Annotated in this window: 49 protein-coding genes and 2 pseudogenes (1 of these 51 running past the window's edge); 38 read left to right on the plus strand and 13 right to left on the minus strand. The window is 67.2% G+C overall.

Features of this window, described 5'->3' with window-relative positions:
* Positions 1 to 443: 443 nt before the first annotated feature.
* The 3 genes and pseudogenes from ACIBL3_RS41910 to ACIBL3_RS41920 all read left to right on the plus strand — a co-directional run bounded on the left by ACIBL3_RS41910 (position 444) and on the right by ACIBL3_RS41920 (position 2,158).
* Positions 444 to 1,079 carry an enolase C-terminal domain-like protein gene (locus ACIBL3_RS41910; RefSeq protein WP_396359645.1) on the plus strand — a complete coding sequence of 212 codons (636 nt, stop codon included), beginning with the start codon at positions 444 to 446 and terminating at the stop codon, positions 1,077 to 1,079.
* 157 nt (positions 1,080 to 1,236) lie between these two features.
* Positions 1,237 to 1,821: pseudogene (locus ACIBL3_RS41915) on the plus strand (SDR family NAD(P)-dependent oxidoreductase); the annotation flags it as partial.
* Positions 1,811 to 2,158 (plus strand): helix-turn-helix transcriptional regulator, encoded by a 348-nt coding sequence (locus ACIBL3_RS41920; protein WP_396359575.1) that lies wholly within the window; start codon positions 1,811 to 1,813, stop codon positions 2,156 to 2,158. The pseudogene ACIBL3_RS41915 and the gene ACIBL3_RS41920, both read left to right, overlap by 11 nt.
* Here ACIBL3_RS41920 and ACIBL3_RS41925 read toward each other — a convergent pair.
* From ACIBL3_RS41925 to ACIBL3_RS41940, 4 genes are all read right to left on the minus strand, one after another.
* Positions 2,155 to 2,874: an ABC transporter ATP-binding protein gene (locus ACIBL3_RS41925; RefSeq protein WP_396359576.1), complete on the minus strand. Its 720-nt coding sequence runs from the start codon at positions 2,872 to 2,874 to the stop codon at positions 2,155 to 2,157. The genes ACIBL3_RS41920 and ACIBL3_RS41925 overlap by 4 nt on opposite strands.
* Positions 2,858 to 4,585 (minus strand): ATP-binding cassette domain-containing protein, encoded by a 1,728-nt coding sequence (locus tag ACIBL3_RS41930; protein ID WP_396359577.1) that lies wholly within the window; start codon positions 4,583 to 4,585, stop codon positions 2,858 to 2,860. Before ACIBL3_RS41930 ends, ACIBL3_RS41925 begins: the two co-directional genes overlap by 17 nt.
* An 83-nt stretch (positions 4,586 to 4,668) precedes the next feature.
* Complete coding sequence (locus ACIBL3_RS41935) at positions 4,669 to 5,544, minus strand: hypothetical protein (protein WP_396359578.1); 876 nt, start codon at positions 5,542 to 5,544, stop codon at positions 4,669 to 4,671.
* The gene (locus ACIBL3_RS41940) at positions 5,541 to 6,815 is read right to left on the minus strand and encodes a transporter substrate-binding protein (protein ID WP_396359579.1); all 1,275 of its coding nucleotides are present in this window, start codon (positions 6,813 to 6,815) and stop codon (positions 5,541 to 5,543) included. Before ACIBL3_RS41940 ends, ACIBL3_RS41935 begins: the two co-directional genes overlap by 4 nt.
* Before the next feature lie 209 nt (positions 6,816 to 7,024).
* On the opposite strand from ACIBL3_RS41940, the gene ACIBL3_RS41945 reads away from it, so the two are divergent.
* Positions 7,025 to 9,277: a CehA/McbA family metallohydrolase gene (locus tag ACIBL3_RS41945; protein WP_396359580.1), complete on the plus strand. Its 2,253-nt coding sequence runs from the start codon at positions 7,025 to 7,027 to the stop codon at positions 9,275 to 9,277.
* Positions 9,277 to 9,672, plus strand: coding sequence for a hypothetical protein (locus ACIBL3_RS41950; RefSeq protein WP_396359581.1), 396 nt, complete (start codon positions 9,277 to 9,279; stop codon positions 9,670 to 9,672). Before ACIBL3_RS41945 ends, ACIBL3_RS41950 begins: the two co-directional genes overlap by 1 nt.
* On the opposite strand, the gene ACIBL3_RS41955 is transcribed toward ACIBL3_RS41950, so the two are convergent.
* A complete protein-coding gene (locus ACIBL3_RS41955; protein ID WP_396359582.1) occupies positions 9,669 to 10,358 on the minus strand; it encodes a LuxR C-terminal-related transcriptional regulator in 690 nt (229 codons plus the stop codon). The two genes, ACIBL3_RS41950 and ACIBL3_RS41955, sit on opposite strands and share 4 nt — an antisense overlap.
* A 138-nt stretch (positions 10,359 to 10,496) precedes the next feature.
* Positions 10,497 to 11,873 carry a PLP-dependent aminotransferase family protein gene (locus tag ACIBL3_RS41960; RefSeq protein WP_396359583.1) on the minus strand — a complete coding sequence of 459 codons (1,377 nt, stop codon included), beginning with the start codon at positions 11,871 to 11,873 and terminating at the stop codon, positions 10,497 to 10,499.
* A 187-nt stretch (positions 11,874 to 12,060) separates the two neighbouring features.
* Between ACIBL3_RS41960 and ACIBL3_RS41965 the strand changes: the two genes are divergently transcribed.
* The 14 genes from ACIBL3_RS41965 to mftG all read left to right on the plus strand — a co-directional run bounded on the left by ACIBL3_RS41965 (position 12,061) and on the right by mftG (position 28,669).
* Positions 12,061 to 13,170: a substrate-binding domain-containing protein gene (locus ACIBL3_RS41965; protein ID WP_396359584.1), complete on the plus strand. Its 1,110-nt coding sequence runs from the start codon at positions 12,061 to 12,063 to the stop codon at positions 13,168 to 13,170.
* 4 nt (positions 13,171 to 13,174) lie between these two features.
* Positions 13,175 to 14,686 carry a sugar ABC transporter ATP-binding protein gene (locus tag ACIBL3_RS41970; RefSeq protein ID WP_396359585.1) on the plus strand — a complete coding sequence of 504 codons (1,512 nt, stop codon included), beginning with the start codon at positions 13,175 to 13,177 and terminating at the stop codon, positions 14,684 to 14,686.
* Positions 14,683 to 15,726, plus strand: a complete 1,044-nt coding sequence (locus tag ACIBL3_RS41975) for an ABC transporter permease (RefSeq protein ID WP_396359586.1) — start codon at positions 14,683 to 14,685, stop codon at positions 15,724 to 15,726. The genes ACIBL3_RS41970 and ACIBL3_RS41975 overlap by 4 nt, the downstream gene beginning before the upstream one ends.
* A gap of 31 nt (positions 15,727 to 15,757) precedes the next feature.
* Positions 15,758 to 17,380 carry an FAD-dependent oxidoreductase gene (locus ACIBL3_RS41980; protein ID WP_396359587.1) on the plus strand — a complete coding sequence of 541 codons (1,623 nt, stop codon included), beginning with the start codon at positions 15,758 to 15,760 and terminating at the stop codon, positions 17,378 to 17,380.
* Complete coding sequence (locus ACIBL3_RS41985) at positions 17,377 to 18,624, plus strand: Tm-1-like ATP-binding domain-containing protein (protein ID WP_396359588.1); 1,248 nt, start codon at positions 17,377 to 17,379, stop codon at positions 18,622 to 18,624. Before ACIBL3_RS41980 ends, ACIBL3_RS41985 begins: the two co-directional genes overlap by 4 nt.
* On the plus strand, positions 18,621 to 19,508 hold the full coding sequence (locus ACIBL3_RS41990) for a phosphoenolpyruvate hydrolase family protein (RefSeq protein ID WP_396359589.1): 888 nt from the start codon (positions 18,621 to 18,623) through the stop codon (positions 19,506 to 19,508). The genes ACIBL3_RS41985 and ACIBL3_RS41990 overlap by 4 nt, the downstream gene beginning before the upstream one ends.
* Positions 19,505 to 20,464 carry a ribokinase gene (locus ACIBL3_RS41995; protein WP_396359590.1) on the plus strand — a complete coding sequence of 320 codons (960 nt, stop codon included), beginning with the start codon at positions 19,505 to 19,507 and terminating at the stop codon, positions 20,462 to 20,464. The genes ACIBL3_RS41990 and ACIBL3_RS41995 overlap by 4 nt, the downstream gene beginning before the upstream one ends.
* On the plus strand, positions 20,461 to 21,231 hold the full coding sequence (locus ACIBL3_RS42000; RefSeq protein WP_396359591.1) for an SDR family NAD(P)-dependent oxidoreductase: 771 nt from the start codon (positions 20,461 to 20,463) through the stop codon (positions 21,229 to 21,231). The genes ACIBL3_RS41995 and ACIBL3_RS42000 overlap by 4 nt, the downstream gene beginning before the upstream one ends.
* Positions 21,228 to 22,028, plus strand: coding sequence for an HAD-IIA family hydrolase (locus tag ACIBL3_RS42005; RefSeq protein WP_396359592.1), 801 nt, complete (start codon positions 21,228 to 21,230; stop codon positions 22,026 to 22,028). The genes ACIBL3_RS42000 and ACIBL3_RS42005 overlap by 4 nt, the downstream gene beginning before the upstream one ends.
* Positions 22,025 to 23,494, plus strand: coding sequence for an FAD-linked oxidase C-terminal domain-containing protein (locus ACIBL3_RS42010; protein ID WP_396359593.1), 1,470 nt, complete (start codon positions 22,025 to 22,027; stop codon positions 23,492 to 23,494). The genes ACIBL3_RS42005 and ACIBL3_RS42010 overlap by 4 nt, the downstream gene beginning before the upstream one ends.
* A 50-nt stretch (positions 23,495 to 23,544) precedes the next feature.
* Complete coding sequence (locus ACIBL3_RS42015) at positions 23,545 to 24,675, plus strand: FAD-binding oxidoreductase (protein ID WP_396359594.1); 1,131 nt, start codon at positions 23,545 to 23,547, stop codon at positions 24,673 to 24,675.
* 4 nt (positions 24,676 to 24,679) lie between these two features.
* Entirely contained in the window at positions 24,680 to 26,080 is a 1,401-nt protein-coding gene (gene glcF / locus ACIBL3_RS42020) for a glycolate oxidase subunit GlcF (protein ID WP_396359595.1), read from the plus strand.
* 429 nt (positions 26,081 to 26,509) lie between these two features.
* Entirely contained in the window at positions 26,510 to 27,133 is a 624-nt protein-coding gene (locus ACIBL3_RS42025) for a methyltransferase domain-containing protein (protein WP_396359596.1), read from the plus strand.
* Between the two features lie 12 nt (positions 27,134 to 27,145).
* A complete protein-coding gene (gene mftG / locus ACIBL3_RS42030) occupies positions 27,146 to 28,669 on the plus strand; it encodes a mycofactocin system GMC family oxidoreductase MftG (RefSeq protein ID WP_396359597.1) in 1,524 nt (507 codons plus the stop codon).
* On the opposite strand, the gene mftR is transcribed toward mftG, so the two are convergent.
* Positions 28,652 to 29,287 carry a mycofactocin system transcriptional regulator gene (gene mftR / locus ACIBL3_RS42035; protein WP_396359598.1) on the minus strand — a complete coding sequence of 212 codons (636 nt, stop codon included), beginning with the start codon at positions 29,285 to 29,287 and terminating at the stop codon, positions 28,652 to 28,654. The two genes, mftG and mftR, sit on opposite strands and share 18 nt — an antisense overlap.
* 98 nt (positions 29,288 to 29,385) lie before the next feature.
* On the opposite strand from mftR, the gene mftA reads away from it, so the two are divergent.
* Genes mftA through mftF form a run of 5 tightly spaced genes read left to right on the plus strand, consistent with a single transcriptional unit; the run spans position 29,386 to position 33,695 of the window.
* Positions 29,386 to 29,523 carry a mycofactocin precursor MftA gene (gene mftA, locus ACIBL3_RS42040; protein ID WP_396359599.1) on the plus strand — a complete coding sequence of 46 codons (138 nt, stop codon included), beginning with the start codon at positions 29,386 to 29,388 and terminating at the stop codon, positions 29,521 to 29,523.
* A gap of 17 nt (positions 29,524 to 29,540) precedes the next feature.
* Positions 29,541 to 29,840, plus strand: coding sequence for a mycofactocin biosynthesis chaperone MftB (gene mftB / locus ACIBL3_RS42045; RefSeq protein WP_396359600.1), 300 nt, complete (start codon positions 29,541 to 29,543; stop codon positions 29,838 to 29,840).
* Positions 29,837 to 31,060, plus strand: coding sequence for a mycofactocin radical SAM maturase (gene mftC / locus ACIBL3_RS42050; protein WP_396359601.1), 1,224 nt, complete (start codon positions 29,837 to 29,839; stop codon positions 31,058 to 31,060). Before mftB ends, mftC begins: the two co-directional genes overlap by 4 nt.
* A gap of 23 nt (positions 31,061 to 31,083) precedes the next feature.
* On the plus strand, positions 31,084 to 32,307 hold the full coding sequence (gene mftD, locus ACIBL3_RS42055) for a pre-mycofactocin synthase MftD (protein ID WP_396359602.1): 1,224 nt from the start codon (positions 31,084 to 31,086) through the stop codon (positions 32,305 to 32,307).
* On the plus strand, positions 32,304 to 33,695 hold the full coding sequence (mftF, locus tag ACIBL3_RS42060; protein ID WP_396359603.1) for a mycofactocin biosynthesis glycosyltransferase MftF: 1,392 nt from the start codon (positions 32,304 to 32,306) through the stop codon (positions 33,693 to 33,695). Before mftD ends, mftF begins: the two co-directional genes overlap by 4 nt.
* 34 nt (positions 33,696 to 33,729) lie before the next feature.
* Here the strand turns inward: mftF and ACIBL3_RS42065 are convergent, their stop codons facing one another.
* Positions 33,730 to 35,196, minus strand: a complete 1,467-nt coding sequence (locus ACIBL3_RS42065) for an NAD-dependent succinate-semialdehyde dehydrogenase (RefSeq protein WP_396359604.1) — start codon at positions 35,194 to 35,196, stop codon at positions 33,730 to 33,732.
* A gap of 46 nt (positions 35,197 to 35,242) precedes the next feature.
* The gene (gene gabT / locus ACIBL3_RS42070; protein ID WP_396359605.1) at positions 35,243 to 36,604 is read right to left on the minus strand and encodes a 4-aminobutyrate--2-oxoglutarate transaminase; all 1,362 of its coding nucleotides are present in this window, start codon (positions 36,602 to 36,604) and stop codon (positions 35,243 to 35,245) included.
* Positions 36,605 to 36,774: 170 nt separating this feature from the next.
* On the opposite strand from gabT, the gene ACIBL3_RS42075 reads away from it, so the two are divergent.
* Positions 36,775 to 38,205: a PucR family transcriptional regulator gene (locus tag ACIBL3_RS42075; RefSeq protein ID WP_396359646.1), complete on the plus strand. Its 1,431-nt coding sequence runs from the start codon at positions 36,775 to 36,777 to the stop codon at positions 38,203 to 38,205.
* A gap of 48 nt (positions 38,206 to 38,253) precedes the next feature.
* On the opposite strand, the gene ACIBL3_RS42080 is transcribed toward ACIBL3_RS42075, so the two are convergent.
* Positions 38,254 to 39,768 carry a PucR family transcriptional regulator gene (locus ACIBL3_RS42080; protein WP_396359606.1) on the minus strand — a complete coding sequence of 505 codons (1,515 nt, stop codon included), beginning with the start codon at positions 39,766 to 39,768 and terminating at the stop codon, positions 38,254 to 38,256.
* Between the two features lie 164 nt (positions 39,769 to 39,932).
* Between ACIBL3_RS42080 and ACIBL3_RS42085 the strand changes: the two genes are divergently transcribed.
* From ACIBL3_RS42085 to ACIBL3_RS42095, 3 genes and pseudogenes are all read left to right on the plus strand, one after another.
* A complete protein-coding gene (locus tag ACIBL3_RS42085; protein WP_396359607.1) occupies positions 39,933 to 41,375 on the plus strand; it encodes an aminobutyraldehyde dehydrogenase in 1,443 nt (480 codons plus the stop codon).
* Between the two features lie 61 nt (positions 41,376 to 41,436).
* Positions 41,437 to 42,834 carry an aspartate aminotransferase family protein gene (locus tag ACIBL3_RS42090; RefSeq protein ID WP_396359608.1) on the plus strand — a complete coding sequence of 466 codons (1,398 nt, stop codon included), beginning with the start codon at positions 41,437 to 41,439 and terminating at the stop codon, positions 42,832 to 42,834.
* A 91-nt stretch (positions 42,835 to 42,925) separates the two neighbouring features.
* A pseudogene (locus ACIBL3_RS42095) lies at positions 42,926 to 43,708 on the plus strand (alanine dehydrogenase); the annotation flags it as partial.
* A 68-nt stretch (positions 43,709 to 43,776) separates the two neighbouring features.
* Here the strand turns inward: ACIBL3_RS42095 and ACIBL3_RS42100 are convergent.
* Positions 43,777 to 44,460 (minus strand): TetR/AcrR family transcriptional regulator C-terminal domain-containing protein, encoded by a 684-nt coding sequence (locus ACIBL3_RS42100; protein ID WP_396359609.1) that lies wholly within the window; start codon positions 44,458 to 44,460, stop codon positions 43,777 to 43,779.
* A gap of 293 nt (positions 44,461 to 44,753) precedes the next feature.
* On the opposite strand from ACIBL3_RS42100, the gene ACIBL3_RS42105 reads away from it, so the two are divergent.
* Entirely contained in the window at positions 44,754 to 46,445 is a 1,692-nt protein-coding gene (locus ACIBL3_RS42105) for an amidohydrolase (RefSeq protein WP_396359610.1), read from the plus strand.
* Between the two features lie 4 nt (positions 46,446 to 46,449).
* Here the strand turns inward: ACIBL3_RS42105 and ACIBL3_RS42110 are convergent, their stop codons facing one another.
* The gene (locus tag ACIBL3_RS42110; protein ID WP_396359611.1) at positions 46,450 to 46,974 is read right to left on the minus strand and encodes a GNAT family N-acetyltransferase; all 525 of its coding nucleotides are present in this window, start codon (positions 46,972 to 46,974) and stop codon (positions 46,450 to 46,452) included.
* 112 nt (positions 46,975 to 47,086) lie between these two features.
* Positions 47,087 to 48,106, minus strand: a complete 1,020-nt coding sequence (locus ACIBL3_RS42115) for a LacI family DNA-binding transcriptional regulator (RefSeq protein WP_396359612.1) — start codon at positions 48,104 to 48,106, stop codon at positions 47,087 to 47,089.
* Between the two features lie 255 nt (positions 48,107 to 48,361).
* Between ACIBL3_RS42115 and ACIBL3_RS42120 the strand changes: the two genes are divergently transcribed.
* From ACIBL3_RS42120 to ACIBL3_RS42160, 9 genes are all read left to right on the plus strand, one after another.
* Positions 48,362 to 49,357: an ABC transporter permease gene (locus tag ACIBL3_RS42120; protein WP_396359613.1), complete on the plus strand. Its 996-nt coding sequence runs from the start codon at positions 48,362 to 48,364 to the stop codon at positions 49,355 to 49,357.
* A gap of 109 nt (positions 49,358 to 49,466) precedes the next feature.
* Positions 49,467 to 50,624, plus strand: coding sequence for a sugar ABC transporter substrate-binding protein (locus ACIBL3_RS42125; protein WP_396359614.1), 1,158 nt, complete (start codon positions 49,467 to 49,469; stop codon positions 50,622 to 50,624).
* A gap of 4 nt (positions 50,625 to 50,628) precedes the next feature.
* Positions 50,629 to 52,215 (plus strand): sugar ABC transporter ATP-binding protein, encoded by a 1,587-nt coding sequence (locus ACIBL3_RS42130; protein WP_396359615.1) that lies wholly within the window; start codon positions 50,629 to 50,631, stop codon positions 52,213 to 52,215.
* A 67-nt stretch (positions 52,216 to 52,282) separates the two neighbouring features.
* Positions 52,283 to 53,209 (plus strand): polysaccharide deacetylase family protein, encoded by a 927-nt coding sequence (locus tag ACIBL3_RS42135; protein WP_396359616.1) that lies wholly within the window; start codon positions 52,283 to 52,285, stop codon positions 53,207 to 53,209.
* Positions 53,210 to 53,240: 31 nt separating this feature from the next.
* Entirely contained in the window at positions 53,241 to 54,101 is an 861-nt protein-coding gene (locus ACIBL3_RS42140; RefSeq protein ID WP_396359617.1) for a mycofactocin-coupled SDR family oxidoreductase, read from the plus strand.
* 85 nt (positions 54,102 to 54,186) lie between these two features.
* The gene (locus ACIBL3_RS42145) at positions 54,187 to 55,050 is read left to right on the plus strand and encodes an HpcH/HpaI aldolase/citrate lyase family protein (protein WP_396359647.1); all 864 of its coding nucleotides are present in this window, start codon (positions 54,187 to 54,189) and stop codon (positions 55,048 to 55,050) included.
* A 58-nt stretch (positions 55,051 to 55,108) separates the two neighbouring features.
* A complete protein-coding gene (locus ACIBL3_RS42150) occupies positions 55,109 to 56,518 on the plus strand; it encodes an MmgE/PrpD family protein (RefSeq protein WP_396359618.1) in 1,410 nt (469 codons plus the stop codon).
* 4 nt (positions 56,519 to 56,522) lie between these two features.
* Positions 56,523 to 57,224 carry a cysteine hydrolase family protein gene (locus ACIBL3_RS42155; RefSeq protein WP_396359619.1) on the plus strand — a complete coding sequence of 234 codons (702 nt, stop codon included), beginning with the start codon at positions 56,523 to 56,525 and terminating at the stop codon, positions 57,222 to 57,224.
* A protein-coding gene (locus tag ACIBL3_RS42160) for a carbon-nitrogen hydrolase family protein (protein ID WP_396359648.1) crosses the window boundary here: on the plus strand, positions 57,205 to 57,671 show its 5' portion. 358 nt of this gene lie beyond the right edge of the window; 467 of the gene's 825 nt are visible here — the first part of the coding sequence; the start codon lies at positions 57,205 to 57,207; the stop codon falls past the right edge of the window. The genes ACIBL3_RS42155 and ACIBL3_RS42160 overlap by 20 nt, the downstream gene beginning before the upstream one ends.

Consider the following 57,671-nt stretch of genomic DNA (forward strand, 5'->3'; position numbering starts at 1 on the left):
GGGCAGACCAGCAAAACACTCACGCCCCGACGCACCAGGCCACACCCAGAGCCGAATCAGACGCACCAGCACCTACCGCTCCACGGATCGAAGCTTATACGGACGATCGTCGAGGTGCGGACGGCCGACGGGCTGAGCGGATTGGCCGAGACCGCCGCGAGCGCCGCCGAGGTGATCTGCAAGCGCGTGCTGCCGGGGGTCCCTGCGAGCCGGCTGCTGGGCGGCGCGCCGCGGCCCTCGATACCGATGGCGGCTTACTTCTTCCGGTACGCGACGGACGAGCATGTCGCGATCGATACGCCGGAGGCCATGGGGGAGGAGCACGCGGCGGGTCTGGCTGCGACCCACGGCTTCGAGACGATCAAGCTCAAAGGCGGAGTGCTGGGACCGGCCGCCGAGGTTGCCGCGGTACGGGAGATCCGGCGCCGGCTGCCCGATGCCGGCTGCGGTTCGACCCGAACGCGGCGTGGACGCCGGCGACCGCGGCCGCCTACACGGTCGAGTTCGAGAAGATCGGGCTCGAGTACTACGAGGATCCGACGCCTGCCCAGGCCGGTATGGCGCAGCTTCGCAGCCGGACCCGGTTGCCGCTGGCCACGAACATGATCGTGGTCGACTTCGACGAGTTGCCGGGAGCAATCAGCCAAGGCAGTGTCGACGTCGTCCTGTCCGACCCGTGGTACTGGGGTGGCCCAAGTCGGACCCAGCTGCTCGCGGACATCTGCCACGTGTTCGGCCTGGGCATGGGGATGCACTCCGGCATCGAACTCGGGATCGGTATGGCGGTGATGGCGCACACCGGTGTCACGCTGCCGAACCTGACGCTCGCGGTCGATGCCCACTACCACCACTTGGTCGACGACGTCATCACCGGTCCGCGGCTGCTACCGGACGGGGACGGCAAGGTACGGCCGCCCGAAGGCGTGGGGTGGGGCGTCGAGCTCGACCGTGGGAAGGTCGAGACGTATCGAGAGCTGCATCGCAGTGGCAGGTTCGCGAACGTGTACGTCGAGGGCACCTCCGGCCATGGCCCGGATCCGTGGCGGCCCGACTGGCGGCCGGCGATGCCGTCGTGGTGAGTGGAGAGCTGTCCGGGCGCCGGGCGCTGGTGACCGGGAGTGGTCGCGGAATCGGTGCGGCGATCGCGCTGGCCCTGACGGATGCCGGAGCCGAGGTCATCACCCACGATCAGCCTTTCGCGCCGGATCCCCGGCTCAGTGACAGGCGCGCTTCGTCGCTGCCGACCTGCGGACGGCCGAGGGGCGGGAGACGCTGACCGCGGCAGTCGCCGACTCCGGCGCACTCGACATCCTGGTGAACAATGCCGGCGTCGAGTTCGCCGGCGGGGTCGGCGACCTTGCCGAATCCGGCCTGCGACAGATGCTGGAGGTCAATGCCGTCGCCCCGATCCTGCTGATGCAGGGCCTGTTGCCGTCGTTGCGGGCATCCCCGGCGGCGAGTGTGATCAACGTGACCTCGATCCATCAGGATGTCCCGGTGCGCGGGAATCTCGGCTACTGTGCGTCGAAGGCCGCGCTCGCGATGGCCTCGCGGACGGCGGCGCTGGAGCTGGGCCGCGACGGCATCCCTGTCAACAACCTCGCTCCTGGGGCGATCGAGACCGACCACAACCGGGACCTGATCGCCGCCGTCGGCCGGGGTCGGTTCGAGTCCTGGATCCCGGCCGGGCGCCTGGGAAGACCTGACGACGTCGCCGAGCTGGCGGTATTCCTGGCCGGCGACCGCTCCCGGTATGTCACCGGCACCACCTTCGTCTGCGATGACGGCTACACTGACCACCTCGTCAGGTATGACGACTGAACCGGCAGACATGCACCCAGCCGTGCAGACTGTGAAACTCCATCTGGAGCAGGAGCTTCACCAGCGGTGGACCCTTCGGCAGCTGTCGGACCGGGTTGGTCTCGCGCCGACGTACCTCGCTGAGCTGTTCGCGAAGCACGTAGGCAAGCCACCTCGCCGCTTGCTCAACGAGCGCCGCACCGAACGTCCACAGCAACTGCTGAAGGACAGCGGCCTGGCCGTCACCGCGTTGTCCGGCGCCCTCGGCTACAGCTCCAGCCAGCACTTCGCCAGGGTCTTCCGTCACTTCACCAGCAGCACTCCGACCGCGTTCCGTTCCTCGGACGCGAGCCGCTAGTCGGCGGCGACGCCGACGCCCATGAAGCGGTGTTGGAGGGCTAGGTCGGCCACGAAGTCGCTGGTCGGCATCGAGCAGGCGATGGTGCCCTTCTCCATGATGTGGGCCTTGTCGCCGACTGTGGCGGCGAAGTCGAGGTTCTGCTCGACCATGATCACGGTGATGCCGCGGTCCTGGTTGAGGCGTACGACGATGTCGCCGATCTCGGTGACGAGGGATGGTTGGATGCCTTCGGAGGGTTCGTCGAGGAGCAGGGTCTTCGGTTGGGTCATGAGGGCGCGGCCCAAAGCCAGGATCTGCTGCTGGCCGCCGCTGAGGCTGTCGCCTCGGTCGCGGAGTTTGGTGCGCAGCAGGGGCAGTTCGTCCAGGACGTCGTCGACGGCCTGCTGCACCCTCCGCAGGCCGGCTCCGTAGCCGCCGGCCTCGAGGTTGGCGCGGACGGTGAGGCTGCCAAAGATCTGCCGTCCTTGCGGCACGTACGCGAGCCCGCGCCGGCAGCGTTCGTGGGGCGCCAGCCGATCGACGGCGTGGCCGTTGAGTTCGATCCGGCCGCTCATCAGTGGGAGGTGCCCAACGATCGTCTTGAGCAGCGTCGACTTGCCGGCGCCGTTGCGCCCGAGAACCACCGATCGGCTTCCGGGAGTGATCGTCAGGTTCACGCCGTGCAGCGCCGGAGCCGAGGCATAGCCGCTGCGGACCTCATTGAGTACCAACACTCTGCGACCTCCCGAGGTAGATGTCGAGGACGCGTTCGTCCGCCTGCAGTTCGTCCATTGATCCGGTCGTCAGGATCGAACCCTGGTGGAACATCGTGACCGGTGCGTCGAGCATCCGGATGAAGTCCATGTCGTGTTCGACCACGATCACCAGGACCTGCCGGCCCAGGGCGCGCACCAGCTCGGCTGTTCGGGCGGTCTCGTCCCTGGTCATGCCGGCAGTCGGCTCGTCGAGAAGAACGACAGCGGGGTCGGAGGCGACGACCATGCCGATCTCCAGCCACTGCTTCTCGCCGTGGGAGAGCGAGCCTGCGGTCTGGGAGGTTCGGCCGGCAAGGTCCAGCCAGCGCAGGACCGTGGCCGCCCGGGCGTTCGCCCGGCCGACGTTCCGCGACTTGCCGTAGGCCGCGAGCCAGATGTTCTCGAACAGCGAGAGTTCGTCGTAGATGCTCGCCACCTGCAGCTTGATACCGAGGCCGTGGCGCGCGCGGCGGTCCGCCCGCCAGCGGGTGATGTCGTGGCCGGCGAACGCGATCTGTCCCTCGGACGGCGAGTACCGTCCAACGAGGAGGTTGAAGAGCGTGGACTTCCCCGCGCCGTTCGAGCCCAGGAGGCAGTGGACACCGGGACTGCTGAACGTCATGTCGACCCCTTGCAGGGCGCGGACACCACCGAAGTGCTTCGCGAGGCCGGTCGCGGTCAGGACGTAGGTCGTCGCCGGGGCGTGTGCCTCGTGGGCCGCGAAGAGCGTGTCCTCGCTGGCTTCGGGCAGCGGCAGCGCCACCGGTGGGCGGCGCAGGACGGGGATCTTCGACGTGACGAAGGACACGATGGTCGGGAGCACGCCCGCGGGCAGCATCAGGACGACCACGATGAGCACGCCGCCGAGGACAAACGGGGTCGCCGTTCCGCCCTCGCCGCCCAGCCGGTCGGACAGTTGCTGGATCAGGATGACGCCGAGGAAGGCGCCGACGAGTGAGGACCGGCCGCCGACGAGGACCCAGATGGCGATCAGTGCGGCCTGGGACAGCCCGAAGATGACGGGGTTCACGAACAGGCCCCATGTCGCATAGACCACACCGCCGAGGCCGGCGACCGCGCCGCCGATCGAGAACGCGATCAGCTTGCACAGGCGGATGTCGAAGCCGAGCAGCATCGTTCGCGTCTCGTTGTTCTTCGTTGCCGTGAGCACGCGTCCGAACGGGGCTCGTAGCAAGGCCCGCAGTGCCACGACCAGCAGTACGGCGGCCGAGATGAAGATCACCGACATGGCAGGGACGCTTGGTATGACGGACGCGATGGTGATCGGGGGCAGGCCGACCATGCCGTTGTAGCCGCCCAGCAGCGCATCGCCGATGTGGTACTTCGACGACGACGTGCCGGCCATGACGGTGAGCAGGACCAGTGACGTCGCGAGGGTGATGGTCGCGACATACATCTCTCCGAGATCACCGTAGAACATGAAGTACCCCAGGACGGCGGCGAACACCGCGCTCACCACGGCTGCGACCAAAACCGCTGTCAGGGTCTCGCCGGTGCGGGGCAGCAGGTTCACGGCGACGACGCCGTAGCTGTAGGCGCCGATGCCGAACATCGCACTCTGGCCGAAGCTGAAGATCCCGCCCTTGCCCCAGACGAAGGCGAAACTCAGCGCCACCAAACCGAAGGCGACGTACTGCGTCCAGATCTGTGCCTGATATGCGGAGACCATCGGCATCAGTGCCGCTGCGACAAGTATGATCAGGCCCCCGAGGACACTGTCCCGTCCCAGCGGTGCGTTCAGCAGTCGTAGGATCACAGTTGCCTCCCGACTCGGCCGGAGATCCCCGTCGGCAGGAACCGCATGAGCACGATGGCAAGTACCAGCAGCGCCGCCGTACCGTAGAAGGCTGTCGAGGCATCGGACACGACTCTCTGGACGCTGCCCAGCAGACCGGATGCGGCGGCAGTCCCCGACACCACACCGGGACCGCCTAGCACCACGGTGACGAACGCTTGCGCGATGTAGCTGGCGCCCATGCTCGGCGCGACGGCGACCACTGGCGCGAGCAGCGCGCCGCCGACTCCCGCCAAGCCGGCGCCGACGGCGAAGTTGCCCATGTTGATTCGTGCCGAGTTGATGCCGATCGCCGAGGCCATCTCCGGATTCATGGCGACCGCCCGAGCCATGACGCCGAAGCGCGACCTGGCGTAGAGCAGGTACACCGCAACGACGAGGACGACCGCCGCGGCCATGATGACGAGGCTGTAGGTGGCGAACGAGTACTCGCCGACCCGGAAGCTGCCGAGCGGTGTCGGGATCCCCTCCGACGTCGTTCCCCAGATGAGGACCGCTGCCTGCACGAGGATCGGGCTGAGACCGAAGGTGGCGAGCATGGTCGCCTCGAGCCTGCCGTAGAGCCGGCGGATCAGAATGTGTTCCAGCAACGCGCCGAACGCCGCGACGATCAGTCCGGCGATAGCCATCGATACCCCCAGGGGCACCCCGGCGCGGGTCAGCGACACCGTGAGAAAGGCTCCGATCATCAGGAACTCGCCGTGCGCCATGTTGGTGACGCCCATCATTCCGAACACGACCGCCAGACCGAGCGAAATGATCGTCAGGAAGGCGATGGAGTAGCCGACCCCGAACAGCAGGTTCACGAGGTCGTCCGGGCCGACGCCGCTCACGGGACGAACGCCTTGTTGAGCGTCGGGTTCGCGATCAGATCGCACTTCTCCTGTTCGAAGCTGGGTGGAACCGCGGGCAAGGTCTTGAGAATGGTGAACCCGCCCTTGTCGTTGACCTTCGCGATCGAGATCGGCTGCGTGACGTGGTGCGAGGGGCCGTCCATGGTGACGGTGCCGCACGGCGTCTCGATGGTGATACCGGATTCGAGGGCCTCGACAACCCGGCCGTGGTCGGTGGACTTCACTTTTTCGACCGCGGCGGCCCAGAACTTCAGGACGTTGTACTGCATCATCTGGAGATCGGAGACCCCGGCATCGGCACCGAATTTCTGCTGCCAGGCGGTGACAAAGGCGGCGTTCGCCGGGTTCTCGAGTTCCTGGAGATACGGAGCGGCGACCAGCACACCCACGGATTCCGTCGGCGTGAGGATCTTCTGTTCGTCCGCCTCGCCGAAATTGCTGGAAACCAACGGGATCGAGGATTTCAGACCGGCCGCCGCGAAGGACCGGAAAAAGGCCAGGTGATTGCTCCCGACCATGAGCGTGAAGACGAAATCCGGCCGGGCGCGCTGGATCTTGCTGATGATCGAGCCGAAGTCACTGCTTTCGAGCGGGACGAAGTCCGAACCGAGGACCTCGCCGCCGGCCTCCTTGATGTACTTCTCCGTCCAGGTGGCCGAGATCTGCCCGTAGTTGTAGTCCGCCGCGACGATGTAGCCTTTCGATCCGAAGGTCTTCACGGCATGCGGAATCAGGACCTGCAATTGCTGTGAAGGCACCGGGCCGACGATGAACTCGTTCTTGTCGCACACCCCGCCCTCGTAGATGTTGCCGTAGAGGTAGAGCGCCTTGTTCCGGTTGAAGATCGGCCGGATCGCCTCGCGACTCGCGCTGGTGATTCCCGCGGTGACGACGTCCGGACGGTCCTTCTGGGCGAGTGTGTTGGCGTACTGCGTGTACTTGTCGACCGAGGACTGCGCATCGTAGGACTTCAGTGCCAGTTGCCGTCCGAGCAGACCGCCGGCGGCGTTGGTCTCGTCGACGAAGAACTGCACCGCGCGCTTCTTGGCCTGGCCCGCGACATTGAGGTTTCCGGTTTCGTCGAAGATCGTACCGATGGTGATCGGTCCATCTCCGCCGGCCCTTCCCGCCGCTGTACCGCACGCGGCGACCAGCGGTGCACCCGCGGTCGCCAGAAGTGACAGCCTGAGGACATTCCGGCGAGTCAGGGACAGTGATTTCGCGGCGCCAGCGCCGGCTCGAGGATGCATTTGTCGTCCTTCGGGAGTAGGAGCACGACCGCCGCATGACATGGGCGGTCGCTTCCGATTCGCCGAGACTAGGCCCGCGATCCCCGGGCGCGTATCCGTCAACCTACGGAGGGCATTGTTAACGTTGTGTTTCCGCCTGCGCAGCATTGTTCAGGCTCTCCGTCAGCTGACGGATGTGAACACCCGGCCGGGATCCTTACCGTGTGCCGATGACCTGCTCGCACAGTCAGCCATACTTCGCCACCGCCCGCCGGATCGTCGACGCGCTCGCTGCCGCCGGATCCCCACTTCCACCGGAGACGAACGAGCGTCTCGCCGTTCTCGCCGGGTGCGATGACCTGGACGAGGCGGAGGAACTGCTCGCGGAGCGGGTTGTCGTCGATGCGACCATCGACGCCCGCGGGTTCGCGACTCTGACCCGTGGTCCCGCGCCGCCGATCCTCGTAGAACGTGGGTGGCGGACCTTCCTGCTGCGCATAGCCAATCCGTACGCGATCACAGCCTCGCTGCACCTGGCGTCCAACCCGATCCCTGGCTTCCGCCAGGCGCCGGCTCCCGGCGAGTTCACCGAGGGCTTCGGCCTGGCGCAGATTCCGTGGAACCTCGACCGCCCGGACACGACCGGTTTGGTCCGGGACTCCTGGCTGCGGGTGGAGCTCGGCGACTCGGCGCCCCTATCGGGCCTCCCGATCGAATACCGCCTGCTGCACATCTACTCCAGCAGTGGCCACCCGCGCACCGCGACCATCGGTTTGTCGGCGGTCGCGGACACGATCGGCCTTCACACCGGAGACCAATGGGTGCAGCTCGACTTCGAGGTCGAGCGCTCGTACGACGTGAGCTTCGACGTACGCGACGAGCAGGGCCGCACCTGCGTCGCTTCCCTGGTCATCCGGGACGAGCAGGATCGCGTCTACCCGCCGCAGGCGATGCGGGTCGCTCCGGACATGCGGTTCCACCCGCAGATCTATCGGGGCCACGGTGAGACGGTGCGGCTGCCCGCCGGCTCGTACACGGTCCTGGCTCGAAGAGGACCGGAGTACGTGCCGGTAAGTACATCGGTCGAGGTCAACGGCCCGGGAGCGACGGTTATGATCCGGCTGGAGCGGTGGATCGACCCGGAAAGCCACGGCTGGTACTCCAGCGACCCGCATATCCATGCGGCCGGTTGCTCCCACTACCTGGTCCCCACCCAAGGGGTCCGTCCGGAATCGATGATTCGGCACGTCCGCGGCGAGGGCCTCGCACTCGGCGCCGTCCTCACCTGGGGCCCGGGCTACTACCACCAAAAGCAGTTCTTCACCGGTACGCCGATCAGTCCGGAGGCGACGCTGGAGCACCCGGGCATGCAGGCGGCGAACAACCAGGTCTTCACCACCGCCACGACCGAGCTCGATCAGTCGAGTGCGCTCCGCTACGACCTGGAGGTCTCCGGGTTCCCGTCCAGTCACCTCGGTCACGTGATGCTCCTCAATCTGACCGACCAGGATTACCCCGGTACGACGATGATCGACGACTGGCCGTCGTACACGCTGCCGATCACCAGGTGGGGCCGTGAACAAGGCGCCGTCGTCGGCTACGCCCACTGTGGATTCGGCCTGAACGTGGCGTCCATGGAACTGCCGAACTACGAGATGCCGCTCTTCAACAGCATCGGGACGAACGAGGCGATCGTGGACGTCACCCATGGCACGGTCGACTTCATCGCCGGTGCCGAGGCGCTGCCCTCGATGGAGCTGAACGCCTGGTACCACCTGCTCAACTGCGGCTTCCAGCTCGCCATGGTCGGCGAGACCGACTACCCCTGCATCTTCGACGAGCGTCCCGGCATCGGGAGGACCTACGTTGCGATGGACGTCCCGATGGACGGGGGCGACGGCTACCCGGCCTGGGTAGAGGGGCTCACATCAGGTCGGCTGTACTTCGGCGACGGTCGCACGCACTTCCTCGAGTTCACCGCAGCGCTGGACACCGGCACGGTCACGGTCTACGCGAGAGTAGCGGCCCGGCTGGAAGAGGAGATCACCGACGACGTACTGGCGATCCGCGAATCGCCGCCGTACGCACGGCCCGCGTGGCATCTCGAGCGTGCGCGTCTCGGGGATACGAGGACGGTTCCGCTCGAACTCGTGGTCAATGGCGCGACCATCGAGCGCCGGGAGATCACGGCGGACGGAACAGTGCAGGAGCGCGAGTTCTCCGTCCAGCTCGAGCAGTCCTCGTGGATCGCGCTGCGGATCCTGCCCAGCGGGCACACGCACCCGCAGTTCGTGCATCTCGACGGACGCCCGGTCCGTGCCTCGCGGCGCAGCGCGGAATGGTGCCGCGAAGCAGTCGATGTCCTCTGGGACGAGAAGATCCGGTTCATTCGTCCGGATGAGCGCGCCGACGCGGAGGCCGCGTTCGGCTTTGCGCGGCGACGGTACGACGAAATTGCGGCCGAATGCGAGGAAGGCTCCTGATGGACAGCTGTCACCTCCCCACCACCCAGGCCCTGATCCCCAGCGGTGTCACGCTCGCGGTGAATCCCGAGGCCCGCGTGTACGCGTCGCTCCACGAACCGACAGTCCGGCACACTCGGCCGGGCACGGTGTGTCACATCCCGGTGACGATCCAGAATCTCGGCTTGGTCACAGCGTCTGTGGAGGCGACCTTGATCGAACCCTGCGACGGCAGTGTCCGCCTGATCTGGAACACGCAACCACTGCTCGGCGACGAGACCGAGCTGCGTTCGCTCGGAGTCGTCACCCGGCGGGAAGGATTCACCGAGGTCACGGTAAGCTTCTGCCTGCCGCTGGAACTGCCGGACCTAGGTGGCCGAGACCGGGTGCGGCTCGTCCTGCACGGCAGTGGCTAGTGAGCGAGTCCGAGTTGCGTCGCGGCGACGGCTGCGGCGACGCGGTTGGTGACGCCGAGCTTGCGGAGGACGTTCTCCACGTGGGTCGCGACCGTCCGTGGCGAGATGTCCATGCCATTGGCGATTTCTGTGTTGGACTGGCCCTGCTGAAGTGCGGCGAGCACCTCGTGCTCCCGGGGCGACAGTCCGATGCTCTTCTGCCGATATCGGCCGACGACCTCGCGGGCGAACACCGGTCGCAGCTGGTTGAGCATCTCCCGGCATGTGTCGGTGAAGTCTTTCCGCGCGAAGTTCCCGATGCACGCCCCGACGATCCGGTACCGATCGTCCTGGAGCAGCAGCGTGAAGCCGTTGCGATACCCGGCCGGCTGGAGGACTTCGGCGGCCGTGTACGAATCCGAGAAGCCGGGTGTGTCCTCCCAGCCGAGAAGCCGCAGGGGATGCCGGAACTGCAGACCGAACTCCGGCATCCGGTCGATTCCGCTGACGAGGTGCTGCACGGTCTCGGGCGGGTAACCGTCGTTCACGATCACTTCGTCGTTGCCGCCGTCGACCGCGCGGCAGGTGACCATGACGGACTCGCAGTGGGCGATGGTCTTGGTGTACTCGAGGACCGCGTGCATGCGACTCGAGGTGTCGCCCGACGTCAGCCGTGCGACCAGTTCCGGTGTGAAGTCACGAATCACTGAGATCTTCCTCCAGTGATGACGGCAGGCCGCCGGATCCCGGCGCGGGCGGGACCGGGAGACGACCGCCGAGGAGCGTTCACCTGATGTGACGCTGTGCTGGAGAGTGGCACAGGTCCGTCCCCGGACGCAAGGGGCTCACTGGTGCAGGCGATCCAAGGCATCCTCGAGTTCGGCGCACGGATGCCAGATCGGCAGCCGGAGAAAATGCCGGAACGCGCCGTACGCCGAGAACGCCGGGCCGGGCACGATCCGGACGCCGCGCCGGCGCGCGCGCTCGACGAAGGCGACCGCGTCTTCGCCGGTGTCGATCCACAGCCCCGTGCCGCCGGCCGGACTGGTCCATTTCCATGCCGGACGCAACCGTCCCACCACCTGCTCGGCGGTCGCCAGGTGCTCCCGCAGACTCGACGCCCGTTGGCCACGGGCCTCCGCGGCCCGGGTGATTAGGTCCGCGGCGATGAGTTGCTCGAGCACCGCGGAGGCCAGGTCGACGGCCTTCTTCGCCTCGGTCAGCCTGGCGATAATCGGCGCGTCGCCACGGATCCAGCCGATCCGCAGACCACCCCAGAACAGCTTCGACGTGGTGCCGATGCTCAGCACCCGGCCCGACGGGCCGATACCCGCGAGAAACGGGCCCGTACGGCGGTCGGCGAGCATCAGGTCCGCGTTCGACCCGTCCTCGACGGTCAGCAGCCCCTGCCGGTCGGCGAGCGCGGCGAGTTCCCGGCGCGCGGTGGCCGGCATACTGACCCCGGTCGGGTTGTGGCCTGTGGGCTGGCAATAGAGCAGCCGGGGTCGCCGCGTCTTGAGTGTCCGGGCCAGGTGGGCGACATCCAGGCCGTCGGCGGTCATGGGAATCGTTGTCATCCGGGCTCCCACCGCGCTGAACGCCTCAAGGGCTCCGCGGTAGGTGGGATCCTCGACGATGACATCGTCGCCATGGCCGAGAAAGACCTGTGACACGAGCCAAACCGCCTGCTGGGAACCGGACGTGACGAGGATCTGTTGCTCGTCTGTCGGCAGGCCGTCCGCCGCGTAGCGGGCAGCGATGGCAGCGCGAAGGCGCGGTAGACCGCTGGGATGATAGCCGTCGGTGACGAGGTCTTTCGCAATCTCGTCCTGGTCCAGCCGGGCGATGGCCTCGCTGACCATCGGGAGGGCCGGCAGCGCGCCGCTGGAGAAGTCGAGGACCGGTGTGAAGTTCCTGGTGAACGACGCGAGCCGTCCGTCCAGTGACGCCGTGGGGTCGATGCCGTGCCTGCGGACCCGGGAGCCGGATCCTGGATAGGAGCGCAGATGCTCGCGGGACTCGAGGATCTCGTACGCCGCCGCGACCGTGCCACGCGCGACCCCGAGCGCGGTCGCCAGCTCACGCTGCGACGGTAGGACGGCGCCGTCGCGCAAGGCGCCGCTGGTGATCAGCTCGACGAGTGCCTCGGCCAAGCGGTCGCAGAGGTTGGTGCCGGTCTCGGTCCAGCTGCCCAGCAGGCGGCACAGCGTCGCGCTGTCCACTCGATCAAGCTTGCTTGCCACAGAGGCGCCCTCTTTCTTGGGCCAATCGCTGCGAAGTGGTCTAACGGCACTGTGGCGACGAAGGCCACAGTTGAAGCGCGTTACGACGACGTTACGACAGCGTAGACGCGAGGAGTGCGGCATGACCAGCACCGCGGGAACCCCCTCCGGGCAACGACGTTCGAAAGTGAGCAGAACTGTGCGAATCAACAGCAGGTCGAGGCGGCGACGTGCCGGGATCCTCGCGACCGTTGCCGGACTGACGGTCATCGTCGGTTGCACTGGGGCCAGTAGCAACAATGCCGCGAGCAGTGCTGACGGGGGCGGCGCGAAGTACGGTTACAAGAGCGGTGACGCGGGGCTGAAGGGGACGGACGCGACCACACTCGGCGCGATGTTCTCGGGGCTGAAGAAGCCCGAGAAGGAGCTTCGTTTCGGCGTGGTGCTCAAGACCCTGACCAACGAGTACTGGCAGGAAGTCGAGCGCGGCATGAAGGCTGCGGCGGAGAAGTACGGCATCGACCTCACGGTGCAGGCCGCGTCCGGCGAGGCCGCCCAGTCACAGCAACTCTCGATCGCTCAGACCATGATCGGACAGCCCTTCGACGTGTTCCTGGTGTCGCCGGAGTCGACGTCCAATCTCACGCCGGCGATCAAGCAGATGCAGGCCAAAGGCCTTCCGATCGTCAACGTCGAGGACGCGCGGGTCGACGCGACCACGTTCGTCGGGCCGGCCTCGCTGGTGGAAGGCGGCAAGGCAGGGGAGTACATCGCCACCCAGTTGCCGAACGGCGGCAAGGTCGCGCAGATCGAAGGGGCGGCCGGGTCGAACGCGGCGCAGCTGCGTACGCAGGGCTTCAAGGAGGCCGTCGCGAAAGCCGGCAACCTGAAGCTCGTGGCGAGTGTGCCTGGCGATTGGGACGCCAGCAAGGCGTACAACGCGGCCTCGTCGTTGCTCAAGGCAAATTCGGATCTGGCCGCGATCTACGCCAACAACGACACCATGGCGCTCGGTGTGGTGAAGGCCGTCGCCGACGCCGGACGGACCGGCAAGGTCATCGTGGTGGGCACCGACGGCGTCCCGTCCGCGATCAAGGCGATCGAGAAGGGCACCTTGAGTGCGAGCACGACACCGCAGCCGTACTCGCAGGGGTACTGGGCCGTGCAATGCGGGCTGGCGCTGGTCCAAGGGCAAGACGTCCCCGAGTTCGTCCTGACGTCCGCCGTCCTGGTCGACAAGAAGAACGTCGGCGAGATGTACACCGACGACGGCCTGCAGGCCGTCAATCCGAGCTGATCCCATGACTGCTTCCACCGCGACCGCCCCCTTCCTCGAGCTGGAGAACATCAGCAAGAGCTATCCCGGCGTCCAGGCACTCAACGGCGTCAACGTTTCGATCCGGACCGGAGAGATCCATGTGCTGGTCGGGGAGAACGGCGCAGGGAAGTCCACATTGCTGAAGACGATGTTCGGCCAGGTCATCCCGGACACCGGGACGATCCGGCTCGACGGCCGGCAGGTCGACCTGCACTCGCCCGCTGACGCGCTCGGCCACGGAATCGCCATGGTGCACCAGGAGCTGCACCTGATTCCGCAGATCAGTGCGATCAAGAACGTGATGCTGGGCCGGGAACAGTCCACCTTCGGTGTCGTCAACAGCGCCGATCGCGAACGACGGGCCCGCGAGGTACTGGACTGGCTGGGCTTCCACGGCGACCCGACGGCCTCCGTGGCCACGCTGGGCGTCGCTCAGCAGCAGATCGTCGAGCTGGCCCGCGCGCTGACGATCAACGCCAGGCTCATCATCTTCGACGAGCCGACCGCGACACTGAGTCAGCCGGAGACCCGGCGCCTGTTCCAGATCATGAAGACCCTCCGGGCCGAGGGGCGGGCGCTGGTGTTCGTGTCGCATCGGATGCCCGAGGTCTTCGAGCTCGGCGACCGGATGACCGTGCTGCGGGACGGCAAGGAGGTCCGCTCCTTGCCGATGGCAACGGATCTCACCGAGGCCGAGGTCATCTCCATGATGGTCGGCCGGGACCTGGACAAGGCGGCGGTTGCCCCGACGACCCGAACCGGAGCGGAACTGCTGCGCGTTCAAGGGCTGAGTCGTACCGGGGTCTTTCAGGATGTCTCCTTCACCGTGGCGGCCGGCGAGATCGTCGGCCTGGCCGGGATGGTGGGCGCCGGCCGGACCGAGGTGGCGCGCAGCATCGTCGGCGCGGATCCCCTGGACGCTGGAACCGTCACGATCAAAGGCCGTCCGCTCACTCAAGCGACGCCGAGGAAGGCGATCGACGCCGGGATCGCCTTCTTGCCGGAGGACCGCAAGGAGCAGGGGCTGGCGCTGGCGATGTCGATCGCGTCGAACGTCAGCCTGCCCCGTCCACCGGGTCGGTTCGGTGCGCTGAGCCGTCGCAGGCAGCGCGCACTCGCCGAGCGGCAGAAGTCCCGTGTCGCCCTGGCCGGCTCGGTGCTCCGCCCTGCCGGAGCACTGAGCGGGGGCAACCAGCAGAAGGTCGTCCTCGCCCGCTGGCTGACGACCGCGGCAGACATCTACATCTTCGACGAGCCGACGCGCGGTATCGACGTTGCGGCGAAGGGCGAGATCTACCGGTTGATGGACGAGTTGGTGGCGGCCGGTGCGGGCATCCTGATGATCTCGTCCGAGCTGCCCGAGGTGATCCGGATGAGCAGCCGCGTGCTGGTGATGCGGAAGGGGTCCGTCGTCGCCGAACTCACACGTGCCGAAGCGACCGAAGAAGCGATCGTGGCAGCCGCAAGCCTCGACCTGGAGACGAGAGCATCATGACCGAGCACAACACGCTGCAGGAAACGTCCGGCGCCGCAAGCCTGTCGATGCCCCGGCCGGAGTCAAGGACCGCGGACAAGCGGTCAGGGACCCAACGGTTCCGCCGGCTGGCTCCGATCCAGCGCCAGGCCGGGTTGCTCGTCGCCATCGTGCTGCTGGTGGCGATCTTCGCGAGTCAGACGTCGGCGTTCCTCACCTCGGACAACCTGATCAACATCCTTCTGCAGGGATCGGTCACCGCGATTCTCGCCATCGGCCAGATGTTCGTCATCATCACGTCCGGGATCGATCTGTCCATGGGCACGATGCTGGCGCTCGGGGCGATGATCACCGGGACACTGCTCGTGAGAGGTGTGCCGATCGCGGTGTGCGTGCTCGCGGGGATCGCGACCGGGAGCATCGCCGGGCTGATCAACGGGCTGATCATCACCCGGCTGCGGATCACGCCCTTCATCGTCACGCTGGGCACGATGAGCGTCTTCGGTGGTCTGGCGTTCCTGGTGACCAACGGCAAGATCCTCTACACGCTGCCCGGGCCGTTCCTCGACCTGCTGGCCGGGAAGATCGCCACGATCCCGATCCCGGTTGTCATCCTCTTCGTCACCGCGGTGCTCGCGGTCCTGCTGCTGGCCTACACCCGCTTCGGTGAGTACTGCGTCGCGATCGGCGGCAACCCCGAAGTCGCACGGTTGTCCGGCATCAACGTGTCGGCGTACCTGACCGGTGCGTACGTCCTGGCCGGGGCCCTGTCGGCGCTCGGCGGGATGATCCTGGTCGCGCGGCTGGGTGCGGCCGATCCGACTGTGGGCACGGACCTGGCGCTGCCGTCGATCGCCGCGGCGGTCATGGGTGGCGCCGCGTTGCGCGGTGGTGAGGGCAGCGTGTTCGGGGCGGTGACCGGCGCGATGCTGATCGCGGCGTTGCAAGCCGGTCTGACCTTGATCAACGTGCAGGCCTTCTACCAGCAGCTGGCACTGGGCTTCGTGATCATCGCCGCGCTCGCTCTGGACCGCCTGCAGCGACGCTCGCGAACCACCTGACCTGATTCTCCCCCTCGAAATGGACTTCTGAATGAACAGTGGCGACGACGTGGATGTGATCGTGCTCGGATCGGGCGGTGCCGCCTTGTGCGCGGCGCTGAGATCGGCACAGGCCGGGTTGCGCGTGCGAGTGCTCGAGCGGACGGAGTACCTCGGCGGGACGACAGCCGTCTCGGCCGGGATGCTGTGGATCCCGAACAACCACCACATGAAGGAGACCGAGATCTCCGACAGCCGCGAGGACGCCATCGAGTACCTGTCGGCCACCTCGGGCCCGCAGGCACCGCACGAGTTGATCGAGGCGTTCGTCGACAACGGACCGGAGATGGTGCGCTGGCTGGAGGAGTCCACGCCTGTCCGCCTGTACCCGATCGATCGGCCTGATTACCACTCCGAGTTCCCTGGAGCCAAGGAGGGCTCACGGGCCCTGGACAACCAACCGGTCGACGCCGACCAACTCGGCGACACAGCCGACCTGATCCGGCCCAGCCATTGGTACCCGGAGCCCTACACCTACGAGGAACGCCGCCGCGGCCTCGCCACCAAGGCGCTGATCGATGGCCGCCTCGAGAAGAACGTATGGTGCTTCGGCCGGGCTCTGGTCGGTGGACTGGTGAAGGCGTGTGCCGACGCCGGAGTCGACTTCGTCCTGCAACGCCGTGCGACCCGGCTGGTGAAGGAAGATGGCCGTGTGGTCGGTGTCGTCGCCGAAGCGGCGGAGGGTGGCACCCTCACGTACGGCGCGTCCCGTGCGGTGGTCGTGGGGACGGGCGGCTTCGAATGGAACGAGGAGCTCAAGAACCACTTCCTCAAGGGACCCGACCTCGGTCCCATGAGCCCGCCGTACAACGAAGGTGACGGCTTGCTCATGGGTATGGACGTCGGCGCCGCGGTGCGCAACATGACCGCCGGGGCATACCACGTCGCTTTCCAGATTCCTGGTGAGACGATCGAGGGCCGCCCCCGGACACGCTTCATCTCGGGCGAGCGGGCGCTTCCGGGATCGATCATCGTCAACTCCGCCGGCCGGCGCATCGTCGACGAGGCGGGCTCCTACAGCGACATGGCCGCCGCGTTCCAGGTGTTCGATCCCGACAGGTTCAGCTACCCGAACCTCACGAGTTTCATGGTCTTCGACGAACGGTTCCGGCGGAGCTACTCCTTCGCGACCCTGAAACCTGGCCAGGAAGCGACCCCGGACTGGGTGTACGCCGGCGCGACCCTGGAGGAACTCGCTGCCAAGGCCGGCATCGACGCGACCGGACTCGCCGAGCAGGTCGAGCGCTTCAACCGTTTCGCCGCCAACGGAGTCGACGAGGACTTCCATCGTGGCGAGTCCCGGCACGACCGGCACTACGGCGATGCGAAGCACGGCCCGAATCCCTGTCTCGGCGAACTGCGCCAGGCGCCGTTCTACGCCATCCCCGTGATCGTCGGCACGCTCGGTACCCGAGGCGGGCTGCAGACCGATGCCCGTGGCCGCGTGCTGGACAACTTCGGCACACCCATCGCCGGGCTGTACGCCTGCTCGAACGCCATGGCAGCGGCCACCGGCAGCGGCTACCCCGGCGCCGGCGGAACGTTGGGACCCAACCTGACCTCCGGCTATGTCGCCGGCGGCGACATCACCGCGGAAGAACGGAAACGACTGTGACCGACTACTCGATGCCCGATGGCGACGTGGTGGCGGTGCTGGCCACGCTGGACACGAAGGGCGAGGAGGTCGAGCATCTGCTCGGACTGCTCGCGGCTCGTGGCCTGCGGGGCTGGGTCGTCGACACCGGAGTTCTCGGCGAGCCGGCCGTACCGTCCGCGGTCTCGCGAAGGCAGGTCGCCGCTGCCGGCGGCGCCGAGTTGGACCGCCTGATCGCCGACCAGGATCCCGCGACCGCGCTGGCGGCGATGGCCGACGGCGCGCGGCAGGTCCTGCGCGACCTGCAGGCCTCAGGTCATCTGCGGGCAGCGGTCGGTATCACCGGGGGCAAGGGCGCCGCGCTCTTCGCCACGGCGACCGCCGATCTGCCCCTGACATCTCTGAAGATTCTCGTCGCCAGTGCGCGGGCCGAGGTCCTGGCCCGGATCGCCAGCACGTCGACAACCGTGGTCTTCCCGACGCTGGTCGACCTCATGGGGCTGAACGAGCTCACCCGTCAAGCACTGCATCGTGCCGCGGTGCTCGCCGGTAGTGGCGATCCCACCGACACGAGGACCTCGGGACCACGGACGGTCGCGGTCACGTCCTTCGGGGTGACGACAACGGCTGCGATGGCGTGCGTCACCGGCCTGCGGCAGCAGGGTGTGGAGACGCTCGTCTTTCCCGCCAACGGTGCCGGCGGCCGCCTGCTCGAACGCCTCATCGACGAGGGACAGATCGATGGCCTCATCGACCTGACCACCACCGAGCTGGCGGACGAGCTGCTCGGCGGTACGGCGAGCGCCGGCCCGGACCGCCTGTGTGCCGCCGGGCGTGCGGGCATCCCGCACTGGATCGCCCCCGGTGCGGCTGACATGGTGAACTTCGGCGCCCCCGACACGATCCCGGAGCGGTTCCGCGGCCGGAACTCGTACCGGCACAGCGAGTACACGACCCTCCTGCGGACATCACCCGACGAGAATCGGCAGATCGGCGAGCTGGTGGCCAAGCGCCTCAAGGGCGGCACCGGTACCCGGCGGGTGCACTGGACGGGCGGAGGGTTCTCCGACTACGACCGGCCCGGCGGCCCTTTCCACGATCCCGTCGCGGACCGCGCGTGGCTGGGCGGTGTCAAGAGCGATCTCGCCGCGGACGTGGAACTCGTGACCACGGACGAGCACATCAACGACCCGGGCGTCGCCGCCGGGGCCGTCGAGTGGATGGTGCAGGCGTTGGCAGCAACTACCTCCTGGGGGCACGCATGAAGAGGTTCATGCGCGCGGAGATCCTCGATGCTCTCGCAACGACGATCAGTCGGCGTGTTCCGGTCCTGGCGGCCGGCAGCAGCTGTGGCCTGGTCGCGAAGTGTGCAGCCCAGGCCGGTGCCGACCTGATCGTTGTCTACAGCACCGGCCGGTCCCGGCTGATGGGTCTGCCGACGAGCCGGATCGGCGACTCCAACGCCAGCACCCTCGAGATGGCCGAGGAGATCACGAACGTGGTGACCAGCGTGCCGGTCATCGGCGGCATCGAGGCCTGGGACCCGACCCGACTCGACCTCGAACGGCTGTTGGACCTGTTCGAGGCCGCGGGCTTCTCAGGAGTCATCAACTATCCGACCATTTCGACCATGGGCCGGCTGTGGCGGGACCGGCGCGAACGCGTCGGGCTCGGGTTCACCCGAGAGGTGGAGCTGATCGAGCTCGCGCGCGGCCGCAACCTGTTCACACTGTCGTACGTCGCGACTCCCGAGGACGCGGAGCGGATGGCGCAGGCCGGCGTCGACTGCCTCGTGCCGCATGTCGGTGCTACGGCGGGCGGGCTAGTCGGCCATGAGACGAACGAGACCAGGGAGAGTCAGATCGATGAGCTGGAGCGGATGATCTCTGCCGCCTCCGGCGTCCGGGACGACCTGATCTTCCTCGCGCACGGCGGCACGCTGGCTGAGCCGGCAGATCTCGATGCCGTGTACGCCCGAACGCGCTGCGTCGGCTTCGTCGGGGCCTCGAGCATCGAGCGGATCCCGATCGAACGGGCCGTGATGGATGTCGTCACGCAGTTCAAGGCCGCCCCGCCGCGCTGGGCGCAGGAGACGGAGCCGCCGTGGGTGCCGACCCGGTCCGCGGCCGGAGGAGGAGATTGGACGTGAAGGCAGCAGACCCCACCGACGGCTCGATCCTTGTGGTCGGTACGTCGAACCTCGACATCTCGCTCTACGTCGAGCACCTTCCCACCTCCGGCGAGACTGTGCTCGGCGATCTACGCACAGCCTGCGGCGGGAAGGCTGCCAACCAGGCGGTCGGCGCCGCGCGGCTGGGGGCCCGCGTCAATCTCGTCAGCCGCGTCGGCGAGGACGAGCACGGCCGCACGCTCCTGCGCGAGCTGTCCCGCGAAGGAGTCGGGGCCAAGCACGTGCGCGTCGTCGACAACGGAACGTCCGGCGTCGCGCTGATCATGGTCGACCGCGACGCGCAGACCGTCATCGGTGTGGCAGAAGGTGTCAACCGGTACATGAACGCCGGCGACCTCGACGAGATCCCGGAACTGCTCGATCCCGCCACACTGGTGGTGGCCGAGATGGGCGTGCCGTACGTCGTGATCCGCCGGCTCGCCGAGCTGCGGCTGCGGACCGGATTCACCTTCATCCTCAACCCGGCGCCCGTCAGTGCGCCGCTGAGCAACGACCTCTGGCGCGGTGTCGACATCGTCACGCCGAACGCCACCGAGGCCGAGGTTCTCACCGGTCTGTCCATCTCCGACGACCGTTCGGCGATCGCCGCGGCCGAGTGCCTCCGCAGCCTCGGGGCTCGGCTCGCGATCGTCACCCTCGGCGCGCATGGCGTCGCCTACGCCGGAGCTGCGGACAGCGGTGTCCGCCGGGCCTTTCCCGTGGTCCCGGTGGACACCACCGCCGCCAGCGACGCGTTCAACGCTGGGCTGGCCGCCGGTCTGCTGGCCGGCCGGGCAGACGTCGACGCTGTCGTCTACGGACAGGCGGTCGCGGCCCTCAGCGTCACCCGACGGGGAGCACAACCTTCGATGCCCACCGCGGCAGAGGTCGACGACTTCCTCACCTCCGATGCCGCCCTCAAGGAGTATGCATGACACACGAATTGTTCGACGTCACCGGCAAGGTGGTCATCGTCACGGGCGCCGCCGGAGGCATCGGCCGGGCGCTCGTCGAGGGCTTCGCCCGCGCGGGGGCCACGGTGATCGCGGCCGACCTCGCCGAGGACGCCGTCAAGGCCCTCGCCGACGAGGTGAGCTCCGCCGACGTTTCCGGCGTCGCCCTCGATGTGGCCGACCATGCACAGCTCGCCCAGGTCGTGAACGATGTCGTCGCGCAGCACGGCCGGATCGACGTGCTGGTCAACAACGCCGGTATCAAGTCCGGCCAGTCCATCCTGTCCGGGAGCAGCGACCGCTGGGACCGCACGCTCGACGTGAACGCCGGCTCCGTGCTCGCCCTGTCCCGGATCGTGGTGGAGAAGTCCATGCGGGAGCACGGCGGAGCCATCATCAACACCGGCTCGTCGCTGTCGTCGCGGGCCGCGGTGCTGAACTACCAGGCCGGTGGCGCGGACTACTGCTTCTCTAAGGCCATGGTGCACTCGATCACTCAACTGCTGGCGTACGAGACCGCGTCGTACGGGATCACCGTCAACGCGATCGCCCCCGGCATCGTCGACACGCCGATGCACGGACGGCCGAGCGCGGAGACCGAGGCGCGGCACGCCGGCAAGATCCCGCTGGGTCGTGTTGGGCAGCCCAACGACTTCGTCGGGCCCGCGCTGTTCCTGGCGAGTTCCGGCGCCGGCTACATCACCGGGCAGATCCTGCATGTCAACGGCGGCATGGTGATGGAGCCGTGACGCATCAGCCGACCCACAAGAACCGCCCGTGGCCCGACATCCACGCCCTCGTCCTCGACCTGGACGGAACGGTATATCGCGGAGACACTCCGATCCCCGGCGCCTTCGAGACGCTGGCTCGCTGTCGTACGAGCGGCGTCCCGGTCCGGTTCGTCACCAACAACTCCACCCAGTCCCGCGAGCAGTTCGCGGCGAAGCTGACGAGGATGGGGCATCCCACCGAACCCGGGCAGATCGTCAACACGGCGCACGCGACCGGACGCCTGCTGGCCGACCGTTACCCCGACGGTACGCCGGTGTACGTCGTGGGTGCCGCCGCGCTGTCGGAGGCGGTGACCGAAGCTGGTTTCTCCGTCTCCGACGAGAAGGCCGAGGTGGTGGTCGTCGGGCTGGATCGTGAGCTGACCTACGACAAGCTGCGGAACGCCGTACGACTGATTCTGGATGGCGCCGATTTCATCGCCACCAACCCGGACCGGCTGATCCCGCACGGAGCCGACCTGGATCCCGGCGCCGGCACCATCATGGCGGCAGTCCAGGCGGCCACCGAGCACATCGCCACGCCTGTCGTGGTGGGGAAGCCGGAGCCGACGCTCGTCTCCCTGGCCTTGCAGAGCCTCGGCACCAGTCCCGAGAACAGCGTCATGGTCGGCGACCAGTTACGCACCGACGTACAGGCTGGGCAGCGCGCCGGGTTGTTCTCGGTTCTGGTGACGACCGGCGTACCCGCGGGAGGAGCCACGTCCGTCGTGCCGGACCGAGTCATCGCCGATCTCACCGAGATTCCGGTCCCGTGAGCAGTCAAGGGGGAGTGCGCGACCTGGCCGGCAGGCTTCGTACGGCGATCGGCGCCGCGCGGGTGCTTACGGAGCGGTCGCAGGTTCGTACGTACGAGTGCGACGGCCTGACGAACTTCAAGGTCACGCCGGCAATCGTCGTGCTCGCGGAGAGCAGGGAGCACGTCATCGACTGTGTCCGGCTGTGTGCGGAGGCTGGGGTTCCGTTCGTCGCTCGTGGATCGGGAACCGGACTGTCTGGCGGCGCGCTGCCGCGGGCGGACGGGGTGCTGCTGGTGCTCTCGCGCCTGCGCAGCCTCGGCCCGGTGGATCCGGACAACGCACAGGTGACTGTCGAGCCAGGGGTCATCAACCTTTGGGTGACGCGCGACGCAGCGCCGTACGGATTGCTGTACGCGCCAGACCCGTCGTCTCAGCTAGTGTGCTCGATCGGCGGCAACGTCGCCGAGAACGCCGGTGGTGCGCACTGCCTGAAGTACGGCTTCACCGTGAACCACGTGCTCGGCGCCGAAGTCGTACTGCCCGACGGCGAAGTGGCGCATCTCGGTGGACGGGCGGCTGAGCACCCCGGGTACGACTTGCTCGGTGCCTTCATCGGCAGCGAGGGAACGCTCGGCGTGGCGACCGAGCTCACCTTGCGCCTCATCAGGGTGCCCGAGACGGTCCAGACCATGCTGGTTGGTTATCACTCCGTGGAGGATGCTGCCGGCACGGTCAGCGACATCATCGCAGCCGGGATCCTGCCCGCGGCGGTCGAGATGATGGACGCCCTGTCGATCGAGGCCGCGGAAGCCGCGGTCGCGTGCGGATATCCACAGGGCGCGACCGCCGTACTGGTCATCGAGCTCGACGGACCGCAGGTCGAGGTCGAGGCTCAGTTCCGGCAGGTCGAGGAGATCGCCGGGCGACGCGGTGCCTTCGAAATCCGCATCGCCGCCGACGACATCGAACGCGGCCTGATGTGGAAGGGCCGGAAGTCGGCCTTCGCCGCTGTCGGCCGGATCAGCCCGTCGTACTACGTCCAGGATGGCGTCATCCCCCGGACGAAGCTGCCCGAGGTTCTCGGGGAGATCGGACGCATGGCCGACGAAAAAGGTCTGCGCGTCGCGAACGTCTTCCATGCGGGCGACGGGAACTTGCACCCGCTTGTGCTCTTCGACGACGCGATCGACGGGCAGGCCCACGAGGCCGAAGAGCTCGCGGGGGACATTCTCGAGTTGTGCATCCAGTCCGGTGGGTCGATCACCGGCGAGCACGGGGTAGGCCAGGAAAAGAAGCTGAAGATGGCCAAGCAGTTCACGGCCGCGGATCTGGACACCATGCAACTGCTCCGCTGTGCCTTCGATCCCGACGGCATCGCCAACCCGGGCAAGGTCTTCCCCACGCCCCGGCTCTGCGGTGAGCGGCCAGGCCCGCGCACCGGCGAGCACCCTCTGCAGGCTGCCGGGCTGGGCGAGGTCTTCTGATGGCCCCTTCTGCAACGAATCGGCAGCCTCCGGACGACACAATCGCGGGCGTGGGTCCGCGCGGCGTGGCCCGGCCGAGGACGATCGGAGAGGTCGCGGAGCTGCTGAAGGCCGCGGCGGCCGACCAGCTCACCGTGGTACCGGTCGGCGGGCGCAGCAAGCTGACCTGGGCCGCGCCACCGGAATCCTGCGACCTGCTGCTCGACCTGAGCGGCTTGAACCGGCTCGTGGAGCACAGCGCGGGTGATCTCACTGTGGTGGCCGAAGCCGGGGTTCGGCTGGCTGATCTGCAGGCGCAACTGGGAGAGACCCGGCAGATGCTGGCGCTGGATCCTCCCGAGGCGTGCGCCACTCTGGGTGGGATCGTGAGCGCCAACGCCTCCGGCCCGCGGCGGCTGCGCTACGGCACGTGCCGTGACCTGTTGATCGGTATCTCCGTGGTCCTTGCGGACGGCACCATCGCTCACGCGGGCGGCAAGGTGGTCAAGAACGTCGCTGGATACGACCTCGGCAAGCTGTACATCGGGGCTCACGGGACGCTCGGGGTGGTGGTTTCCACCACCTGGCGCCTGCATCCCGTCGCGCCGGCTCGCCGCGTAGTCACGCTCGACCTCGACGACGCCGCATCGGCAGGGCCGCTGGTTGCGGCGCTGCGGCGATCGACGCTGACACCCGCGGCGGTCGAGCTCATCGGTCCTTCCGATGGAGCCGCGCGCCTTGTCGTAGTCTTCGAATCGATCGCAGAATCGGTCGCCGCGCAGGCGAACGCGGCGGTCGCACTGCTCGGGGGTGGCCTGACCTCGGACGAGCTGCCGGACGATTTCGGCTGTCGGCCGGGAACTGACGACGATGTGCTGCTGCGGCTGGCCTTCGTGCCCGCGGCGCTGGCCGACGTACTGGCAGCTTTGCCCGCGGGTACGGCGGTCGCGGCGCATGCGTGTAGCGGTGTCGCCTATGCCGCGGTGCCGTCCGCCGGCGCCGGGGATGTGTTGCCTGCGTTGCGCGCGGCCATCGCGCCGTACGACGGATCCGCGGTGCTCCTGCGGGCGCCGGCCGGTATTCGTGACCGGCTGGACCACTGGGGTCCGGTCGGTGACTCGCTCGAGCTGATGCGGCGGGTCAAGGAGAGGTTCGATCCTGACCGGCGACTGTCGCCGGGTCGCTTCGTTGGAGGGTTGTAGACGCATGACGGACTCTGACTGGAACCCTGTCCTGCTCGGTTTCCCGGGCACGCGGCAGGCGGTGTCGCCGGCGTTCGACGACCACCATCCTCCGGACGCGGCGCTCATCGGGGACTGCGTGCATTGCGGGTTCTGCTTGCCCGCTTGCCCGACGTACTCGCTGTGGGGCGAGGAGATGGACAGCCCGCGCGGCCGCATCTATCAGATGAAGGAGGCGCTCGAGGGCGAGCCGCTCGACGAATCGATGGTGCGGTCCTTCGACCAGTGCCTGGGCTGTATGGCGTGCGTGACCGCGTGTCCGTCGGGTGTGCAGTACGGCAAGCTGATCGACGCCACCCGGCCACAGATCGAGCGGCGCTATCGGCGGCCCTGGATGGACAGGCTGTACCGCGGCCTGATCTACCGGTTGTTCCCGTATCCGCGCCGGCTTCGTCTGGTCCGCGGTCCGTTGCGTGTGTACCAGGCGAGCCGGCTAGGCAGCCTGCTGGCCCGAACTGGGCTGCTAGCGAAGCTGCCCGCGCCACTGCAGGCGATGGAGTCGCTGGCGCCGAGGCTCGGACCGGCGCCGAGGTTGCCGGAACGGATTTCGGCAACCGGTGAACGCCGAGCCGTCGTCGGTCTGTTGGCGGGCTGCGTCCAGGGCTCGTTCTTCCCCGACGTCAACGCGGCGACCACCCGGATCCTGGCCGCCGAGGGCTGCGATGTCGTCGTACCCCGGCGGCAAGGGTGCTGCGGTGCCTTGTCCGCGCACGGCGGCCGCGAGGAACAAGCACTGGACTTCGCCCGGAAGACGATCGAGACCTTCGAACGAGCCGGCGTCGACGCCGTCATCGTCAACGCGGCAGGCTGCGGCTCCAACCTCAAGGAGTACGGCCATCAACTGCGCGACGACCCTGACTGGGCGGCGCGCGCTGAGGCGCTCGCCGCCAAGGTCCGCGACATCAGCGAGTTCCTCGCGGAGCTCGGCCCGGTCGCCGAACGGCACCCGCTCCCGATCTCGATCGCCTACCAGGACGCCTGCCATCTCGCTCACGCGCAAGGTATCCGCAGCCAGCCGCGCAGCCTGCTGAGCGCCATCCCCGGTGTGGAGATCCGCGAACTACCCGACCCCGGCATGTGCTGCGGCAGTGCCGGCACGTACAACATGCTCCAGCCCGAAGCCGCGCGCGAACTCGGCGAACGCAAGGCCGCCGCGGTCCTGGAGACAGGCGCCCAACTAATGGTCACCGCCAACCCAGGCTGCTGGATGCAAGTCGCCACAACGCTCGCCCGCATGGGCCACCGCATCCCCGTAGCCCACACCGCCCAAGTCCTCGATGCCACCATCCACGGCACCTCAGCCGACCAACTCCTGAACACCGCCATCAACGGCCCCGGCACGGCAATCCCGAGACTTACTCGCTGATCACCGGCGTCGGAGGGGTGAACGACGCATCTGCCGGGCATGGGCTGCTGGCGAGGCGGCGCAGGAGCCAGCCGCGGTCTGGCACAACCAGAGGCAGCTCCGGCCGGCCGGCCGCCCGCGCTGCCTTGGGCTTCGGCACACTTCTGCTCCTGAGCTGTGGAAGCGGCGGAGCGGCATATCGTCAGTGGATTGAGCCCAATTCTGGGACCGCCTCGAGCGCTATGGGTCCTCGCGGTTCTCTGTGTCTGCGGCCTTGTCGGCTTGTTGTCAGAGGCGCGGCAACCTCGAGCGGAGGCGGAGTGAACGCAAAACTGCTCATACCCTCCGGACCACGCAGGCGGGATGAAACCTGCAGCCCGCGCCGCGGCGTGCTCGCGTTGACCACGAGCTCTCGGCTGGCCCGCCGCCTACCTCGCATATTCTCTCGGCATGGGACTGAGTCAGGTGTTGACGTCGGCGGGACAGACGCGCTGGCTCGATGTCGGCTGTGGGGCCGACTTCTCGCCCGGATTCGAGTACCTGGACGTGTTGCCTGTCGGTGCGGTGCCTGAGGAACTGCGTGATCGTTATCACCGGGCTGATATCGCCAATCTGACCGATCACGCTGTCGGTGATCTTGGACAGTTCGACCTGGTTCGGATGCAGCACACGCTCGAGCACTTCGGGTTCGAGGACGGCCTCCGGGTGCTGCAGAACTGTGCCGACTTGCTGAGGCCGGGCGGATTGATCCTGATCTCTGTTCCGGACCTGCTCAGGCACATCCGGACGTACCTCAAGGACGACTACGTGAACATGCCTGGATTCAAGGAGTGGGCGCAGGCTCGGATCCCCGCCGATGCGCCGCCGAGCGCCTATTTCTCGGTCTTCACGCACAGCCTGACGTACGAGCCGCACAAGTGGTGCTACGACTTCGCCGGGCTTGCGCACCAACTCGGCCGATCGCATCGATTCACAGAGATCTCCAGGCTCGAGAGAACGGACCCGCTCGCGGAAGTGCCGTTCACCCACAACCGGCCCGAAGAGGATCTCTGTGTCCTCGCGCGCCGGAGCTAGTGGACCGGCCCGATGACTGCGTCACGGCCGGAGGTGATCGTCGTCGGGGCCGGCGCCTCAGGTTCGGCGCTCGCGGCGAGGCTTGCTGACGCTGGTGTGCGAGTGTTGCTGCTCGAGGCAGGAGCGGCGCCGCTGTCCGTTTCGACGTTTCCGCCCGAGCTTCTCTCCGCTGGATCGCTCCGCGGCGCGGATCCATCGCATCCGGCCACCTGGGCGTATCCGGCGACGCTGGCACCAGGGCGTGAGTACGTGGTGATCCGCGGCCGGGTCGCTGGTGGGTCGACGGCGACCAACGCGGCATACTTCGTGCGCGCCCGACGGGCCGATTTCGATCGGTGGTCACAGGTCGCACCCGAGTGGAGTTACGAGCAGTGCCTGCCGTTGATGCGGCGGCTCGAGACCGATCTGGACTTCGGCTCGTCACCGGTGCACGGGAACGACGGTCCGATGCCGGTGTCGAGGCCGGTCGCCGACCATCCGGTGACGTTGGCGTTCGAGTCCGCGGCCGAACAAGCGGGCTGGGCCAGGATCGGCGACAAGAACGGCGACGACGGACCTGGGGTCGGCCCGGTGCCCATGAACCAGCGCAACGGCGTCCGATGGAACGCGGCACTCGCTTACCTTGGACCACGCCACAACACCGGCCTGCTGACTGTACGCGGGGGGTGCCTGGTCACCCGCGTCGTCGCCCGGGGCGGGCGCGTGCGGGGTGTCCTTGCCCGTACGGACCGCGGTGAGGAGATGCTTGAGGCTGATGAGGTGGTGCTGTCGGCCGGCGCCTTCGGATCACCTCACTTGTTGATGCTCTCCGGCATCGGGCCCGCCGCGCACCTCGAGGCCGTCGGCGTCGAGGTGACAGTTGATTCTTCGGGGGTGGGATCAGCGTTCTCGGACCACCCGCAGGCGTCGCTGTCGTGGTGCCCCAGATATCCGCTGCCGTCGGGTGCGGCGACCGTGATGCAGTCCGTTCTGCACACGCCGGCTGCGGAGATCCTCCCTTTGCTGAAACCCGTGCCATACCTGCTGGCCGAGCGTGAGACGACGGACATGCTGGACGTTCTCGTGTCGATCACGCAGCCGCGGAGCCGAGGGCAGATCCGGCTGCGATCCACCGACCCGGCCGTTCCTCCCGAGATCGATTACGGCTATCTGCTAGCAGCCGACGATCGGCGGGCGATGCGCGACGCGGTCCGTGAAGCTGCAACCCTCCTGACCGCGTCGGCTTTCGGTGTGATCTCCACGGGGCTCACAGGTCTCGCGATCTCGGACCTGGACGACGACCGGTTGCTCGACGCTTGGATCAGAAGGCGATTGGGAACCAGCGTGCACGCGTGCGGTACTGCGCCACTCGGACCAGAAATCGGCCGGACCGCGGTCGTGAACGCGGCCGGGAGTGTGTACGGCGTGCAGGGTCTGCGTGTCGCCGACACTTCGATCCTGCCTGACGTACCGTCGCGTGGTCCGGCCGCGACCGCCGTCCTGATCGGCGAACGAGTCGCCGATCTCATGCTGCGCGGCTCATCGCCGTCGGCGTGAGCGCGGTAGGGTGGTACCGGTGTCGGTCAGGTAGGCCCGCAGTTCTGCCATTGCTTCGGCGAGTAGCGCTTGCAGAGACGTGCCCGGATGATCGAGCCAGCGTTCGTACGCCGTCAGCGCGAGCGCAAGGCTGATGTGCCCGATGGTCTGGGGGAGCAGGTCGCCCGGTCGCAGTCCGAGGCGTCGCGCGACGTACTCGGCGATCACCGCGCGCCACTCGGCGTACCTGAGCACCGAATGCGCCTGCAGCGCGGGCGTCTTGAGGATCAGGCGCATGCGTTCGGCATGCGGTGGCTGGGCGTCGTCCGGGAACTCGTTGAACCTGAGCACAGCCCTGTGCACGGCCTCGTGCAACGGGAGATCGGCAGGCATCTCGTCGAGGATCGTGCGGAAGTCCTCGAGTGTGCGGTCGAACTGCCCCCACGGAATGTCGTTCTTCGATTCGTAGTACCGGAACAGCGTGCGACGGCCGACACCGACGGCATCCGCGATCGCGGCCATCGTGGTGCCGTCGAACCCCCGCTCGGCGAACAACCCGAAGGCGGCCTGCTCGATCTCACCGTGCGTGGTCGCGACCGGGCGGCCGGGCGCCGGGCGACGGTCCTCGCTGATCGTCATCGCCATGAAATCTAGCAAATTCCCATCCGCCCTTCCTTTTTGGCGCAGAGTGCCATTAGTCTACCGGCGACCCCAGAGAGCCATCCCGAAGAGGAGCCGTGAGCATCATCGATTTCACGACAGCGGTCGAAGATCCCGACGACGTCGCCGACGAGGTCATCGAGGACGAAGGCTCGCTGACAGCAGAGACGTTGCTCGAGGAAATCTCGATCGACGGCATGTGCGGCGTCTACTGAGCGCTGGACACCGAGCCATGAATCCACGAGTCGAGGTGCGGTTGGATCAAGGCTTGCGGCTGTCGCCATCGGTGTCTCTGCGCCCGGAGCCGTTCGGCGCTTTGGCCTACCACTTCGGCAACCGCCGCCTGACCTTCCTCAAGCGGCGCGAGCTTCTGGATGTCGTACTGGCGTTGTCAGATCAGCCGGACGTGCGTTCCGCGCTGGTCGTAGCCGGCCTGCCGGAATCGCAATGGCCGGCCTACCTGGCCGCCCTGCAAGGGCTGGCCGATACGGAAATGCTTCGCCCCAGCAGCGTCGAGGAGGTACCGGTGTGAGCACCAGCGCCCGAGAGCGCCCGGCTTCTGGATCCCTGGTCGATCAGTTCGAGTACGGCTTGGACGCGCCCATCTGTCTCACCTGGGAGCTGACCTATGCATGCAACCTGGCCTGCGCTCACTGTCTGTCCTCGTCCGGTCGGCGGGATCCGCGTGAGCTGACCACGGCCCAGTGCGAGGCTGTGATGGACGAGTTGCAGCGGATGCAGGTCTTCTACGTCAACGTCGGTGGCGGCGAGCCAACGATCCGGCCGGACTTCTGGCATCTGCTCGAGTACGCGGTGAGTCATCAGGTCGGCGTGAAGTTCTCCACCAACGGCGTCCGGATCACCCGGGAGCGGGCCCGATTCCTCGCGCGCACCGACTATCTCGACGTACAGGTGTCGCTGGACGGTGCGACCGCCGAGGTCAACGACTACGTTCGCGGATCGGGGTCCTACGAGACTGCGACGACTGCGCTGGAGAATCTTGCCGCCGAGGGGTTCACCGATACCAAGTTGTCGGTCGTAGTCACCCGGCACAACGTCACGCAACTCGACGAGTTCAAGGCGCTGGCGGACAGGTACGGTGCGATACTGAGGCTCACCAGGTTGCGTCCGTCAGGGCGTGGTGCGGACGTCTGGGACGAGTTGCATCCACTCCCCGAGCAGCAGCGGATGCTGTACGACTGGCTGGTCGCGCACGGCGAGGACGTACTGACCGGTGACTCCTTCTTCCATCTCTCCGCGTACGGCGAAAGCCTGCCAGGGCTGAACCTCTGCGGCGCCGGTCGCGTCGTCTGCCTGATCGATCCCGTTGGCGACGTGTATGCCTGCCCGTTCGCGATCCACGAGAACTTCCTGGCCGGCAACGTGCTCGACGACGGCGGATTCCAGCGGGTCTGGCGATCCTCGGCCCTGTTTGCCGAGCTGCGTTCCCCCCAGAGTTCCGGTGCCTGCGGCAGCTGTCGTCATTTCGACGCGTGCCGCGGCGGATGCATGGCGGCAAAGTTCTTCACTGGTCTGCCGTTGGACGGCCCTGATCCTGAGTGTGTGCGGGGCTACGGCGAGACCGCCCTGGCCGGCGACCGGTCCGTCCCACGCCACCGGCAGGACCACTCGCGTCGTGCTCCCGGCCGGAACGACCCGGTGATGCTTCAGCTGAGCCGCCGGCGCCCTGACATCGTCGCAGCGCCGGTCTCTGCTTGCGCACAGAGCCCGCTCGCCGGCTTCCAGCCCTGAACACGTTTCCCGGAAGGTGCCCGATGTCCAAGAGATGGCCCAAGAACCCCTGGGCCCAGAACCCCTGGTTCGAGACGGTGGCGGTCGCCCAGCGGCGGGCCAAGAAACGATTGCCGTCCTCGGTGTACGGAGCGCTGCTGGCCGGCTCGGAGCGTGGACAGTCCTCCGGGGACAACCTGGGTGCGTTCGCCGAGCTGGGGTTCGCCCCGCGGGTCGCCGGTCCGCCCACAGACCGCTCGACGGCGACCAAGGTCCTGGGCCAAGAACTCTCGTTACCGGTGCTGATCTCGCCGACCGGTGTCCAGGCCGTGCACCCGGACGGCGAGGTAGCGGTCGCCCGCGCTGCCGCGGCGCGCGGCACCGCGATAGGGCTGAGTTCTTTCGCCAGCAAACCGATCGAGCAGGTCGTCGCCGCGAACCCCAAGACCCTCTTCCAGATCTACTGGATGGGGAGCCGCGAGGCGATGCTCGAGCGCATCGAGCGAGCCCGCGCCGCGGGTGCGATCGGTCTCATCGCCACCCTCGACTGGTCGTTCTCGACCGGTCGCGACTGGGGCAGCCCGGAGATCCCCGAGCGGATCGACGCGAGGTCCGCAGTGCGGTTCGCACCCCAGGTACTGCGCAAGCCTCGCTGGGCCCTGGACTTCGCCAAGGCCGGAAAGGTGCCCGACCTGACTGTGCCGAACCTCAGCACAACTGACGGCAAGGCACCGCCGTTCTTCGGCGCCTACTACGAATGGATGCAGACGCCCGCGCCGACCTGGGAGGACGTCGGCTGGCTCCGGGCACAGTGGGGCGGACCGTTCATGCTCAAGGGAGTCTGCCGCGTCGACGATGCGCGCCGGGCGGTCGATGCCGGCTTCAGCGCGATCTCGGTGTCCAACCACGGCGGCAACAACCTCGACGGTACACCTGCGGCAATCCGGATGCTCAAGCCGATCGCCGATGCCGTGGGAGGCGAGGTCGACGTCCTGCTCGACGGCGGGATCCGCCGTGGCTCCGACGTGGTCAAGGCGCTTGCGCTGGGTGCCCGCGCGGTGATGATCGGCCGCGCCTATCTGTGGGGCCTGGCCGCGAACGGCCAAGCGGGCGTGGAGAATGTCCTCGACATCCTGCGCGGAGGAATCGAATCCGCGCTGCTCGCGCTCCGCCTGCCGTCGGTTCAGGACCTGACCCCGGACGACCTGATCATTCCCGACGGCTTCCATCGCACGCTGGGGCGGCCGTCAGACGTACCGGGTCGATGACCGAACTGCCGAAAGGCTTCACCGTTCGCATCAGTGAACGAACTCGCGTGTACGACGCGGGCCGGACGCTTGTCGGTGGATCGCCGACGACAGTCGTGCACCTCAGCGCGGCGGCCGAGCGCTTGATCGAAGAGCGGCTGTTGACAGTCCGTGGCGCCCGGTCGAGTCGCCTCGCAGAGCGCCTCTTGGATCTCGACATGGCTGTCCCGGTCATCGATGAACTCCGGCCCGTCCCGGTTGGCTCCGTGACCATCGTCGTACCTGTCTTCGATCGTGCGGAGCAAGTCGATCGGCTGCTGCGCAGTGTTCCCGAAGGGATCGGGATCGTTCTCGTCGACGACTGCTCGCCCGATCCCGCTGCCATAGCTGCGGTGGCTACCGCTCACGGCGCCACCGTCGTACGGCATCGGGAGAACCGCGGCCCGGCGGCAGCCCGCAACACCGGCCTCGCGAAGGTCCAGACGCCGTTTGCCGCGTTCGTCGACAGCGACGTCGTCCTGACGCCGGAGACCGTGCCGACCCTGTTGCGGCACTTTCACGACCCTAAGGTCGCGCTCGCAGCACCCCGGATCCTGGGGCTGCACGATACCGGTCGGCCAAGCTGGATCACGCGCTACGAGAACGCCCGGTCGTCTCTCGATCTCGGCAATCATCCGGCTCTGGTCAAGCCGGGCGCACCAGTCGCCTGGGTCCCGAGTGCCTGTGTTGTTGTCAGAGTCGCCGCTCTCGGTGACGGATTCGACACCAGCCTGCGGGTGGCGGAGGACGTCGACCTCGTGTGGCGGCTCCATCACCGCGGCTGGCGGGTCCGCTATGAGCCGGCCGCATTCGTCCACCACGAACACCGTCCGGAGGTAGCGAGTTGGTGGGCTCGAAAGCAGTACTACGGCACCGGCGCTCATCACCTCGCCGTCCGGCACGGCAAACAGGTAGCTCCGGCGGTACTCTCGCCCTGGGCCGTCGTGCTCGTCGCAGCGATACTCGTGCAGCGCCGGTGGTCGCTTCCCGTCGCGGCGCTGATCTCGTTCCTGGTCTCCAGGCGAATCGCAGGCAAGGTTCAGCAGAGCCCGCAGGCCGGGCGCATCGGCTTGCGGCTAGCGGTTGAGGGAGCAGCGGCGGCACTGTCACAGACCAGCGCGTTGATGCTGCGTCATTGGTGGCCGTTGGCAATGGTCGGCGGTCTCTTCTCGTCCCGCCTCCGGCGAGCGGTCGTCGTCGCCGCTGCTGTCGACACCACCGTCGAGTACCTCCGAACCGACACAGACCTCGACCCCGTCCGGTTCGCAACGGCCCGGCGCCTCGACGATCTCGCCTATGGGACCGGAGTCTGGATGAGTGCCCTCAAACACCGATCGCTCACATCGCTACTCCCGAACCTCCGGCGATAGTGGGCACTCCTCACTCCCTGCGCGATGAGAGGCGTCAGCCGAGGTCCACGGAGAAGTACTGCGTCTCCTGGAACTCGTGGATGCCTTCGCGCGCGCCCTCGCGACCAATTCCGCTCTGTTTGAAGCCTCCGAAAGGTGCGGCGGGGTCGGACACAATGCCGCGGTTGATCCCGACCATGCCGGCCTCGATCTGCTCGGCGAGCCGGATCGCGTCCTGGAGCCGGCCGGCGTAGACGTAGGCGGCGAGGCCGAACTCGGTGTCATTGACCTGGGCGATCAGGTCTGTCTCATCGGTCCACTCGACGACCGGCGCCACCGGTCCGAAGATCTCCTCGGACAGGATCGAGGCACCCGGCCGGACGCCGGTCAGCAGGGTCGGCGGGAAGAAGTGCCCACCGTTCGGCGCCGTTGCCTGTGCGGCGATTCTCGCGCCCTCGAGGACGGCCTTGTCGACCAGGCCGCGGATGGTGGTGACCGCGCACTCGCTGATCAGCGGGCCGACCTGCGAGCTCGGGTCGGCACCGTGGCCCACGACGAGCGACTGGACGGCGGCGCCGAGCTTCCCGACGAACTCCGCGGCGACGTCGGCGTGGACATAGAACCGGTTCGCCGCGGTGCAGGCCTGGCCGCCGCCACGGAACTTCGCGACGAGCGCGCCGGCGACAGCGGCGCCGATGGCGGCGTCGGCGGTGACCACGAACGGGGCGTTGCCGCCAAGCTCCATGCTGGTGTTGAGCACCCGGTCGGCCGCCTGGTGGAGCAGATGGCGGCCTACGCCTGTCGAGCCGGTGAAGGAGACGGCGCGCACGCGCGGGTCCTCCAGCCACGCGTTCGCGACTGCCGCGGCATCCGTGGTCGGGACCAGATTGACGACGCCGTCGGGCGTGCCGGCCTGTTGCAGAATCCGTACGATGGCCAGTGCGGTCAGGGGGGTTTCGGCGGCGGGCTTGAGCACGACCGTGCAGCCGGCGGCCAGTGCCGGGGCGATCTTGCGGGTCGCCATAGCCGCAGGGAAGTTCCACGGCGTGACCAAGGCGGCGACGCCGACGGGGCGGTGGGTGACTAGGGTGCGCGTGCCGCTGGCCGGCGCGATCGCGTAGTCGCCGTCGGAGCGGACCGCCTCCTCGCCGTACCAGCGGAAGAACTCGGCGGCGTAGGCCACCTCGGCCCGGGCATCGGCCTGGGACTTTCCGTTCTCGGCGACGATCAGCGCGGTCAAGTCGTCGGTTGCCGCGATCATCAGGTCGTACGTTCGGCGTAGCACCTCGGCTCGGGTGCGCGGCGCGGCGGCGGCCCAGTCCGGGAAGGCAGCCGTGGCGGCGGCCACCGCAGCCCGGGCCTCGATCGCGCCGCCATCGGCGACCTCGGCAATCGTCGCGAGACTGGCCGGGTCTTGCACTGGGAACGTCTGCGCGGCACCGGTCGCACGACCGGCGATCCAGAGGCCGTGCTTCGGGTCGAGATCCGCGAGAACCTCGGCGATTTGGTTGGGGCCGGGCACAGGAGTCTCCGTCTCGGGTCGGTGTCGGATCAGGGGCCGGTCAGCTTCACCGGGCTTCTTCGAAGATCGCCTCGAGTTCGGTAAGCGCTTCGGTCAGCAGATGCCGCGGGATGCTGAGTGGCGGCAGGAAGCGGAGCACGTTGCTCCAGGTGCCGCAGGTCAGCACGACCAGGCCGCGGGCGTGCGCGGTCGCCGCGACCTTCGCGGTCAACTCGGCATCCGGCTCTGTCGTGCCGGGCTTGACCAGCTCGACCGCGATCATCGCGCCGCGTCCGCGAACGTCGCCGACCCGGTCGTCGCGGGCCTGCAGCGCGGTGAGCCGCTCGGTCATGGTCGCGCCGATCTCGTTCGCCCGCGCGAGCAGGCCGTCCTTTTCGATCCCGTCGATGACTGCCAGCGCGGCAGCGCAGGACAGCGGGTTGCCGCCGTATGTGCCACCGAGACCGCCGACGTGTGGGGCGTCCATGATTTCCGCGCGCCCGGTCACCGCTGCCAGCGGCAGGCCACCGGCGATGCCCTTGGCCGTCACGATCAGGTCGGGTACGACGCCCTCGTGCTCGCACGCGAACAGTGAGCCGGTCCGGGCGAACCCGGTCTGCACCTCGTCGGCGACGAACACCACGTCGTTCGCGCGGCACCATGCCGCCAAAGCCGGGAGGAAGCCCTCGGCCGGCACGACGAAGCCGCCCTCACCCTGGATCGGCTCGACGACGACGGCGGCGAGGTTGCCGGCGCCGACCTGCTTCTCGATCACATCGATCGCCCGCCGGGCAGCGGCGATCCCATCGAGCCCGTCGCGGAAGGGGTAGGACATTGGCGCCCGGTAGATTTCGGACGCGAACGGACCGAAACTGTGCTTGTACGGCATGTTCTTCGCGGTCAAGGCCATGGTCAGGTTCGTGCGGCCGTGGTAGGCGTGGTCGAACGCGACGACCGCCTGCTTGCCGGTGTGGGCCCGGGCAACCTTCACCGCGTTCTCGACGGCCTCGGCTCCGGAGTTGAAGAGGGCCGACCGCTTGTCGTAGTCGCCAGGAGTCAGTCTGCTGAGCTCCTCGGCGACCCGGACGTACCCGTCGTACGGCGTGACCATGAAGCAGGTGTGGGTGAAGGCACCGACCTGGGCGGATACCGCATCGGCGACTCGTGGGTTGCTGTTGCCGACGGTGGTCACCGCGATGCCAGAGCCGAGATCAATGAGCGAGTTGCCGTCGACGTCGACCACCACGCCGCCGCCCGCGGCCGTTACGTAGACGGGCAGTACCGTTCCGACCGCTCGGCTGACCGCGGCGTCCTTGCGGGCAGCCAACTTCCTTGAGGCCGGACCAGGGATGTCGGTCACCAGACGACGCTGCTGGCGCAGCTCAGGGCCTCCGCTGCTGGTTTCCCCGCGGACGGTCTCTGTGGTCATCGTTGTGCTCCTGGGTCGGGTTGCCGGTCGCGTTCCACGCTAGGCGCGCTTGGATCCTCAGGCGATGCGCATTCTGCACAATTTCGAAGCTCCTGTTGTGCAAGACTGATGTGGTGGTCACAGTTGCCAACTTGATGACCTGCTCCGAGCTGGGCCTCGGTGCGGTGTACATGCCCTCTGCTGACCTTCCGGTGCGTTGGGTGGCCACGAGCGAGTTGGCCGACCCCACGCCATACCTCGAGGGCGGTGAGGTGCTCCTCACGACAGGCCTGGAGACCGCGGACTGGCACGAGGAGTGGCGGCCGTACGTCGAGCGACTCGTATCGGCAGGCGTCGCCGCACTCGGCCTGGCCTCCGGGTTGACTCACCGGCGACCTCCACGGGAGCTGCTCGCGGCCTGCCGGGCGGCCGGGCTCAACCTGTTCAAGGTGCCGCGTCCGACGACCTTCGTCGCGATCTCCCGCACAGCAGCGGGGCTGCTGGATGCAGAGCGCGAGGGCGCGGCCCGGCGCTCGCTCGATGCGCAGCGGGCACTCACCCAGGCCGCGCTCGACGTCGAACCGCTGCCGGCACTGGTCTCCCGGCTGGCGCACCTCGTGGAAGGCGCGGCCGTTCTGGTCGACTGGGAGGGGGAGCCCATCGAGGGCCCGCACGGACCGCTGGGCACGGACCTCGATCTCGCGGCTGTGTGCGCCGAGGTGGTGCGGATCCGGCGTGGTGGGCTGCGGGCGGCGGCCAGTGCGGCGTCGCACGCCGGCACCACGCTGGTCCGGCCGGTGGGCGCTCGCGGCCGGCCCGAGGTGTGGCTTGCCGTGCTGGTCTCAAGCAGGCTCGATGATGTCGCGCGGCTTGCGGTCACGACGGCGGTGTCGCTGCTCAGCCTCGCCGTTGAAGGTCGACGGGAACAGCGTGCGGTCGGCCGGCGGCTCCGCCAGCGAGCAGTCGAGTTCCTGCTGTTCGACGATCCGCGCACGGCGCAGGTAGTGCTGAGCGCGACGGCACAGGCCGACCGCGCTCCGCGTCTGCCCCGCCAAGTCGCCGTCGTGCGGGCCCGGGGTCGGGCCGACGCTGTGGAGGACGCGTTGGGCGTCGCCGAGAACCGCAGGGTGCTGGCGGCCGTCGTCGACGGTGACCTGGTGGCTATGGCTACGCCCTCGGGCGCGGCAGCCTTCGCCGACGAGCTCTCGGCGCGCGGACTCGCAGGCGGCATCGGGCGCACCGTGCCGTTCGACGAGGTTTCGGCGAGCGACGTGACAGCTACGCACGCACTCGGCGCTACTGGTCCAGGCATCCCTGTCCGAGCGTGGGACGACCTGGCCCGAGGTGGGGTCGCGGGCTTGCTCGGCCCGGACCTGGCGGGTGCGTTCGCTCGCTCCTTCCTGGCACCGATTTCCGACGACCCGGTGCTCGTCGCCACGCTCGGCGCGTTTCTTCGGCGGCACGGCTCCCGCGGCGAGACTGCCGACGAGCTGAGCGTGCATCGCAATACGGTTCGCAACAGGGTCGAGCAGATCGAGACCCGGCTGGGCGCCTCGCTCGACAACCCGCAGGTGCGGGTCGACGCCTGGGTGGCACTCCAGATCATGGGCTCCGAGCCATAGCCCGGATCTGGACGAGTCCGCCCCCGGGGTGGGTAGGGGGCTTCGGCCTCAGCGCATGAGCGGCCCGCTCATCAGGGCAAGGAGCAGGAGCGCTCGGTTCTCGGCCACATCGAGGCTCAACCCGGTGAGCTCCTCGACTCGCGCGATCCGGGCCTTGAGCGTGTGCCGGTGCACGCCGAGGCTGCGGGCGGCGCTCTCCCAGGTGCCGTTGTGATGAAGGAAGGCTTCGAGCGTGGCGAGCAGGCCGGCGTCTCGTGGTCCGTCTGCTGCGCCCAATGCAGCCAGCGCGGGGCCGGCGACAGAATGGACCCGGGTACGCACCGCCTCGTCCGCCAGCACCGGCCCGAGGTTCACCTCGCTGAACCAGGCGACCGGGCGTCCCTCACGGAGCGCGGCGCCCGCCGCCAGCTGAGCGGGGCCAAGGCCTGATGCGATCGCAGCTTGGTCGAGGCGATGGCTCACGCCGTAGACGACGCGGACGACCTCTGCAGCGGTGACCGCCTCGGCCAGACCAGGGACCAGCAGCTTCGCGTCACGTGCCAGGAGGAGGATGGCCACGCCGCCGTTGGTGGACGCGACGACGTGCGGCCGCTTGGTGGGTTCGAGGTGGGCAGCGACGACCTGCTCGAGCTGCGTCCGACGGCTGTCGGTGGCCGCGAGGACCAGGACGACCTCGTCGCGCGGCTCGAAACCGAAGTGGTGGAGGTGCCGCTCCAGCCCGGTCGACCGCACACCTGCGTCGAGTAGCAGCGACAGGAGCGCGCCGCCGAGGTCGTGGTAAGCCTCGAGGAGCTCCGCGGGCCAGTCCAGCTGGAGGGTGATCAGACCGGCCGCCTGATTGAGCAACATCCGGTCGGTCGGGCTCGGCAGTGTGTGGTGCTGGACCGCCAGCCAGCCGCAGACGCCCGATCGCCCCTGGATCATCTGCAACTCGAGAATGCCGTCCTCGGTGTCGACGGCGACGGTTCCGGGTCGGGACGCGCGCGAAAGTCGGCGGTACTCCTTGCCGACCCGCTCGAGCAGTCGGCTGTTCGTCGTCGAGCTGGCCATCACGACGCCGTACTCGTCCATGACGACAGCATCGCCACGGAGCTCGCGTGCGAGCAGTGCGACGGCGCCAGGCAGTCCGCTGCGTACGGTGACGCGGGTGATGTCGCGCTGGATGGTGTGCACCCGCTGCAACGACGCTAACTCTGTGTCGGCCAGCTGCTGGGCGACAGCCTGGGTCAGCGCGATGAAGGCGGTGCCGATGGGGACCTCCAGAAGTGGCAGAGCGCGCGCCTCGCACGCGTCGACCACCGCGGCGGGGATCGCGTCGAAGCGCACACCCAGTCCGAAGCCGAGGCCGGCGACCCCAGCACCCGTCAGTCGGTGGACATACGCTCGCTGCTCGCGCGCGGCACGTGGAAGCTGCAGACCGGTGGTCAGCACCAGTTCGCCCCCGTTGAGCCACGGCGTCGGGTCGAGCACGTCGGTGGCGTGCGCCCACGACAGCGGCTCTTCGGTCGCACTTCCGGTCCGCAGGCGCAGGTCGAACTCTGCCCGGTCGAGCAGCCAGCGCAACGAGGTAATCCTGCACCTCCGTCAATCGACAGATCGGCGATCAAGAACACGATGAATTGGACAGTTCGTCCATCCACCGCTAACGGAGCCGAGCCTACTCTCGACGGCAGCCGGTGTGGTCTGCGCCATGTCGCACCGGCCTGGTCGCACACGAAGGAGGGTCCATGTCCGAGCTCCACCTGCAGAATTTCGTGGGCGGGGAGTACCTCGATGCACGCAGCGACGTCTGCTCCCCGCTGATCGACCCGTCGAGCGGTGAGCAGTACGGCGACGCGCCGGTTTCGGGCGTCGAGGACATCGATCTCGCCTACGCGAGCGCTGCCCGGGCCTTCGAGACCTGGCGTTCGACGACGCCGGCCCAGCGGCAGGAGGCGCTGCTCGGCATTGCCGACGCGATCGCGGCCCGCGCTGACGAACTGGTGGAGGCGGAAAGCCGCAACACCGGCAAGGTGGTCGCTGCCACGCGGTCCGAGGAGATGCCGCCGATGGTCGACCAGCTTCGCTTCTTCGCCGGTGCTGCGCGCGTACTGGAGGGACGCTCGGCGGGCGAGTACTTGCCTGGGCACACCTCGTGGATCCGCCGCGAGCCGGTCGGCGTGATCGGGCAGGTTGCGCCCTGGAACTACCCGATGATGATGGCGGTCTGGAAGTTCGCGCCGGCGATCGCGGCAGGCAATACCGTCGTCCTCAAACCGAGCGACACGACTCCGCACACCGCCCTGCTGCTCGCCGAGATCGCCGACGAGTTCTTGCCTGCGGGTGTGCTCAATGTCGTCTGCGGCGACCGCACGACCGGCCAGGCGGTGGTCGCCCACCCGACGCCGCAGATGGTGTCGATCACCGGTTCGGTCGGGGCCGGCATGCAGGTCGCGAGGGCCGCCGCCGACGACGTCAAGCGGGTCCACCTCGAGCTCGGAGGCAAAGCGCCTGTCGTGGTCTTCGCGGACGCCGACGTCGAGGCCGCAGCCGAGGGCATCGCCATGGCGGGCTACTTCAACGCCGGCCAGGACTGCACCGCCGCCACGCGTGTGCTGGTGGCTCCGGAGATCCACGACGATTTCGTCGCTGCGCTCAGCAACCTGGCCGCGACCATGCGGACGTCGTACGACGGTGGCCGGCACGACGACGATGCGCTGGTGCCGCCCGTCAACAACGCCGGCCAGTTCGAGCGCGTGCTCGGCTTCATCGAGCGGCTGCCGGCGCACGCCGAGGTGACCGCGGGTGGCAACCGCCAGGGCGTGCGTGGGTACTACATCGAGCCGACCGTCGTCACCGGCCTCCAGCAGCCCGACGAGATGATCCGCAGCGAGGTGTTCGGTCCTGTCATCACGGTGCAGACCTTCATCGACGAGGCGGAGGCCGTTGCCAAGGCCAACGATGTGCCGTACGCGCTGGCCTCCTCGGTCTGGACCCGCGACTTCGGGCGCGCGATCCGGATGTCGAACCGCCTCGACTTCGGGTGTGTGTGGATCAACACCCACATCCCGCTCGTCGCCGAGATGCCGCACGGCGGCTTCAAGCACTCCGGGTACGGCAAGGACCTGTCGATGTACGGCCTGGAGGACTACACGCGGATCAAACATGTCATGGCGAACATCGAGGCCTGATGACGACCCCCGCCTCGATGCCGACTCCTCTCCAGGGACCGACGGAACGGATCTGATCGACATGAGCATCGTCAACGACACCCACGCGGCCTTGCAGGCGGCAGCGCGCGACCATCTCTGGATGCACTTCACCCGCCACTCGACGTACTTGGACCAGGACGTGCCGGTCATCGTGCGGGGCGAGGGCGCCTATGTCTACGACACGCGCGGCCGTCGCTATCTGGACGCTCTGGGCGGCCTCTTCGTGAACCAGTTGGGCCACGGTCGCGCTGACCTCGTCGAGGCGGCGGCGAAGCAGGCCTCCCGGTTGGCGTTCTTCCCGTTGTGGTCCTACGCGCACCCGACCGCGATCCAGCTCGCCGAGAGGATCGCCGGCTACGCGCCGGGTGCCCTCAATCGGGTGTTCTTCACCTCCGGCGGCGGCGAGGCCGTCGAGTCCGCGTGGAAGCTCGCCAAGAACTACTTCAAGCTGGTGGGCAAACCCCTCAAGCACAAGGTGATCAGTCGAGCGATCGCCTACCACGGCACGACCCACGGAGCCCTGTCGATCACCGGTCTCCCTGGCCTGAAGCAGCAATTCGAGCCGCTGGTCCCGTCGGCCTTCCGGGTGCCCAACACGAACATCTACCGCGCACCCGCCTTCCTTCAGGGTGACGACGGTGGTGTTGACGGCGAGGAATTCGGGCGGTGGGCGGCCGACCAGGTGGCGGTCGTCATCGAGAACGAAGGGCCCGACACTGTCGCTGCCGTGTTCCTCGAGCCGGTGCAGAACGCCGGTGGCTGCTTCCCGCCTCCGCCGGGCTACTTCCAGCGAGTGCGTGAGATCTGCGACGAGTACGACGTTCTGCTCGTCTCCGACGAGGTGATCTGCGCCTACGGCCGGCTTGGACACATGTTCGGTGCCGAGCGGTACGGGTACCAACCCGACATCATCACCTCGGCCAAGGGCATCACCTCTGGCTACGCCCCGCTCGGCGCGATGATCGCCTCAGACCGGCTGATGGAGCCCTTCCTGCAGGGCGACACCACCTTCGCCCACGGCTACACCTTCGGCGGGCACCCGGTGTCGACGGCGGTGGCGATGGCGAACTTCGACGCGTTCGAGAACGAGGGAGTGCTCGACCACGTGCGTGCCAACGAGACGGCCTTCCTGAGCACGCTGGACAAACTCAGGGATCTGCCCATCGTCGGTGACGTCCGGGGCGCCGGCTATTTCTACGGAATCGAGCTCGTGAAAGACAAGGAGTCCAAGGAGACGTTCGACGAGGCCGAGTCCGAGCGGCTGCTACGCGGGTTCCTCTCGAAGGCGCTCTTCGACGCCGGTCTCTACTGCCGCGCGGACGACCGCGGCGACCCGGTCATCCAGCTCTCGCCGCCATTGATCTGCGACCAGTCGCATTTCGACGAGATTCACAGCGCCCTCGAGACCGTCCTCACCGAAGCCGCGAACCTCATCTGAGCGCATCCCTCGCTCGGTGGGAGACAACAACGAAAGGCGGCGCGCGGAATGCACATCGGCATCCCTGAAGAAGTCAAGAACCACGAGTACCGTGACCGCGATCGCCTATGAGACGGTGCAGTCGCCATCCGGTGCGCTGCCGCTGCTCTATCCGATGTCCGAGGTCGCCGGCTGCCTCGCGCCCCAGGTCGGCGCACACTCTCTGCTCAGGGCTCAAGGCGGCCGCGGCGTGCTGCTTGGTGGCGTCGGCGGTGTCGCCAGGGCGAAGGTTGTCGTCATCGGTGCCGGCGTTGCTGGCCAGAACGCTACGAACGTTGCCCTCGGCATGGGAGCGGATGTCACCCTGCTCGACACCGATCTCGACAAGCTGCGGCTGTCCTTCTGGCGCTACAACAACCTCGTCCGCGGGCTCGTCTCGAGCAAGCTCGCGATCCAGCAGCAGGTCGCCGGGGCAGACCTCGTCATCGGCGCCGTCCTGATTCCGGGTGCTTCGGCGCCGAAGCTGGTCTCGAACGAGCTGATCGCGCAGATGAAGCCCGGCTCGGTGTTGGTGGACATCGCCGTCGACCAGGGCGGCTGTTTCGAGGACACCCGACCCACGACGCACGCCGACCCGACCTACCAGGTGCACGGCTCGACGTTCTACTGCGTGGCGAACATGCCGGGTGCGGTTCCGAACACCTCGACCTACGCGCTGACCAACGCCACGCTGCCGTACGTCGTCGCATTGGCCGACTCGGGCTGGCGTGCCGCCTGCCGCGCCGATGCCAGCCTGGCCCTCGGGCTGAACACTTGCGAAGGCCGTCTGACGAGTGCCCCGGTCGGCGAGTCGGTCGGCGTCGAGGCAGTTGACATTGTCGAGGCGCTGGCCTGAGTTCGCGCGGAGCGGCCGCAATTGGTGGTTCTGACACCATCATGTGCACGTCACAGTCCGTGCGCGCCTCACCGGCCCGGCGATGGTGGTGTAGTTCGGTGCCAAGCGGGCCCGTGGGCGTCGGCACACTCGGGGGAAGTCGCCAGTTCCGCCGCCAGTGCATCGAGGACGAGAGCGAGGGCCAACTCGAACGTCTCCTCGTTGACCCTGTCGCGACGGGTCGCGTTCAGGGACGTGGCCAGGCTCGGGTAGTCCTCCGCATAGTCGTCGGCCTGCTCGGCGAAACCACGGTCGAGGTCGTCGACGGTCGAACCGAGGACGATACTGTCGATCAATCCGATGTAGTGCATCGTGCGCGACGGCGCCAGGCCGGCCTTCAGCAACATGGCCGACAACTCGTCATAGAGCCTCAACACACTGGGTACCCTGATGCGGCGACGCGTGACCAGCGCAACCGCGTTCGGATGGGTGAGGAACGCGGCCCGGTAGGAGCGGGTGAACTTGCGGAGCGCGGACTGCCAGTCGGGATCGCGCAGCACCTCGGTGTCGATCTCGCTGTCCACCAGCGCATGGACGAGGTCAATGATCTCGTCTTGTCCGCGGATATGGTGGTAAAGCGACGGCGCTTGGACATTCAGTTGCTTCGCCAGGCTGCGCATCGTCAGCCCTTCGGCACCGTCGCGGTCCAACAGTGTCAGGGCGGTTCGGGCGATCTTGTCTCGGCTCAGCAGCGACTTCGACGGACGTCCCATGCAAGCCCTCCAAGAACCTGGGAACAGGTCTTGCCAGGAGCAATCTACCTCCGTTAGGTTGCTGTCTGCACATTTACCTAACGCTGATAGATAAATCGAAAGGGGGTGGCCCATGCTCCATGGCGTCATGGCGACAGTCGCCGAGCACCCGCCGAAACCCCCGAGCGAGCCACTGCAGCCGTTTGGCATCGAGCCCCAGTCCATCGACTGGGTTGGCAACCGCGCACGCAAAGGCCGGGGCTCATACCTTCAGGCGATCGAGTTGCAGGTGGTCGCGGTGAAAGGGCTGGGCCATGCTGTCCACTGAGCGCGAGTCCATCAGCAACACCCCTGACCTCGTGGTCGTTGGTGGGCGAGTCCGTTGCGCCCGTGGGCGGTGGGCCGGGGGTATTGCCATCGCCGGCGATCGGATCGCCGCCATCGGCACCGCCGACGAGATCCGCGCACTGGCCGGCCGCGGTACCCAGGTGATCGAGGCCGCGGGCGGTCTTGTCCTCCCCGGCTTCCAGGACGCCCACGTGCATGCACCGTTCGCCGGCCGGAACCGGCTGCGAATCTGGCTCAACGACGCCGTCGGCCGGCGAGAGTACCTCGACCTGATCGCTGCCTACGCCGACGCCCACCCCGAACAGACCTGGATCCTCGGTGGAGGCTGGGCGTTGGAGGCCTTCCCGGGCGGGCTGCCGACTCGGGAAGACCTGGATCGTGTAGTCCCGGACCGGCCGGTGTTTCTGTTCAACCGCGACGTCCACGGAGCATGGGTGAACACCAGGGCTCTCGAGTTGGCCGGCATCGACAAGTACACGCCTGACCCGTCCGACGGGCGTATCGAGCGCGACCCGGCGACCGGCGAGCCGACCGGTATGCTCCATGAGGGCGCCGCGTATCAGTTCAACGACGATGTAGTGCCTGCTCCAGACCGAGTCGAGTGGGAGTCGGCCATCCTTGAGGCTCAGTCGTTCCTGCACGCCCTCGGCATCACGGGCTGGCAAGACGCCTGGGTCACGCCCGCAACGCTCAACGCCTACCGGAGCCTGGCTGACGACGGCCGCCTGACCGCTCGGGTGGTCGGGGCACTCTGGTGGGACCGCTACCGCGAGCTCGACCAGATCGACGATCTGCTTGCCCAGCGCGAGCTCGGCTCGGGCAGGCACCCGCGAGATCGCAGCGAGCGGTTCCTGCCGACGAGTGTGAAGATCATGACTGACGGCGTGCTGGAGAACTACACAGGCGCGCTGCTCGAGCCCTACTGCGACGGCTGCGGGGGCCACACGACGAACCGCGGACTGTCGTTCGTCGACCGCGAACTGCTCGCCGCCGCGGTCACCGAGCTGGACCGGCACGGCTTCCAGGTCCACATGCACGCGATCGGCGATCGCGCCGTGCGAAACGCCCTCGACGCCGTCGAAGCCGCGCGCACCGCCAACGGTCCGAGCGACCAGCGGCACCACATTGCGCACGTCCAGCTCATCCAGCCCGACGACATCGGCCGGTTCGCGGAGCTCGACGTGGTTGTCAACTGCCAGGCCTACTGGGCGAAGACCGATCCCCAGATGACCGAGCTGACGGTGCCGTTCCTCGGTCCCAAGCGGGTCGACCTGCAATACCCGTTCGAGTCCCTCCGCCGCGCCGGAGCCCGGCTGGCCATGGGGAGCGACTGGTCGGTCACCACGGCCGACCCGTTGCAGCAGATCGAGGTCGCGGTCACGCGAACCGACCCTGAGAGCCGCTCCGACGCTCCGTTCCTACCGGACGAGCGACTGTCGATTGACGACGCCGTGGATGCCTTCACGGCAGGATCGGCGTACGTCAACCACGACGACGACGGCGGGACGCTCACGGTCGGGGGCCGTGCCGACCTGGCGATCTTGGACCAGGACGTGCTGGCCGCTCGATTCGCGAGCGCCGACCGTTTCCCCGCCTCCAACGCCTCAGTACGGCTGACTGTGGCCGCCGGCAAGGTCGTGCACGAGCGCCAAGCCTGACGGTTCAGCCACCGACCTTGCCGGCGCTGACCGGCATGACAAGAGTCACGAGCTGATCGACGAACCCGAGTCGGCGGTACAGGTCGATCGCGCCCGAGTTGCCCGCGATCACGGAGACCTTGGCAACGGTGACGTCGGCCTCTTTGAAGTAGTCCTGCGCGAGCTCGATCAGCTGCGTCCCCAATCCGGCACCACGGGCGCGCTGGCTGACGACAAGCGTCTCCAGGACGCCGACCTTGTCACCCCAGTCCCATGACGCACCGACCGCGCCGAGATGGACGAAGAGGTAACCGAGGAGCCCATCACCATCTCGCGCCACCCACAGGCGACCGGCGGCATTCGCGAACCAATCGACGTACTGCGCCCGGCGGATGGCCCATGACGCGTCGAGGGTGAGACCAGGCGCTACGCGTGCCAATTGCGTCGCGACATCGTGGTGATGCTCGAGCAGCTCTCCCCAGAGCGGGCGAACCTGCTCGAGGTCTGCGGCGAATTGCTCGACAATCTCATATTGCAGATTGCCACTCATGGCTCTCCGTCCTCATTGGGGTGGCGCGACCGCATCACAGCCGGCCGCGTAGGGCCGGCGAGGTTCACGGCGCGGACGTGCGAGCCGACGATCGGCAGCTCCGCGGCAGCCATCAGTCCAGACCTCCCGTGGAAGCCCGGACAATGAGCCGAGTTTCAAGCACCTGCTCGCGGTCCCGCGGCGCCGCGCCCTCGAGGATCGATGCCAGTAGAGCCGCGGAGCGACGACCCACCTCGGCGGGCTGGAGGTCGATGGATGTGATCGCCGGCGCCGAAGCGGTCATCAGCGGGCCATCGACGCAGGAGCTGACGAGCAGGTCCTCCGGCACGCGTAGACCTCGCTCCTGGACCGCCCGGACGACCGGGGCTGCCCCGCCGTCGAGTCCGCAGATGATTGCGTCTGGCGGGTCAAGCTGGTCGAGGAGTTGGATGGCGGTCTCTGCTGCAGCCTCAGGGTTGACGGGGATGCGCTCGATACGCTCGGCTGCGCCACGCGCTGAGCACCACTCGCGATAGCCCACCGTGAGCTGCTCGGTCCACTCGGCCTCGATGTCGGCGCGGACAAAGGCGATGCGGCGGGCGCCGCGGGCGGCTACGTGGTCGAGCAGCATCTGCATGTCGCGCCGGTCGTCCGTTCGTACGCATCCGGCGTGATGAGCCCCGGGTGTCGGGTCGCGGCCGACCGTGACGACGGTGAGGCCGAGCTCGGACAGCACTCGCAGGCCTTCGTCGTCTCGCACCGGGTCGGCGACGACCAGGCCGTCGACGTCGATGGCGCCAAGCGCGTCGGGTGTCAGGCCGGTCGGCAGCAGGACCATGCCCAGCCCTCGTTCGAGCGCGACCTCGGCCGCGCCCATTGCCAAGGCCATGTAGTAGCCCATTCCGGCCATCCCGGCCGGGATCTCGGTCAGGAACGAACAATAGAGTCCGATCTGGCCGCTGCGACCCTCGCGCAGGCGCCGCGCCGAGGCGCGCGGCCGGTAGCCGAGCTCGGCGGCGACGGCCAGCACCCGCTCACGCGTCTTGGCCGACAGGCGACCGGTGCCGTTCATCGTGTCGGAAACGGTGGTGACCGAGACGCCTGCCTCGCGGGCGACATGACGGGCGGTGATCCTTCGGACAGGAGTCGTCATGGTCGGATCATACCTATTGCAGGAACGTTCCTGCTGCGTATAGCTTGGGTTTGCAGGAACGTTCCTGCAGAGGGTCAACGACGACCAGGGCACGGAGCACCACGAGCGAGGAAGAGAGCAGGACGAGATGGCGATTGATGGCGACACCCCGGCGGGCGCGTGGCTGCGATCGGCTGGCTGGGCCGCCCGCTTGGCCCCCGCCGGCAAGCGCCCGAGCTTGAACACCTGGCGAATCGAGGCTTTCGAGGTGGAAGAATGACGACTGTCGAGGCGCCGGAGGCTGAAGCCTCGCAAGCGAAAGCCAGGTCACCGCTGACGGCTTGGCAAGATGTCGCCGAGCGATTCGGCATCGTGATCGTCTGGGGCATGCTGATCGCCGTCTTCGCGGCCATCGGTACCCCCTACTTCTTGACCACGGGTACCTTCCAGACGATTCTCGGGTCGCAGGCGGTCCTCGTGATTGTCGCGCTCGCGCTGATGATCCCGATGATCGTGAACGAGTTCGACCTCTCGATCGCGGGAGCGATGAGCGTTTCGCTCACTCTGGTGGGATGGCTCAACGTTGTGCATCACTGGCCCCTCCTTCCGACCTTGATCGTCGCGTTGCTCAGCGGAGTTGTCATCGGCCTGCTGAACGCGCTCTTCGTTGTGGGGATCGGAGTCGACTCGATCGTGGTCACCCTCGGGGCGGGGACTCTCTGGGTCGGGGTCGGCTACGGCATTTCCGCTGAGACAATCCCGGGAGTCTCACAGACCCTCGTCAAGGCCGCGACCCGGCCTGTCCTCGGTCTGCCGCTCGCCTTCTGGTACGCGGTGGCCCTGACCTTCGTGTTGTGGTACGTGCTGGCATTCACACCACTCGGCCGCTTCTTGTACTTCGTCGGGGCAAACCGGTCGGTTTCACTCCTCTCGGGGATCCCGGTCACCCGTATCCGGGTAGGGGCGCTGATTCTGTCGTCGTTCTTGGCGGCGTTTGCCGGCGTCGTTCTCGCCGGGACACTCGGGTCGTCCGCACCTGGGGTTTCCGAAAGCTACCTGCTGCCGGCGTTCGCGGCCGTATTCCTCGGAACCACCACGTGGAACCCTGGCAAGTTCAACCCAATCGGCACGTTCATAGCTGTCTATTTCCTCATCACGGGAATCACCGGACTCCAACTTCGCGGCCTGACCGGCTGGATTGAGGACGTCTTCTACGGCGGATCACTGGTTGTTGCGGTAGCTCTGTCGAGGCTTGCCGCTCGACGACGATGAGACCGCATTGCCCGTCGTGGCCACAATCACTCGCGTGGGCGGTGGCGAACTGCTCGCGAAACAGTCAAATCCTTAGCACCAACACCAGGCCTTGAGGAAAGATCACGAAATGAACCGCAACTCGTTCAACAAGAAGCTCCTGACGGGGCTGACCGGACTCGCCGTCGCTGCTGCAGCTGCCGGTTGCGGCAGTTCGGGCGGCTCCGCGAACGCCAGCAGCGCTGACACCCAGGCGTGTATGGACAAGATCACGCCGGTTGTCGACCAGCACAAGCAGGAAGTTCAGTGGAAATCCCCTGGACCGGCGTTCGACGCGTCGAGCATCAAGGGCAAGACGGTCTACTGGATCAGCGGCAACGCGGAAGTCCCGTTCTCACAGAAGGTCTTCGCCGGCTTCAAGGAAGCGGCTGACAAAGTTGGCGTCAAGTACAACTTCTTCAATGGCGATGGGTCCGCTGCCACGATGTTGCGCGGCTTTCAGCAGGCCATTGCCGCACACGCTGACGTGATCATGATCCAGTCGATTCCGCTCGAGACCTTCAAAACGCAGATCGCGGTCGCAAATGAAGCGGGAATTCCGATCGTCGAGGCGTGGAACACCGACGCGGGTGAAGCGCCGGAGCCGGGCACGCAGGCGGCAGTGACCTATGACTTCACCCGCGCCGGCCAGATGATGGCGGCCGCCGCGATCAAGATCTCGAAGTGCAACGTGAAGGCCGTCACCTTCTCACCGAGCGACGACACGATCGCGAAATACGAGGTCAGCGGTATCAAGGGCGAATTTGAGAAGTACTGCCCCGATACCTGCAGCACCACGGAACAGTTCACCCGAATCTCGGAGTGGTCGACACGCCTTCCGGTCCTCGCCCGGAACGCCGTGTCGAACCCGGCGGTGAACTGGCTGATGCCGGTGTACGACGGGCAGACTCAGTTCACCAATCCGGCGGTCATGCAGGCCGGCGCGGCCAGTCGCGTGAACGTGGCCAGCTTCAACGCCACGCAGGGCATCATCGATCAGCTCGCACAGAGCGGAAACCCGCTCGCGGTCGATGTCGGAGCCCCGCTCGCGTGGAGCGGCTGGGCGATCGCGGACCAGTGCTTCCGCCTCCTGGCCGGCGAGAAGCCGGTAGTAGACGAGAACATTCCGCTGCGGACCTTCGACCGCGACAACATTGACGAGATCGATCTCAGCAAACCCGACGCGACCTGGTACGGGACCAACACCGACTTCCAGGCGGAGTACCTGAAGCTGTGGAAGGTTGGCTAGTCCGATGGACGGCGTGACAGGCGAGCAGGAGCTGAGCGGGCCCGGCTCGAGCCGGCGCGCCGCCGGTGATGAAACGGAACCACCTGTCCCGATCTTCCGCGCGAACAACATCTCGAAGTCGTTCTCGGGGAAGCGAGTTCTGCACAACCTCGACCTCGAGATCATGCCCGGCGAGGTGCATGCTCTCGTCGGGCAGAACGGCTGCGGCAAGTCGACCTTCATCAAGACCCTCGCGGGCTTTCACGCGCCCGACGAGGGTGGGGCGGCCTGGATCAGGGGGCGCCAGATTGACCTGCCACTGCGCTCGGGCGATCGCGCGGAGCACGGTTTCGCGTTCGTGCATCAGGACTTGGGCCTGGTCGAGACGATCAGCGTGCTGGAGAACGTGCGGGTCGGAAACTTCGGCCGGACTCGCGGTTTCCGCATTCCATGGCGCGACGAGCGCCGGCACGTTGGTCGACTCCTGGCGCGCCTTGGGGTCGACGTCTCGCCCGACGCACCGATCTCCGAGCTCAGCCAGATCGACCGGACCAATGTCGCGATCGTGCGCGCCTTCGATCAACTGACCGGCGTCGAGCGTGGACTGCTCGTACTCGACGAACCCACCGCAGCGCTGCCCAAAGACGGGATCGAGCGATTCTTCGCCACGGTCAAGGAGCTCGCCGCCGCGGGGTGCGGCGTCCTCTTCGTCTCGCATCGACTCGAAGAGGTGTTCGAGCTGGCAGACCGAGTCTCGGTTCTTCGCGATGGTCACCTCGTGCACACGGGGCCGGTCAAGGAGCTGGACGAGGACCAGCTGATCGAGCACATCCTCGGCTTCTCGCTCGATCGTCTCTACCCGGCGTCGCACAAGCCGACCGTCGATGTCCTGGCGAAGCTTGACAACGTCAGCGGTGCCGGCGTTGTCGATGTGTCCCTGAACGTCCATCGCGGTGAAATCGTTGGGCTCACTGGCCTGCTGGGAAGCGGCTCAGAGCGGCTCCCATACCTGATCTTCGGTGCTGAGGCCGCGAGCGAAGGGGCCTTGACGCTGGACGGCCAGACTGTCGACCTACAGCGCATGACCCCGAGAAAGGCGATCGAACTGGGCTGCGCGTTCCTCCCAGCGAACCGCCTCGAAGACGGCTCGCTGCAGAGCGCGACGGTGAAGGAGAACCTGACGCTGCCGACGCTCGGCGCGTACTTCGTTCGCGGTGCCCTGCGCCGTCGGCCAGAACTCAGCCGTGTGCGCAAGCTCCTTCGCGACTACGACGTTCGGCCGCAGGAGCCAGACCATCTGCTCGCCAGCCTGAGCGGCGGGAATCAGCAGAAGGTGCTGCTCGCCAAGTGGTTCGAGACCCAGCCGGTGTTGCTGCTCGTCCACGAGCCGACGCACGGCGTGGATGTGGGTGCCCGCGCTCAGATTTACGAGCGACTACGCGAGGCAGCGGCCGGCGGCATGGGCATTCTGCTCGCGACGTCGGACTACGAGGATCTTCCGTACCTGTGCGACCGAGTGCTGGTCTTCCGCAACGGGCGCGTCGTGAGCGAACTGCACGGCGCGGACCTGACCCAAGAGCGAATTGTCGAGCAATGCTTCCGCACCGGTTGAGACCGCATCCGACAAGGCATCGACAACCGACACATCCGCAGGCCGAGACTGACGAGGAGCTAGCGAAGTGAACGAAGTGGACGCGATCCGTCCCCGCGACCTGGTCGGCTATGGCCGGCGACTCCCGAAAGTCGTGTGGCCGAACAACGCGAAGGTCGCGATCAGCCTTGTGGTCAACTACGAGGAGGGTTCCGAGAGATACGAGCGGCTCGGCGACGTCAGGTCGGATGGTCTCGCGGAGTTGGACATCACCCTCGCGAAGGACTATCGCGACTTCGCGATGGAGGCTGTCTACGAGTATGGCAGTCGTGCGGGCATTTGGCGGCTGTTCAACATGTTCGAGGAGTACGCGATCCCGAGCACGTTCTTCGCCTGTGGCATGGCGCTGGAGAAGAATCCGGAAGTAGGTGCGGCGATCAAGGAGCTCGGACACGAGGCCTGTGCGCACGGCTACCGCTGGGACGAGCCGTGGCTGTGGACGCGAGAGCAGGAGGCTGAGCAGATCCAAAAGGCCGTGGCGGCCATCCGAGACACGACCGGGTCGAGGCCGCTCGGATGGTACTGGCGCTACAGCTCGTCACTGTGGACCCGCGAACTGCTGGTTGAGGAGGGAGGCTTCCTCTACGACTCCGAGACCTACAACGACGACCTGCCCTACTTCACCGAGGTGAAGGGCAACCAGCACTTGGTCGTACCGTACACCCAGACCTACAACGACCTCCGCTTCTTGCGTAGCGAGGGCGGCTTCTCATCGCCGCAGTCGTTCTCCGACTACCTTCGACGAGCCGTCGACGAACTGCATCGCGAGGGAGGGCGGGGGTACCCGAAGATGATGTCCGTAGGGCTGCACCCCCGCTGGGTGGGTCAGGCCGGGCGAGCGAGCGCGCTGCGCGAGTTCATCGAGTACGCGCTGGGTAAGGGCGACGTCTGGTTCGCCCGTCGAGATGAGATCGCACAGCACTGGATCGACCACCACACGGAGTGGGAGCGGTGAAGGATGCCGTTCTCCGGAAAGGAACAGCTTGATGCCGGATCTCAAAGGTCAGGTCGCGATCGTGACCGGAGCAGCCCGCGGCCAAGGACGATCACATGCGTTGGCGCTCGCCGCGGCAGGGTGCGATGTTGTTGCCCTCGACATCTGTGCGTCGGTACCAACAGTGCCGTACCCGCTCGCCACCGAGGACGACCTGCGCCAGACGGCGAAGGAAGTAGCGGCGCTCGGCCGGGACTGCCTCGCGTTGACGTGTGACGTCCGTTCGACCGAGGCCCTGGATGATGCGGTGGCCAGGACTCTCGAGAGATTCGGCCGCATCGACATTCTTGTCGCAAACGCCGGGACCTGGGCATTGGACAATCTCTGGGAGATCACCGACGAGTCCTGGCAGGTCGTGCTGGACATCAACCTGACAGGCACCTGGCGCACCATCAGGGCCGTCGTGCCGACGATGATCGAGCAGCGCCGTGGCGCCATCGTGCTCGCAGCGTCGGTGAACGCGTTCGAGGCAGGTACGAGAATGGCGCACTATGTCGCGGCCAAGCACGGCGTTCTCGGACTGATGCGCAACGCCGCGCTCGAGCTCGGCCGCTTCAACATCCGCTGCAACGCCGTCTGTCCGGGCGCCATCGATACGAAGATGAACGATTGGCAGGGGGCGTACGACCTGATGGCGGGCGGCCCGGGCGGTACGCCCGAGGATCGCCGCGTCAACGCACACCACTGGTCGAACCTTGCAGGTCGCGGCCTGCTCGATCCCGCGTCCGTGAGCCGCAGCGTTCTGTTCCTCGCCTCCGACGACGCACGCGACATCACCGGCGTCGCGCTGCCGGTTGACGGCGGGCATGCCGTCTTGCCGGGCCTCAACGGCGACCCCGTAGGCGACTGGTAAGCCAGCCGGAGCCCTCGTGAGGGCCAGCACCCTGTCCTTGGATCACCCATCAGTTGCTCCGATAGTCGAGAGGCCTGTCCGACCAATGTCGCCTTATCTGCACAACTCCATCCCTACTCTGGCTGCGTCGCGTCCGAACCGCGTCAAGCGGCTGATCGCTGACGGGCAGATCCCGGTCGGATGCTTGATCGGGTCCGACGCTCCCTGGCTGGTCGAGATGCTGGGTATGACCGGGTACGACTTCGTGACCTACGACCTGGAGCACGAGGCCATCGATGTCGGCTCCGTGGCAAACCTCGTGCGAGCCGCGGACACGGTGGGAATGACCTCCATCGTCCGCATGCCGGCGAGTGAGGCTGTTGTTCCGATGCTGACGACCGGGGTGCAGGGCGTATGGGTACCGGACTTGCGCGGACGCGCTCATGCGGAGCAGATCGTCGAATTCACCAGGCACCCTCCGGTGGGGCGCCGTACCTTCTACACCGGGCGCGCCGGTCAGTACGGTGTGGGATTCGATTACGACCGCTGGACGTCTGCGGCTGACGCGGAACTCCTTGTCGTGGCGATGATCGAGGACATCGCTCTCGTCGACGAACTCGACGAGATCCTCGCGGTCGATGGCATCGACGGCTACCACGTCGGTTCCGCCGACCTGGCTCAGAGCATGGGATCGCCGGCGCCCGAGCGCGTGGAGGAGGTGGTCGGCGAGATCGTCACACGCATCCGTGAAGCCGGAAAGCTGGCGTCTGCCGGCGTAGTTGTTGCTGGGGCCATGGATGGTGTGCGGAGCCGCGTCGCCAAGGGAGACGACATTCTGACGATCTCGTTGGGGCACGTGCTCACTCACGCGCTCGGCTCCTTCCTCGAAGAGGTCGAGCGACAGATCCCCGACGAACGGCGCATCGCGACGGCTCGCACTCTCACGCCTAGTCCGTACGTGCAGCGGTGAGCACGCGAGCGAATCCTCGCTTACAGGAAAGGGCGAACGGAAGGGTGAATGCGTAGACATGGATGACATGACACGGATCGTCGGTCACGTGATGACTCCGACTTTCGAGGACATTCCGCGGCAGGCGATCGAGCGTGCCAAATTGTCGATCCTCGATACGCTGGCGAGTGCCATCGGCGGCTCTGACGATCCGATCGCCCACTCGGTTCGCAGGCTCGGCGGACTGTCCGGGGGCAAGCAGGAGTGCACGATCTGGGTGACCGGCGAGAAACTGCCCGTGCTGTCCGCCGCTCTCGTGAACTCCGCAACGTCCCGGGTGCTCGATTTCGATGAGACGTACGAGATCTACATCAACGGGTGTCACGCGAGCGCGTATGACGTGCCTCCCGCGCTGGTGCTCGCGGAACGTGACCCGTCCATTAGCGGAGCCGAATTGCTGGCGGCCGTCGCGACAGCGATAGACCTGCATCTCCGTCTTGCCCGGAGCATCACCAGCAACTGCGGCGATACGGGTCGGGACAATCTTGTCGCTGTGTGGGGCGCCGCCGCGGCCTGCACCAGGCTGCTGCGGTTGAACGAAGAGCAAACCCGTAACGCGTTCGGCATCGCGTACGCCCACGCCGCCGGCGAGCGTCAGATGTACGAAGAGGTCACACATGTCGTTGCCCTGCAGCAGGGTCTCCGTGCCCGTTCCGGCATGGAGTCGGCATTCGCCGCCTCGGTGGGGCTGAACGGCCCGCACGAGCCGTTGTTCGGAAAGTACGGCTTCTATCGGGCGTTCGAGCCGGACCACGACCTCGAGTCGCTGCTGGACGGGCTCGGAGACGAGTATCTGAACGCCTCGATCAGCTTCAAGCCTTGGCCGTCATGCCGTGCCACCCATCGTGGAATCTCCGGGATCCTGGAATTGCGTGAAAGGCACGACTTCCAGGGGGATGACATTGAAGCGATCGAAATGGGGTTGAACCGCCATGCCGAGTCGCTGGTCGTACAACCGCGCGATCAGAAGTGGAATCCGCGTGACTCGGTGACAGCGCGCTTCAGCCTGCCGTACGTGGTGGCCGTCGCAGCGGCGAAGGGAACTGTGGGCATTGGCGACCTCAGGCCGGAAGCCTTCGACGACCCGTCCGTGCGCCGGATCATGGCCGCGACGACGGTTGAGATCGATCCGGAGATCACTCGCCTGAACGCTCGGAGAGGGAACTCGCCGACCCGGGTGAAGGCGATCCTGAAGGATGGGGCCGAGCACGAGGTCGTCGTCGACACTCCCTTCGGCCACCCGGACAACCCGGCGTCCCTTTCCGACGCCATGAGGAAACTCGAGTCATGCGCCGAGATGGCGGCCCGGCCGTTCACAGGGCTGCAGATCGAAGCAATCGGTGACTTCGTGACGAATCTTGATGCCGCCCCCTCGGTCGCGCCGCTGTTCGAGCTCCTGGCACCCAGTACCTCCACAGGAAGGGCATAGACCGATGCGGACGATACATGGAAAGGCAGTCTGCGAGACCATCGAAGAAGTTTTGCAACCGGACGGCTGCGCCGTTCTTGCGATCGATCTCCAGAACGACTTCATCTCGACGGACGGCGCGATGGCCAAACGTGGCGCGGACGTGTCCGCGATGGCCGGCTTGGCGCCGGTTTGTGCAGACTTCATGGATGCTGCCCGGGAGCTCGGGGTGCGGATCGTGCACGTCCGGCTCGTCAATCTGCCCAATGGCGAAAGCGATTCAGCCCCCTGGATGCGCTTCAGGGGGCTGACCGTCGACAGTACCGACTGGGCGGTCGAAGGCACCTGGGGGGCCGAATTCGTGGAGGGTTGCGAGCCGTACGAGGGAGAACTCGTCGTCACAAAGCATCGTTCGAGCGCGTTCACCGGTACGAACCTGGACGTACTGCTTCGTGCTTGCGGTGTCAAGACAGTCGTGGTTATCGGCGAGCAGACGCCGGGGTGCGTCGAGGCGACGTATCGGGACGCCAGTTATCACGACTACTACAACGTGCTCGTCGAGGACTGTGTGATGGGGCGCGATCGCGAACTGCATGAGGCATCGATCTTGATCCAGAAGGCACGCCACGACGTCGTCACAGCGGCGCAGGCGCTGTCGATCTGGAGGCGCTATTACGACGAGGGGAGAGGACGTGCGAGCCGCAGCGGTGCAGCTGAATTCGACTGAGGACAAGGCGCGAAATCTCCGGACCGCGGATCGCCTCACTCGGGCTGCGGTCTCGGACGGGGCGCAGCTCGTGGTGCTGCCCGAGAAGTTCAACGTGCTCGGAACGGACGACGAGGTCCGACGAGGTGCTGAGAAGCTCGAGCAAGGGCCCACGATCGGCTGGGCGCGCGCCACCGCGCGAGAACTCGGCATCGATCTCGTGCTGGGCTCGATCGCCGAGCGGCGCGAAGGACGCCAGAAGCTCAGCAACACATCGATCCACGTCGGCCCAAGTGGTGCTGTCATGGCTGTGTACCGGAAGATCCACCTGTTCGACGTGGCAGTGAGCGGGACCGAGTACCGGGAATCGGATGCTCAGGAGCCAGGCGGCGAGATCGTACTCACGGAGACCGGCGACGGCGTTCCGCTGGGAATGAGCATCTGCTACGACTTGCGCTTCCCCGAGCT

Source organism: Kribbella sp. NPDC050124 (assembly GCF_044460355.1).
Lineage (GTDB): Bacteria > Actinomycetota > Actinomycetes > Propionibacteriales > Kribbellaceae > Kribbella.

Excerpts from the sequence above, each read along its gene's own strand:
- ACIBL3_RS41920 (WP_396359575.1), top strand. The coding sequence starts at position 1,811 with ATGACGACTGAACCGGCAGACATGCACCCAGCCGTGCAGACTGTGAAA.
- ACIBL3_RS41930 (WP_396359577.1), bottom strand. The coding sequence starts at position 4,585 with ATGGTCTCCGCATATCAGGCACAGATCTGGACGCAGTACGTCGCCTTC.
- ACIBL3_RS41940 (WP_396359579.1), bottom strand. The coding sequence starts at position 6,815 with ATGCATCCTCGAGCCGGCGCTGGCGCCGCGAAATCACTGTCCCTGACT.
- ACIBL3_RS41945 (WP_396359580.1), top strand. The coding sequence starts at position 7,025 with ATGACCTGCTCGCACAGTCAGCCATACTTCGCCACCGCCCGCCGGATC.
- ACIBL3_RS41950 (WP_396359581.1), top strand. The coding sequence starts at position 9,277 with ATGGACAGCTGTCACCTCCCCACCACCCAGGCCCTGATCCCCAGCGGT.
- ACIBL3_RS41970 (WP_396359585.1), top strand. The coding sequence starts at position 13,175 with ATGACTGCTTCCACCGCGACCGCCCCCTTCCTCGAGCTGGAGAACATC.
- ACIBL3_RS41975 (WP_396359586.1), top strand. The coding sequence starts at position 14,683 with ATGACCGAGCACAACACGCTGCAGGAAACGTCCGGCGCCGCAAGCCTG.
- ACIBL3_RS41980 (WP_396359587.1), top strand. The coding sequence starts at position 15,758 with ATGAACAGTGGCGACGACGTGGATGTGATCGTGCTCGGATCGGGCGGT.
- ACIBL3_RS41990 (WP_396359589.1), top strand. The coding sequence starts at position 18,621 with ATGAAGAGGTTCATGCGCGCGGAGATCCTCGATGCTCTCGCAACGACG.
- ACIBL3_RS42000 (WP_396359591.1), top strand. The coding sequence starts at position 20,461 with ATGACACACGAATTGTTCGACGTCACCGGCAAGGTGGTCATCGTCACG.
- glcF (WP_396359595.1), top strand. The coding sequence starts at position 24,680 with ATGACGGACTCTGACTGGAACCCTGTCCTGCTCGGTTTCCCGGGCACG.
- ACIBL3_RS42025 (WP_396359596.1), top strand. The coding sequence starts at position 26,510 with ATGGGACTGAGTCAGGTGTTGACGTCGGCGGGACAGACGCGCTGGCTC.
- mftG (WP_396359597.1), top strand. The coding sequence starts at position 27,146 with ATGACTGCGTCACGGCCGGAGGTGATCGTCGTCGGGGCCGGCGCCTCA.
- mftR (WP_396359598.1), bottom strand. The coding sequence starts at position 29,287 with ATGACGATCAGCGAGGACCGTCGCCCGGCGCCCGGCCGCCCGGTCGCG.
- mftB (WP_396359600.1), top strand. The coding sequence starts at position 29,541 with ATGAATCCACGAGTCGAGGTGCGGTTGGATCAAGGCTTGCGGCTGTCG.
- mftD (WP_396359602.1), top strand. The coding sequence starts at position 31,084 with ATGTCCAAGAGATGGCCCAAGAACCCCTGGGCCCAGAACCCCTGGTTC.
- mftF (WP_396359603.1), top strand. The coding sequence starts at position 32,304 with ATGACCGAACTGCCGAAAGGCTTCACCGTTCGCATCAGTGAACGAACT.
- gabT (WP_396359605.1), bottom strand. The coding sequence starts at position 36,604 with ATGACCACAGAGACCGTCCGCGGGGAAACCAGCAGCGGAGGCCCTGAG.
- ACIBL3_RS42075 (WP_396359646.1), top strand. The coding sequence starts at position 36,775 with ATGCCCTCTGCTGACCTTCCGGTGCGTTGGGTGGCCACGAGCGAGTTG.
- ACIBL3_RS42085 (WP_396359607.1), top strand. The coding sequence starts at position 39,933 with ATGTCCGAGCTCCACCTGCAGAATTTCGTGGGCGGGGAGTACCTCGAT.
- ACIBL3_RS42090 (WP_396359608.1), top strand. The coding sequence starts at position 41,437 with ATGAGCATCGTCAACGACACCCACGCGGCCTTGCAGGCGGCAGCGCGC.
- ACIBL3_RS42100 (WP_396359609.1), bottom strand. The coding sequence starts at position 44,460 with ATGGGACGTCCGTCGAAGTCGCTGCTGAGCCGAGACAAGATCGCCCGA.
- ACIBL3_RS42105 (WP_396359610.1), top strand. The coding sequence starts at position 44,754 with ATGCTGTCCACTGAGCGCGAGTCCATCAGCAACACCCCTGACCTCGTG.
- ACIBL3_RS42110 (WP_396359611.1), bottom strand. The coding sequence starts at position 46,974 with ATGAGTGGCAATCTGCAATATGAGATTGTCGAGCAATTCGCCGCAGAC.
- ACIBL3_RS42115 (WP_396359612.1), bottom strand. The coding sequence starts at position 48,106 with ATGACGACTCCTGTCCGAAGGATCACCGCCCGTCATGTCGCCCGCGAG.
- ACIBL3_RS42120 (WP_396359613.1), top strand. The coding sequence starts at position 48,362 with ATGACGACTGTCGAGGCGCCGGAGGCTGAAGCCTCGCAAGCGAAAGCC.
- ACIBL3_RS42125 (WP_396359614.1), top strand. The coding sequence starts at position 49,467 with ATGAACCGCAACTCGTTCAACAAGAAGCTCCTGACGGGGCTGACCGGA.
- ACIBL3_RS42130 (WP_396359615.1), top strand. The coding sequence starts at position 50,629 with ATGGACGGCGTGACAGGCGAGCAGGAGCTGAGCGGGCCCGGCTCGAGC.
- ACIBL3_RS42140 (WP_396359617.1), top strand. The coding sequence starts at position 53,241 with ATGCCGGATCTCAAAGGTCAGGTCGCGATCGTGACCGGAGCAGCCCGC.
- ACIBL3_RS42145 (WP_396359647.1), top strand. The coding sequence starts at position 54,187 with ATGTCGCCTTATCTGCACAACTCCATCCCTACTCTGGCTGCGTCGCGT.
- ACIBL3_RS42150 (WP_396359618.1), top strand. The coding sequence starts at position 55,109 with ATGGATGACATGACACGGATCGTCGGTCACGTGATGACTCCGACTTTC.
- ACIBL3_RS42155 (WP_396359619.1), top strand. The coding sequence starts at position 56,523 with ATGCGGACGATACATGGAAAGGCAGTCTGCGAGACCATCGAAGAAGTT.